The organism is Kitasatospora sp. NPDC005751, assembly GCF_040630835.1.
Classification (GTDB): domain Bacteria; phylum Actinomycetota; class Actinomycetes; order Streptomycetales; family Streptomycetaceae; genus Kitasatospora.
On the sequence record NZ_JBEXYC010000046.1, the window covers coordinates 1 to 55352 of the forward strand.

General features: G+C 74.0%; 44 protein-coding genes, 1 tRNA gene, 2 pseudogenes and 1 riboswitch. Of the genes and pseudogenes, 35 read left to right on the forward strand and 12 right to left on the reverse strand.

Annotated elements, in window-relative coordinates:
• Nucleotides 1-234 (forward strand): annotated as a pseudogene (locus ABZ497_RS28270) (UDP-glucose 4-epimerase GalE); the annotation flags it as partial.
• 141 nt (nt 235-375) lie between these two features.
• Here ABZ497_RS28270 and ABZ497_RS28275 read toward each other — a convergent pair.
• Nucleotides 376-1035: a TetR/AcrR family transcriptional regulator gene (locus ABZ497_RS28275; RefSeq protein ID WP_359809233.1), complete on the reverse strand. Its 660-nt coding sequence runs from the start codon at nt 1033-1035 to the stop codon at nt 376-378.
• A 118-nt stretch (nt 1036-1153) separates the two neighbouring features.
• Here ABZ497_RS28275 and ABZ497_RS28280 point away from each other — a divergent pair, with 118 nt between their 5' ends.
• The 3 genes from ABZ497_RS28280 (at nt 1154) to ABZ497_RS28290 (ending at nt 4644) form a co-directional block, all read left to right on the forward strand.
• Nucleotides 1154-1735, forward strand: coding sequence for an NAD(P)H-dependent oxidoreductase (locus ABZ497_RS28280; RefSeq protein WP_359809235.1), 582 nt, complete (start codon nt 1154-1156; stop codon nt 1733-1735).
• A gap of 313 nt (nt 1736-2048) precedes the next feature.
• On the forward strand, nt 2049-3002 hold the full coding sequence (locus ABZ497_RS28285) for a response regulator transcription factor (RefSeq protein WP_359809236.1): 954 nt from the start codon (nt 2049-2051) through the stop codon (nt 3000-3002).
• A gap of 61 nt (nt 3003-3063) precedes the next feature.
• Nucleotides 3064-4644, forward strand: coding sequence for a nucleoside-diphosphate sugar epimerase/dehydratase (locus ABZ497_RS28290; protein ID WP_359809237.1), 1581 nt, complete (start codon nt 3064-3066; stop codon nt 4642-4644).
• 18 nt (nt 4645-4662) lie between these two features.
• Here the strand turns inward: ABZ497_RS28290 and ABZ497_RS28295 are convergent, their stop codons facing one another.
• Complete coding sequence (locus ABZ497_RS28295) at nt 4663-5160, reverse strand: MarR family transcriptional regulator (protein WP_352290661.1); 498 nt, start codon at nt 5158-5160, stop codon at nt 4663-4665.
• A 111-nt stretch (nt 5161-5271) separates the two neighbouring features.
• Between ABZ497_RS28295 and ABZ497_RS28300 the strand changes: the two genes are divergently transcribed.
• Nucleotides 5272-6096 (forward strand): methyltransferase domain-containing protein, encoded by an 825-nt coding sequence (locus ABZ497_RS28300; protein WP_359809239.1) that lies wholly within the window; start codon nt 5272-5274, stop codon nt 6094-6096.
• A gap of 26 nt (nt 6097-6122) precedes the next feature.
• Here ABZ497_RS28300 and ABZ497_RS28305 read toward each other — a convergent pair whose 3' ends face one another.
• Nucleotides 6123-6803 (reverse strand): TetR/AcrR family transcriptional regulator, encoded by a 681-nt coding sequence (locus ABZ497_RS28305; protein ID WP_352290676.1) that lies wholly within the window; start codon nt 6801-6803, stop codon nt 6123-6125.
• A gap of 95 nt (nt 6804-6898) precedes the next feature.
• The gene (locus ABZ497_RS28310; RefSeq protein ID WP_359809241.1) at nt 6899-7870 is read right to left on the reverse strand and encodes a fatty acid desaturase; all 972 of its coding nucleotides are present in this window, start codon (nt 7868-7870) and stop codon (nt 6899-6901) included.
• Nucleotides 7871-8106: 236 nt separating this feature from the next.
• Here ABZ497_RS28310 and ABZ497_RS28315 point away from each other — a divergent pair.
• The 6 genes from ABZ497_RS28315 (at nt 8107) to ABZ497_RS28340 (ending at nt 13028) form a co-directional block, all read left to right on the forward strand.
• Nucleotides 8107-8180 (forward strand) — tRNA-Gln (locus ABZ497_RS28315).
• Nucleotides 8181-8318: 138 nt separating this feature from the next.
• A complete protein-coding gene (glmU, locus tag ABZ497_RS28320; RefSeq protein WP_359809243.1) occupies nt 8319-9776 on the forward strand; it encodes a bifunctional UDP-N-acetylglucosamine diphosphorylase/glucosamine-1-phosphate N-acetyltransferase GlmU in 1458 nt (485 codons plus the stop codon).
• Between the two features lie 201 nt (nt 9777-9977).
• Nucleotides 9978-10955 carry a ribose-phosphate diphosphokinase gene (locus ABZ497_RS28325; protein ID WP_329489318.1) on the forward strand — a complete coding sequence of 326 codons (978 nt, stop codon included), beginning with the start codon at nt 9978-9980 and terminating at the stop codon, nt 10953-10955.
• Between the two features lie 286 nt (nt 10956-11241).
• On the forward strand, nt 11242-11832 hold the full coding sequence (locus ABZ497_RS28330; RefSeq protein WP_329489319.1) for a 50S ribosomal protein L25/general stress protein Ctc: 591 nt from the start codon (nt 11242-11244) through the stop codon (nt 11830-11832).
• Nucleotides 11833-11939: 107 nt separating this feature from the next.
• Nucleotides 11940-12521 (forward strand): aminoacyl-tRNA hydrolase, encoded by a 582-nt coding sequence (gene pth / locus ABZ497_RS28335; protein ID WP_329489320.1) that lies wholly within the window; start codon nt 11940-11942, stop codon nt 12519-12521.
• A gap of 180 nt (nt 12522-12701) precedes the next feature.
• On the forward strand, nt 12702-13028 hold the full coding sequence (locus ABZ497_RS28340; RefSeq protein WP_352290665.1) for a hypothetical protein: 327 nt from the start codon (nt 12702-12704) through the stop codon (nt 13026-13028).
• 89 nt (nt 13029-13117) lie between these two features.
• Here ABZ497_RS28340 and ppc read toward each other — a convergent pair whose 3' ends face one another.
• Nucleotides 13118-15853, reverse strand: a complete 2736-nt coding sequence (gene ppc / locus ABZ497_RS28345; protein WP_329492225.1) for a phosphoenolpyruvate carboxylase — start codon at nt 15851-15853, stop codon at nt 13118-13120.
• A gap of 338 nt (nt 15854-16191) precedes the next feature.
• On the opposite strand from ppc, the gene ABZ497_RS28350 reads away from it, so the two are divergent.
• Nucleotides 16192-17460, forward strand: a complete 1269-nt coding sequence (locus tag ABZ497_RS28350) for a histidine kinase (protein WP_329489322.1) — start codon at nt 16192-16194, stop codon at nt 17458-17460.
• A gap of 48 nt (nt 17461-17508) precedes the next feature.
• On the opposite strand, the gene ABZ497_RS28355 is transcribed toward ABZ497_RS28350, so the two are convergent.
• Together ABZ497_RS28355 and ABZ497_RS28360 are read right to left on the reverse strand one after the other, a co-directional pair.
• Nucleotides 17509-18000, reverse strand: coding sequence for an SUKH-3 domain-containing protein (locus ABZ497_RS28355; protein WP_329492226.1), 492 nt, complete (start codon nt 17998-18000; stop codon nt 17509-17511).
• 109 nt (nt 18001-18109) lie between these two features.
• On the reverse strand, nt 18110-18571 hold the full coding sequence (locus ABZ497_RS28360) for a YwqJ-related putative deaminase (protein ID WP_329489323.1): 462 nt from the start codon (nt 18569-18571) through the stop codon (nt 18110-18112).
• A gap of 353 nt (nt 18572-18924) precedes the next feature.
• Here ABZ497_RS28360 and ABZ497_RS28365 point away from each other — a divergent pair, with 353 nt between their 5' ends.
• The 7 genes from ABZ497_RS28365 (at nt 18925) to ABZ497_RS28395 (ending at nt 29194) form a co-directional block, all read left to right on the forward strand.
• Nucleotides 18925-20085, forward strand: coding sequence for a Gfo/Idh/MocA family oxidoreductase (locus ABZ497_RS28365; protein WP_359809246.1), 1161 nt, complete (start codon nt 18925-18927; stop codon nt 20083-20085).
• On the forward strand, nt 20082-21062 hold the full coding sequence (locus ABZ497_RS28370) for an NAD-dependent epimerase/dehydratase family protein (protein ID WP_359809247.1): 981 nt from the start codon (nt 20082-20084) through the stop codon (nt 21060-21062). Before ABZ497_RS28365 ends, ABZ497_RS28370 begins: the two co-directional genes overlap by 4 nt.
• 34 nt (nt 21063-21096) lie before the next feature.
• Nucleotides 21097-22227: a DegT/DnrJ/EryC1/StrS family aminotransferase gene (locus ABZ497_RS28375; RefSeq protein ID WP_359809248.1), complete on the forward strand. Its 1131-nt coding sequence runs from the start codon at nt 21097-21099 to the stop codon at nt 22225-22227.
• A 133-nt stretch (nt 22228-22360) separates the two neighbouring features.
• Nucleotides 22361-23485, forward strand: a complete 1125-nt coding sequence (locus tag ABZ497_RS28380; protein WP_359809250.1) for a DegT/DnrJ/EryC1/StrS family aminotransferase — start codon at nt 22361-22363, stop codon at nt 23483-23485.
• 161 nt (nt 23486-23646) lie between these two features.
• A complete protein-coding gene (locus ABZ497_RS28385; protein WP_329489328.1) occupies nt 23647-24648 on the forward strand; it encodes an SMI1/KNR4 family protein in 1002 nt (333 codons plus the stop codon).
• A 72-nt stretch (nt 24649-24720) separates the two neighbouring features.
• On the forward strand, nt 24721-27504 hold the full coding sequence (locus tag ABZ497_RS28390; protein ID WP_359809252.1) for an SUKH-4 family immunity protein: 2784 nt from the start codon (nt 24721-24723) through the stop codon (nt 27502-27504).
• A gap of 265 nt (nt 27505-27769) precedes the next feature.
• Entirely contained in the window at nt 27770-29194 is a 1425-nt protein-coding gene (locus ABZ497_RS28395) for a hypothetical protein (RefSeq protein ID WP_359809253.1), read from the forward strand.
• Between the two features lie 61 nt (nt 29195-29255).
• On the opposite strand, the gene ABZ497_RS28400 is transcribed toward ABZ497_RS28395, so the two are convergent.
• Nucleotides 29256-29921, reverse strand: coding sequence for a hypothetical protein (locus tag ABZ497_RS28400; RefSeq protein WP_359809255.1), 666 nt, complete (start codon nt 29919-29921; stop codon nt 29256-29258).
• A 389-nt stretch (nt 29922-30310) separates the two neighbouring features.
• On the opposite strand from ABZ497_RS28400, the gene ABZ497_RS28405 reads away from it, so the two are divergent.
• Nucleotides 30311-30712, forward strand: coding sequence for a beta/gamma crystallin domain-containing protein (locus ABZ497_RS28405; RefSeq protein WP_359809257.1), 402 nt, complete (start codon nt 30311-30313; stop codon nt 30710-30712).
• A gap of 90 nt (nt 30713-30802) precedes the next feature.
• Here the strand turns inward: ABZ497_RS28405 and ABZ497_RS28410 are convergent, their stop codons facing one another.
• Nucleotides 30803-32116, reverse strand: a complete 1314-nt coding sequence (locus tag ABZ497_RS28410; protein WP_359809258.1) for a nucleotide sugar dehydrogenase — start codon at nt 32114-32116, stop codon at nt 30803-30805.
• 801 nt (nt 32117-32917) lie between these two features.
• Between ABZ497_RS28410 and mfd the strand changes: the two genes are divergently transcribed.
• The 5 genes from mfd (at nt 32918) to ABZ497_RS28435 (ending at nt 40258) form a co-directional block, all read left to right on the forward strand.
• A complete protein-coding gene (gene mfd / locus ABZ497_RS28415; protein ID WP_359809260.1) occupies nt 32918-36547 on the forward strand; it encodes a transcription-repair coupling factor in 3630 nt (1209 codons plus the stop codon).
• A 208-nt stretch (nt 36548-36755) separates the two neighbouring features.
• Complete coding sequence (locus ABZ497_RS28420; RefSeq protein ID WP_359809262.1) at nt 36756-37367, forward strand: hypothetical protein; 612 nt, start codon at nt 36756-36758, stop codon at nt 37365-37367.
• Nucleotides 37368-37692: 325 nt separating this feature from the next.
• Nucleotides 37693-37923, forward strand: a complete 231-nt coding sequence (locus ABZ497_RS28425; RefSeq protein ID WP_359809263.1) for a hypothetical protein — start codon at nt 37693-37695, stop codon at nt 37921-37923.
• A gap of 147 nt (nt 37924-38070) precedes the next feature.
• A complete protein-coding gene (locus tag ABZ497_RS28430; RefSeq protein ID WP_359809265.1) occupies nt 38071-39525 on the forward strand; it encodes a histidine kinase in 1455 nt (484 codons plus the stop codon).
• Between the two features lie 7 nt (nt 39526-39532).
• Nucleotides 39533-40258: a response regulator transcription factor gene (locus ABZ497_RS28435; RefSeq protein ID WP_359809267.1), complete on the forward strand. Its 726-nt coding sequence runs from the start codon at nt 39533-39535 to the stop codon at nt 40256-40258.
• Nucleotides 40259-40351: 93 nt separating this feature from the next.
• Here ABZ497_RS28435 and ABZ497_RS28440 read toward each other — a convergent pair.
• Nucleotides 40352-40753, reverse strand: a pseudogene (locus ABZ497_RS28440) (phosphatase PAP2 family protein); the annotation flags it as partial.
• On the opposite strand from ABZ497_RS28440, the gene ABZ497_RS28445 reads away from it, so the two are divergent.
• The 3 genes from ABZ497_RS28445 to ABZ497_RS28455 all read left to right on the forward strand — a co-directional run bounded on the left by ABZ497_RS28445 (nt 40689) and on the right by ABZ497_RS28455 (nt 43549).
• Entirely contained in the window at nt 40689-40856 is a 168-nt protein-coding gene (locus ABZ497_RS28445; RefSeq protein WP_329492413.1) for a hypothetical protein, read from the forward strand. The pseudogene ABZ497_RS28440 and the gene ABZ497_RS28445 overlap by 65 nt on opposite strands.
• Before the next feature lie 442 nt (nt 40857-41298).
• The gene (locus ABZ497_RS28450; RefSeq protein ID WP_359809269.1) at nt 41299-41892 is read left to right on the forward strand and encodes a hypothetical protein; all 594 of its coding nucleotides are present in this window, start codon (nt 41299-41301) and stop codon (nt 41890-41892) included.
• A 637-nt stretch (nt 41893-42529) separates the two neighbouring features.
• Nucleotides 42530-43549 (forward strand): MazG family protein, encoded by a 1020-nt coding sequence (locus ABZ497_RS28455; protein ID WP_329489339.1) that lies wholly within the window; start codon nt 42530-42532, stop codon nt 43547-43549.
• Nucleotides 43550-43682: 133 nt separating this feature from the next.
• Here the strand turns inward: ABZ497_RS28455 and ABZ497_RS28460 are convergent, their stop codons facing one another.
• Nucleotides 43683-44117: an SDR family NAD(P)-dependent oxidoreductase gene (locus ABZ497_RS28460; RefSeq protein ID WP_359809271.1), complete on the reverse strand. Its 435-nt coding sequence runs from the start codon at nt 44115-44117 to the stop codon at nt 43683-43685.
• Between the two features lie 158 nt (nt 44118-44275).
• On the opposite strand from ABZ497_RS28460, the gene ABZ497_RS28465 reads away from it, so the two are divergent.
• From ABZ497_RS28465 to ABZ497_RS28495, 7 genes are all read left to right on the forward strand, one after another.
• On the forward strand, nt 44276-45550 hold the full coding sequence (locus tag ABZ497_RS28465; protein WP_329489341.1) for a cytochrome P450: 1275 nt from the start codon (nt 44276-44278) through the stop codon (nt 45548-45550).
• Between the two features lie 274 nt (nt 45551-45824).
• A riboswitch (cyclic di-AMP (ydaO/yuaA leader) is annotated at nt 45825-45997 on the forward strand.
• Between the two features lie 4 nt (nt 45998-46001).
• Nucleotides 46002-46928 carry a transglycosylase family protein gene (locus ABZ497_RS28470; protein WP_359809273.1) on the forward strand — a complete coding sequence of 309 codons (927 nt, stop codon included), beginning with the start codon at nt 46002-46004 and terminating at the stop codon, nt 46926-46928.
• A 255-nt stretch (nt 46929-47183) separates the two neighbouring features.
• Entirely contained in the window at nt 47184-48470 is a 1287-nt protein-coding gene (gene eno / locus ABZ497_RS28475) for a phosphopyruvate hydratase (protein ID WP_329489343.1), read from the forward strand.
• Between the two features lie 143 nt (nt 48471-48613).
• Entirely contained in the window at nt 48614-49099 is a 486-nt protein-coding gene (locus ABZ497_RS28480) for a septum formation initiator family protein (RefSeq protein WP_359809275.1), read from the forward strand.
• Nucleotides 49089-49736, forward strand: coding sequence for a DUF501 domain-containing protein (locus ABZ497_RS28485; RefSeq protein WP_329489345.1), 648 nt, complete (start codon nt 49089-49091; stop codon nt 49734-49736). The genes ABZ497_RS28480 and ABZ497_RS28485 overlap by 11 nt, the downstream gene beginning before the upstream one ends.
• The gene (locus ABZ497_RS28490) at nt 49733-50674 is read left to right on the forward strand and encodes a Ppx/GppA phosphatase family protein (RefSeq protein WP_329489346.1); all 942 of its coding nucleotides are present in this window, start codon (nt 49733-49735) and stop codon (nt 50672-50674) included. Before ABZ497_RS28485 ends, ABZ497_RS28490 begins: the two co-directional genes overlap by 4 nt.
• 428 nt (nt 50675-51102) lie before the next feature.
• A complete protein-coding gene (locus tag ABZ497_RS28495) occupies nt 51103-52476 on the forward strand; it encodes an FAD-dependent oxidoreductase (protein ID WP_329489347.1) in 1374 nt (457 codons plus the stop codon).
• A 200-nt stretch (nt 52477-52676) separates the two neighbouring features.
• Here the strand turns inward: ABZ497_RS28495 and ABZ497_RS28500 are convergent, their stop codons facing one another.
• Nucleotides 52677-55235, reverse strand: a complete 2559-nt coding sequence (locus tag ABZ497_RS28500; RefSeq protein WP_359809277.1) for an FtsX-like permease family protein — start codon at nt 55233-55235, stop codon at nt 52677-52679.
• Between the last annotated feature and the right edge of the window lie 117 nt (nt 55236-55352).

Consider the following 55352-nt stretch of genomic DNA (forward strand, 5'->3'; position numbering starts at 1 on the left):
AACCTCGGCAACGGCAGCGGCTTCTCGGTCCGCGAGGTCATCGAGTCGGTCAAGCGCGTCACCGGCCGCGAGATCCCGGTGGTCACCGCCGAGCGACGGGCCGGCGACCCGGCCGTCCTGGTGGCCTCCGCCGAGCGCGCCCACCAGAGGCTCGGCTGGACCCCCAAGCGCCCCCACCTCGACGACATCGTCGCCGACGCCTGGAAGTTCACCCTGGAGAAGAACGGCCTCTAGGCCTCGGCCCGCCCTCGTCGGCCCGCGGTCGTCGGCCCGTGCCGTGAACGATGCGCCGCTCCCCACCCCGGGGGCGGCGCTTCGCCGTTCCCGCCGCTCGCCGGTGCGCCCGTCGCGAGCAGTGTGCCGGTCTGTCGGTGGTCAGTGCGCCGGGCGCGCGGCATAGGCGCGCAGGAAGGCCCGCACGCCGGTGGTGACGAGCTCCTCGGTCTCCGCCGGGGCGAGCGGGAACGCCCCCCAGTAGGAACGCTGGGTGATCTCGCTGCCGACGAGCAGGACGAAGTGCTGCGCGGCGCGCTCCGGATCGGGGGCGTCCAGCAGTCCGCGGTGGGCCAACCCACCGAACCGGCAGCCGAGTTCGACCACGGCCCGACGCGGCCCGGCGGCCTGCCAGGCCTCCAGCAGGTCCTTCGGGAGGTGCGCCGCCTCGGCGTTGATCTGCCGGACCAGCGCGAAGTGGTCGGAGAACGCCGTCAGCGATCCCACCCAGGCCAGGCCCAGCGCGACGAGGTCAGACTCCAGGTCGGTGACCTTGGCCAGGTGGCGGTCGATGACCTCCAACTGGGCGTTCCCGACCTGTCCGGTGCTCTCCTGGACGACGGTCCGGAAGAGCAGCTCCTTGCCGGCGAAGTGGTTGTAGATGGTGCGGGTGGACACCCCCGCCTCGGCCGCGATGGCGTCGATGCCGGCGCGGGAGTAGCCGTCCCGGCCGAAGACCCTCCGGGCGGCCCGGGTGATGGCCTGTCGCTTCTCGGCCAGTCCTCGGCGGGGCGCGGTCGGGGTGTCGTTCTCACCGGTCATCGAGGGGCTCCCGAGAAGTTTGCCATAAGCGTTGTACCTATTGCCATGAACGTTGTACTTTACCTGACGGGCCGTCCGATCGGGCGGTGACCGCAGAGACCAACTCCCGGAGACCGTCATGTCCGAGACCCCGTACCGCGTCGCCGTCATCGTCGGCAGCAACCGCCCGGGCCGCGTCGCGCCCACCGTCGCCGAGTGGTTCGTGCGCACCGCCGGGCAGCGGGCCGATCTCGATCTCGATGTCATCGACCTGGCCGACCATCCGCTGCCGCACCTCGGCGAGGAGCCCACGGCCGAGCAGGCCGAGTGCCTCGCCGCGCTCTCGCCCCGGCTGGCCGCCGCCGACGCGTTCGTGGTGATCACGCCCGAGTACAACCACAGCTTCCCCGCCGTGCTGAAGAACGCCATCGACTGGCACCGCGCCGAGTGGCAGGCCAAGCCGGTCGGCTTCGTCTCGTACGGGGGCCTCGGCGGCGGGCTGCGCGCGGTCGAGCAGCTCCGGCTGATCTTCGCCGAGCTGCACACCGTCACCGTCCGGGACTCCGTCAGCTTCCACAGCGTCTGGGGCGCCTTCGGGGAGGACGGCGAGCCCGTCGACCCGACCGTCCCGACCGGCGCCGCCAAGGGCATGCTCGACCAGCTCACCTGGTGGGCCCACGCGCTGCGGGACGCCCGCGCCGTCCGCCCCTACGGCGCCTGACCGGCCGCCGGTCGCCGGGACACCCGGGCCGCCCCCTCCACGGCGTCGCCCGGGCCGCCACCACCCCGGTCACCGCCGCCCGCCGGGAGGCAGCGCCGTCGCCGAATCACGCCAAGTCCGCACCTCCTGACGAAACTTCACCAAACCCCCACCGGGCCGCCCCCCACCCCGTACGCTGATTCCGGTACCGGTGGGGGTCGGTGCTTTGGTCCTCCCGGGAGCCGGGGGGTGGGCGGCGGAGCAGGACCCGGGCCACGGCGGTGGTCCGCGCCGGCGCCCCGGGCGCAGCTCGGCCGAACAGGGGGGAGTGACGATGGGGCGGATCCGCGTCCTGGTGGTCGACGACCACCGGATCTTCGCCGAGGCGCTGGCTGCGGCGCTCGCCGCCGAGCCCGATGTGGAGGTCGGCGCGGCCGGCAGCGCGGCCGCCGCCGAGCGTGCCCTGGAGCGTGCCGCCACCGAGGGCCGGGCCTTCGACGTCGTCCTGATCGATGCCGACCTCGGTGCCGACGCCGACGGAGCGCGCACACCGCGCCAGCCCGGGGCCGACCCGCCCGAGGCCCTGCGACGGCGCCCGCCGGTGACGCTGCCCGCGCCCCGCCGCCCGGCCGCCGCACCCGGGCCGCCCGCCGGCCCCGGTGTCCCGGCCCGCGGCGCCCCTGCCGCGGCCTGCCCGCCCGCCCCGTACCCGCCCGGGCCGTATCCGCCCGACCGGTACCACGCCGCCCCGGCGCCCGACGGGATCACCCTGCTCGCCCGGGTCCGCCGCCACCATCCCGCGCTGCGGGCGATCGTCCTGGCCGCCGCCGACGACCCGCTGCGCGCCGCCCGCGCCCTGCACGCCGGCGCCACCGGGTGGGTGGCCAAGGAGAGTTCGCTGGCCCGCCTGCTGGCCGTGGTCCGGGGCGTGCTGCGCGACGAGACGCATCTGCCGCCCGCCCTGCTGACCGGTGTCATCCGGGAGCTCACCACCGCCCGGCGGGACCGCACCGAGAGCGAGCGCCTGGTCGACACGCTCACCCCCCGGGAGAAGCAGATCCTGCGCTGCATGGTGGCCGGCCTGGGCCGGCAGGCCGTCGCCGAACGGCTCTACCTCTCCCCGCACACCGTGCGCACCCACATGCAGAACGTCCTCGGCAAGCTCGGGGTGCACTCCACCCTGGCCGCCGTCGCGGTCGCCCGGCGGGCGGGCGTCAGCCCCTCCGAGCCGGCCGCGCCCACTGCCCCGCCGTCCGTCGCCTCGACCACAGCTCCCGGCGCCGGCTGATCCGCCCGTCACACCCAGGTACCGGCTCAGGTCCGTCAGGTCAGGGAAATCCGGAGGACAGATGTCGCCGCACAGCACTTCCGCACGCCCGCACGCAGCCCGGTCCGGCCCGAGTGGGGAGGCCCCTTCGCCCGCCACGGCCACCGCGGCCGCGACACCGCCGACGGGCCTGCGCACGCTGATCGTCGGAGCCGGTGCGGCCGGGACGGCGCTGGTCCGCGACCTCGGCCGGACACCGGAGTTCGGCCTCGACCCGATCGGCCTGCTCGACGACGACCCGGCCAAGGCGGGCCGGGTCGTGGGCGGCGTCCCCGTCCTCGGGACCCTCGCCGAGCTCACCGAGCTCGCCGTCCGCCACCGCGTCCAGGTGGTCGCGCTCGCCATCCCCGGCCTGGCCCCGCAGCGGGTCCGGGCGCTGGCGACCGCCGCCGCCGCGGCCGGCGCCGCCGTCCGCTACCTGCCGTCCTTCCTGGCCGCGCTGCGCCGCGAGGTGGTCGGCTCGGACATGCGCAGCCTGGACGTCAACCGGCTGATCGGGCGGCGCGAGGTCCACGTGGTCTCCGCCGACGTGCGGGACGTGATCGAGGGCCGCCGGGTGCTGGTGACCGGGGCCGGCGGCTCGATCGGAAGCGAACTCTGCCGCCAGGTCCACGCGTTCAACCCGAGCGCGCTCTACATGCTGGACCACGACGAGTCCAACCTGCACCGGCTCCAGCTGGAGATCTGGGGTGAGGCGTTGCTGACCGACGAGTCCCTGGTGATCGCGGACATCCGGGACCGGCCGCGGATCCAGCAGATCTTCCGCGACCTGAAGCCCGAGGTGGTCTTCCACGCGGCCGCGCACAAGCACCTTCCGCTGCTGGAGCGCCACCCCAGCGAGGCGGTCAAGTCCAACGTGCTGGGCACCGACCACCTGGTGGAGGCGGCGCTGGCCACCGGTGTCGAGCGGTTCGTGCTGATCTCCACCGACAAGGCGGCCGATCCGACCTCGGTGCTCGGCGCCAGCAAGCGGCTGGCCGAGCTGATCGTGCAGGCGAACGCCCGGGACGCGCGCAACCTGGGCACCGGGGTGTTCTCGGCGGTCCGGTTCGGCAACGTGCTGGGCTCCCGCGGTTCGCTGCTGTCGGTGCTGGCCGAGCAGCTGCGCAGCGGCGTCCCGGTGACCATCACCCACCCCGATGTGACGCGGTTCTTCATGACCATCGAGGAGGCCGTCGGTCTGGTGCTGGAGTCCGGCCGGATGGCCCGCGGCGGTGAGGTGTTCGTGCTCGACATGGGCGATCCGGTGCGGATCGTCGACCTGGTCCACAACTTCGCCGAGCAGGTGCAACTGGGCCGGGACGAGGTGGAGATCCGCTTCACCGGGCTGCGGGCGGGCGAGAAGCTGAACGAGGCGCTGTTCTCGGAGGGCGAGGAGCGGCTGCCCACCGCGCACGCCCGGATCTACGCGACCGTGGCCGGGTGCGGCGGCGGCCCCGAGGACCTCGCGGGCGGTCTGACGGGCCTGTACGCGGCGGCGGTCGGCAACAGCGACGGGGAGGTGCGCCGGCGGCTGGCCGAGCTGCTGCCCGGCTACCGCACCGCGGAGGCCGAGCCGGCCCCGGTGCCCGCGCTCAGCTCCCCGTACCCGGACGGCTTCTGACGGCGGACCGGGCGGCGGTCAGCTCGGGATGTTGTCGAAGGGGGCGACCAGCTGCCGCAGCAGTCCGGCGAGTTCGCCCTGCTGGGCGCCGGTGAGCTGGGCCAGCAGCTCGCGTTCGTGGGCCAGCAGCCCGGCGAGCGCCTGGTCGGCCCGGTCGCGGCCGTCCTCGGTGAGCCGGACCAGCACGCCACGCCGGTCGTCCGGATCGGGCAGGCGCTTGACCAGGCCCTTGCCGGTGAGCCGGTCGATCCGGTTGGTCATCGTGCCGGAGGTGACCAGGGTCTGGGTGAGCAGCTGGCCGGGGGAGAGCTGGTAGGGGGAGCCGGCGCGCCGCAGCGCGGTCAGGACGTCGAACTCCCAGGGCTCCAGGCCGTGCTCGGCGAAGGCCGTCCGGCGGGCGCGGTCGAGGTGCCGGGCGAGTCGGCTGACCCGGCTGAGCACCTCAAGTGGTTCCACGTCGAGGTCGGGGCGCTCTCGGCGCCATGCTGCGACCAGGCGGTCGACCTCGTCCTCCATGACGATCAGTGTATCGGGGGATGTGTCGATGTGAAGTCTCTTGACATCGAGAAATGTAACGTGGAACCTGCGACTGGATATCTTGATGTCGAGATACTTGCGAGGTCGACCATGAGCACCCCCGTCTGGGACCCGGAGCAGTACCTGCGCTTCGCCGACGAACGGACCCGCCCGCTGCGCGACCTGCTCGCCCGCGTCCCCCTCCTCCCGCACGAACCGGCCGCCAGGATCCTGGACATCGGCTGCGGCCCCGGCAACTCCACCGCCGTCCTGCGCGAACGCTGGCCCGGAGCCCGGATCACCGGCCTCGACAACTCCGCCGAGATGCTCGCCACCGCCCGCGCCGAGGGCGAGCCCACCGCGGACTACCTGCTCGCCGACGCCCGCGGCTACGACCCGGCCCCGGCCGCACCGGACCTGATCGTCTCCAACGCGGCGCTGCAGTGGATCGGCTTCACCCCGGAGCACGGGGCCGCCGGCCCCGCCGGGCACCTCGACCTGCTGCCCCGCTGGGCGGCGGCGCTGGAGCCGGGCGGCGTGATCGCCTTCCAGGTGCCCGGCAACTTCGACTCGCCCAGCCACACCCTGCTCGCCGGGCTCCGCCGCAGCCCCCGCTGGCGGGACGCCCTGGGCGAGGGCGCCACCCGGGCCGGCGTCCACGAACCCGGCGCCTACCTGGCGGCCCTGGCCGGGGCCGGCTGCGCCGCCGACGTCTGGGAGACCACCTACAGCACCCTGCTCCCCGGGGCGGACCCGGTCCTGGAGTGGGTCAAGGGCACCGCCCTGCGGCCGGTGCTGACCCGGCTCACCGACCCGGCCGAGCGGGCGGCCTTCCTCGCCGAGTACGGGGCCCTGCTCCGCGAGGCCTACCCCGCCGGCCCGTACGGCACGGTCTTCCCGTTCCGGCGGATCTTCGCCGTCGGGGTGAAGCGGTAGCGGCCGGACGGTGGCGGCGGCCCGGGCTAGGACTTGCGGTCGCCGACCAGCTTGGGGTGGCGCTCCATCCCCTCCAGGCCGTGCCAGGCGAGGTTCACCAGATGGGCGGCGACCTCGGCCTTCTGCGGCTTGCGCACCTCCAGCCACCACTGGCCGGTCAGCGCGACCATGCCCACCAGCATCTGCGAGTACATCGGGGCGAGGCGCGCGTCGAAGCCCCGCGCCTTGAACTCCAGGCCCAGGATGTCCTCGACCTGCGTCGCGATGTCGCTGATCAGCGAGGCGAAGGTGCCGGTCGACTGGGCCACCGGGGAGTCCCGGACCAGGATCTTGAAGCCGTCCGTGGACGTGTCGATGTAGTCCATCAGCGCGAACGCCGCCTGCTCCAGCAGCTCCCGCGAGTGCCCGCCGGTCAGCGCCCCCGTCACCATGTCCAGCAGCAGCTGCATCTCGCGGTCCACGACCACCGCGTAGAGCCCCTCCTTGCCCCCGAAGTGCTCGTACACCACCGGCTTGGACACCCCGGCCCGCTCGGCGATCTCCTCGACCGAGGTGCCGTCGTAGCCGCGCTCCGCGAACACCGACCGGCCGATCTCCAGCAGCTGCTCCCGCCGCTGCTTCCCGGTCATCCGCACCCGGCCGCTGCGGCGGCGGCCCGCGGGCGCCGCGGCGCCCGCCGGGGCAGCGGCACGCGGACGGGCCTGCACCGGATCGGGTGCGGCGTCCGTCCGCGGGCTCTCGTGGCCGCCTGTGCTGTCTGCGCTGCTCCCGTTCACCCCTACATCATGCTGCAGGCGAGCCCTCATGCGGCGCGGCGGGCGGCGATCCGCTCCGCGTCCGGCCAGCGGACGTCCCGGGCCCAGCCGGCCAGCTCGAACCAGCGGATCAGCCGGGCCGAGGAGTCGACCTGCCCGCGCAGCACGCCGTGCCGGGCCGAGGTCGGGTCCGCGTGGTGCAGGTTGTGCCAGGACTCGCCGCAGGAGAGCACCGCCAGCCACCAGACGTTCCCGGAGCGGTCGCGGGAGCGGAACGGGCGGTTGCCGAGCGCGTGGCAGATCGAGTTGATCGACCAGGTGACGTGGTGCAGCAGGGCGACCCGGACCAGTGAACCCCAGAAGAAGGCGGAGAGCGCACCCTGCCAGGAGAGCGTGACCAGCCCGCCGACCAGCGGCGGGATCAGCATCGAGAGCGAGGTCCAGAGCCAGAACAGCCGGGAGATCCGCCTTATGGCCGGATCGTCCACGAGGTCCGGCGCGTACTTGAGCTGCGGGGTCTGCTCCTCGTCGAAGAGCCAGCCCATGTGCGCCCACCAGAGGCCCTTGAGCAGGGCCGGGACGGTCTCGCCGTAGCGCCACGGCGAGTGCGGGTCGCCGTCCTTGTCGCTGTACCGGTGGTGCTTGCGGTGGTCGGCCACCCAGCGGACCAGCGGGCCCTCGATGGCCAGCGACCCGGCCACCGCGAGGGCGATCCGCAGGACCCGGTTGGCCTTGAAGGAGCCGTGGGTGAAGTAGCGGTGGTAGCCGATCGTGATGCCGTGGCAGGTGAGGAAGTACATGACGGTGGCGATCGCGAGATCGGTCCACCCCAGGCCCCAGCCCCAGGCCACCGGCACGGCCGCCAGCAGGGCGGCGAACGGCACGGCGATGAACAGCCCGAGCGCGACCCGCTCGGCGAGGCCCTGGTTCTCCCCGCCGCGGGTGGCGGAGAGCAGGGTCGGGGCGGGATCGATGGAGTGCGCGGTATCGGCGCGCGCCTCGCCGGCCTGGATGGTCATGGGTGTCCCTTGAGGGCGGGGTGGAGGTTACGTCTGCGTAACCTACGGCATCGTAGGTTGCGTTCGGCCGTCAGGGGAATACGTGGCCGCGGGCGGCTCGGCGTATTTCACCCGACTGGATGGACAACGCCCGGGATCCGCGCGGGCCGGGCCGGCCGCGCCGGGGTGGTGGAGCTATGCGGCCGCAACCCTTAGGCTGTGTCGGAGCGCCTCGGGCGCTGCGAGTTGATGATCGATCCGCCGTGGTGTAATGGCAGCACAGGGCCCTTTGGAGGCCTTTGTCTGGGTTCGAATCCTAGCGGCGGAGCCAGCGGGCGCTCTGTTTCGGGCGCATCCCCCGCCCCCCGGTATTGTCGGGGCTGCTCGGCGGACTGTGCGAAGGCGACCGGCCTGGGTCCCGGCCGGGCTGCACTGCCCTCTCTGTGAACCGACTGAGGAGCCTCCCCCCGTGAGTGCCAATTCGCCTGCCGCCGTTGTCGTGCTTGCCGCCGGTGGCGGGACCAGGATGAAGTCGAACAGCCTGCCCAAGGTGCTGCACGAGGTCTGCGGGCGGTCGCTGGTGGGCCATGCGGTCGCGGCAGCACAGGAGTTGACCCCGCAGCAGCTGGTCGTCGTGGTCGGGCACATGCGGGAGAAGGTGCAGGAGCACCTGGGGGCGCACTACCCGGCGGCGCGCGCCGTGGTGCAGGAGGAGCAGAAGGGCACCGGGCACGCCGTCCGCACCGCGTTGGAGGCCCTGGCGGCCGACGGCGTCGAGCTGGTCGGCACGGTGATCGTCACCACCGGGGACGCGCCGCTGCTGACCGGCGCGACGCTGGCGGCCCTCGCCGGCGCGCACGCCGAACAGGGCAACGGCGTCACCGTCCTGACGGCCGTCGTCCCGGACCCGTTCGGCTACGGGCGGATCCTGCGGGACGAGGCGGACGGCGCCGTCGCCTCGATCGTCGAGGAGAAGGACGCCTCGGACGCCCAGCGGGCGGTCGACGAGATCAACTCCGGGGTCTTCGCCTTCGACGCCAAGCTGCTGGCCGAGGCGCTGTCCCGGGTCACCACCGACAACGTCCAGGGCGAGGAGTACCTCACCGACACCCTGGAGATCCTGCGGACGGCCGGCCACCGGGTCGGCGCCGTGGTGGCCGCGGACTACCGGGACATCCTCGGCATCAACGACCGGGTGCAGCTGGCCCAGGCCCGGCGCCTGCTCAACGACCGCCTGCTGGAGCGGGCGATGCGCGCCGGCGTCACGGTGGTGGACCCGGCGACCACCTGGTTCGACGTCCAGGTGTCCTACGAGCCGGACGCGGTGGTCCTGCCGGGCACCCAGCTGCAGGGCCTCACCCATCTGGGCGAGGGCTGCGAGGTGGGCCCGAACTCGACGCTCAAGGACACCCGGATCGGCGCCGGCGCGCGTGTGAGCAACACCACGGCGGACGGCGCCGAGGTGGGCGACTTCGCCACCGCCGGCCCGTACGCCTACCTGCGGCCGGGGGCGAGGCTCGGGCGCAAGGCGAAGGTCGGCACCTACGTCGAGGTGAAGAACTCGGAGCTGGGCGAGGGCGCCAAGGTGCCGCACCTGTCCTACATCGGGGACGCCACCATCGGTGAGGGCAGCAACATCGGCGCGGCCTCCGTCACGGTGAACTACGACGGGGTGAACAAGCACCGCACGGTGATCGGGGCGCACTGCCGGACCGGCTCGGACAACATGTTCATCGCCCCGGTGACGGTCGGTGACGGCGCCTACACCGGGGCCGGCTCGGTGATCACCGGTGACGTTCCGCCCGGCGCGCTGGGCGTGAGCCGGGCGCAGCAGCGCAACATCGCGGGCTGGGTGGAGCGCAAGCGCCCCGGGACCGCATCGGCGCAGGCCGCGGCTGCCGCGACGGACGGGGCCGCGGAGGTCTGACGGGCCGGGTGGGAGTCCGAGGGGCGGTCCCGGGGCGGACGGTTTCCGCACGGGCGCGTAACCTTGGGGACATACGTGCGCCACTGGGCTTACCGCCCGTGTCCAGGCGTACCGACATTTCCCCGACCCCTATCGCCAGCGGGCTCGTGCCTGCCTGCGGTGCGGACGGGTTCAGCGTCAGCAACGCGAGGAGACGGTGCAGTGAGCGGGATCACGACGTCGGGTGAGAAGAAACTCAAGCTCTTCTCCGGCCGTGCCCACCCTGAGCTGGCGAGGGAGGTGGCCGAGGCGCTCGGGACCGAGCTGGTCCCGACCAAGGCCCTGGACTTCGCCAACGGTGAGATCTACGTCCGCTTCCTGGACTCCGCGCGCGGTGCGGACTGCTTCGTGATGCAGAGCCACACGGCTCCCATCAACCAGTGGATCATGGAACAGCTGATCATGATCGATGCTCTGAAGCGGGCCTCGGCCCGGAGCATCACCGCGATCCTGCCGTTCTACGGGTACGCCCGCCAGGACAAGAAGCACCTGGGCCGCGAGCCCATCTCGGCCCGCCTGATCGCGGACCTGCTGGCCAGCGCCGGCGCGGACCGGATCATGGCGGTGGACCTGCACACCGCGCAGATCCAGGGCTTCTTCTCCGGTCCGGTGGACCACCTGTTCGCGCTGCCGCTGCTGGCGGACTACGTGGGCGACAAGGTCGACCGCGACCGCCTCACCGTGGTGTCCCCGGACGCCGGCCGGGTGAAGGTCGCCGACCAGTGGTCGGACCGTCTGGGCGCGCCGCTGGCGATCATCCACAAGCGCCGCGACATGACCCAGGCCAACACCATCCTGTCCGCCGAGGTGGTCGGTGACGTCAAGGGCCGGGTCTGCGTCCTGGTCGACGACATGATCGACACCGCCGGCACCATCTGCGCCGCGGCCGACGCGCTGTTCGAGAACGGCGCCGCGGACGTGATCGTGGCCGCCACGCACGGCGTGCTCTCCGGTCCGGCCGCGGACCGTCTGAAGAACTCCCGGGTCAGCGAGTTCGTGTTCACGAACACCCTGCCGACCCCGGCCGAGCTCCAGCTGGACAAGATCACCACGCTGTCGATCGCCCCGTCGATCGCCGCCGCGATCCGCGAGGTGTTCGAGGACGGCTCGGTCACCAGCCTGTTCGAGGGCGTGCACTGACGAAGCCCGCGCAGGCGGCCCCGGTCCTCACAGGGCCGGGGCCGCCGTCGATTTCGTCGGAGGGCCCCGGTGCGGTTAGACTCGTGAAAATGCTCGGCGAGGGATGCCGTGTGCCTGCTCGTCGGGTGCCCGTGCTCCGTGATCGACGCGCTGCTGGGGCCGGTTCTTCCGGCCGTTGGCAGAGGTCGTACGCCGCCGAGTGACCCCCGAACGTACTGTGGGTGTGGTCCCGGCGGTTTTTCGCGTTGCCTGCACCCCCGCGCCAGTTTTCACGAGGAGTGCAGTCGTGTCCGAGATCCGCATCGCCGCTGAGACCCGTTCCGAGTTCGGTAAGGGCGCTGCCCGCCGGGCCCGTCGTGCCGGCCTGGTCCCCGGTGTCGTCTACGGCCACGGCCACGCCCCGGTTCACCTGAACCTGCCCGGCCACGACCTGATGATGGCCCTCAAGACCCCGAACGCCCTGCTGGTCGTTCCGATCGAGGGCAAGGACGAGTACGTCCTGCCGAAGGCCATCCAGCGCCAGGCCATCAAGCGCACCATCGAGCACGTCGACCTGCTCCTCGTGAAGCGCGGCGAGAAGGTCACCGTCGAGATCCCCGTCCTCACCGAGGGCGAGCTGGCCCCCGGCGGCAACCTGCTGGAGCACGTCCTCAACGCGCTGCCGATCGAGGCCGAGGCCACCCACCTGCCCGAGTCCGTGACCGTCTCGGTCGAGGGCCTGGAGGCCGGTGCCTCGATCACCGCCGGTGACATCTCGCTGCCCAAGGGCACCACGCTGGCCGTCGAGGCCGACACCGTCGTGCTGCAGGTCATCGGCGCCCAGGCCTCGCAGGCCGACGCCGACGCCGAGGCCGCCGAGGCCGGCGCCGAGGCCTGAGCCTCCCGCACCGTCTGACCGCTGCCCCGGCCGCTCCGTACTGGAGCGGCCGGGGCAGCGGTGTGTCCGGGATGATGTCGACGAGCGAGAGCACGAGGAGCGATGCGATGAGCGAGGACGCGTACGAGGGCCCCTGGCTGGTGGCCGGGCTGGGCAATCCGGGGGAGCAGTACGCCCGGAACCGGCACAACATCGGCTTCATGGTGGTGGACCTGCTGGCGCAGCGGATGGGTGCCAGGTTCAAGGCGCACAAGAGCCGCGCGCAGGTGGCCGAGGGGCGGCTGGCGGGCCGGCGGGTGGTGCTGGCCAAGCCGATGACCTTCATGAACCTCTCGGGCGGCCCGGTGACCGCCCTGCGGGACTTCTACAAGACGCCGGCCTCGGCCCTGGTGGCCGTCCACGACGAGCTGGACATCGACTACGCGACGCTGCGGCTGAAGCTCGGCGGCGGCGACAACGGCCACAACGGGCTGAAGTCGATCACCAAGTCGCTGGGCCCGGAGTACTACCGGGTGCGCTGCGGGATCGGTCGCCCGCCGGGCCGGATGGAGGTCGCGGACTTCGTTCTGAAGGACTTCTCCGCCACCGAGCGCAAGGAGCTGGAGTGGTTCGTGGACCGCTCGGCGGACGCCGTGGAGGCACTGCTCACCGACGGCCTGGAGCGGGCCCAGGGCGTCTACCACTCCTGATCCAGCGTCAGGACGGTTGTTCGGCAAGGGAGCGGATCCCTGCCCGCCCGCCGCGGTGGGCGGGTCGGCTGGGCAACAGTCGTACAACGCTTGGCCGCCCAAACCTGAATGGGTGTGAGAAACCCGTGCCGGATCGGATAGCGTCGGGCCCGTACGCGAACGGGTCCTGGGGAGTTCTCGATGCGGAGTTTGCGGCCGGTCCGGCGCCTGCGGCGGGTTCGGGTGGTACGGCTGAGGAAGCTCGGTCGCAAGGTCGGCACGGCCGGTGCGCTGGGGGCGGCCGGGGTGCTGCTCTCGGGCGGTGGCGTGGCCCACGCGGAGACGGTGGCGGACCCCGATCCCGGTGTGGTGTCCCAGGATCCCGCGGCGGCCCAGTTCGGCCCGGTACTGGGCGGCTCGGTCGGCGGTGACGCGGGCCTGCTGGCCGTCGGCGGCGGCCTGGTCGTGGCGGCGGGCGGCGCGGCCCTCTGGCTGAAGCGCCGGCGCGCGGGCGATCCGGTGGAGTGACGACGGTACGACTGGTGTGACGCGAAGGGCCCGGTGCCGCCCCCTCGACCGAGGGGGCGGCACCGGGCCCTTGCGGTGCCGGGTGCCGGTCAGCCGGTGTTGCGCAGGCCGGCGGCGATGCCGTTCACGGTCAGCAGCAGGGCGCGGGCCCGCAGCGGGTCCTCCGGGCGGCCGGTGGAGGCCTCCTCGCGCTGGCGGCGCAGCAGCGCGACCTGGAGGTAGGAGATCGGGTCGAGGTAGGCGTCGCGGACGGTGAAGGTCTGCTTCAGCACCGGGTTGTGCTCCAGCAGTTCGCTCTCCCCGGTGAGGCGGAGCACCTCGCGCAGGGTCAGCTCGTGCTCGGCGGTGATCTGGTCGAAGATGTGGTGCAGCTCGGCGGGCACCAGCTGCTCGACGTAGTGGCGGGCGATCCGCAGGTCGGTCTTGGCCAGCGTCATGGCGACGTTGGACAGGAAGTTGCGGAAGAAGTGCCACTGGCCGTACATCTCGTCCAGGACGTCCCCGAGACCCGCCTCGCGGGCGGCGGCGAGGCCGGCGCCGACGCCGAACCAGCCGGGCACGATCTGGCGGGACTGGGTCCAGCCGAACACCCACGGGATGGCGCGCAGGCCGTCCAGGCCCGCGCCCGAGTCGGGGCGGCGGGACGGCCGGGAGCCCAGGTGCAGCGAGGCGAGCTGGTCGACCGGGGTGGCCGCGAAGAAGTACTTCGGCAGGTCCTCCTGCTCGACCAGGGCGCGGTACGCGGTGTGCGCGGCCGCCGAGACCTGGTCCATCGCGGCGTCCCAGCGGGCCAGCTCCTCGGGGGCCTGGCGCGGGGCGGTGTGCAGCGCCGAGGCGGACAGGGTGGCCGAGATGGTCAGTTCCAGGTTCTCCCGGGCCAGCGAGGGCAGCAGGTACTTGTCGGAGATCACCTCACCCTGCTCGGTGACCTTGATCTCGCCCTCCAGGGTGCCCCAGGGCTGGGCCAGGATGGCCTCGTGCGAGGGGCCGCCGCCGCGGCCGACGGTGCCGCCGCGGCCGTGGAAGAGCCGCAGCCGGATCCCGTAGCGGTGGGCGACGTCGCGCAGCCGGCGCTGGGCGCGGTGGATCTCCCACTGGGAGGTGGTGATGCCGCCGAACTTGGAGGAGTCGGAGTAGCCGAGCATGACCTCCTGGACGTCGCCGCGCAGCGAGACGAGCAGCCGGTAGGAGGGGTCGGAGAGCATCTCGTCCAGGATCCGGTCGGCCTCCTGGAGTTCGTCGGTGGTCTCCAGCAGCGGCACGATGCCGATCTTGGCGATACCGGCGTGCAGGTCGATCAGACCGGCCTCGCGGGCCAGCACGGTGGCGGCGAACACGTCGTCGGCGCCCTGGCACATCGAGATGATGTAGCTCTCGACGATCTCGTCGCCGAACCGCTCGAAGCCCTCGCGGATGGTGTTGAAGACGCCGAGGGTCTTGGTGCCCGCGGCGTCCAGCGGGGCCGGGGTGGGTGCGAGCGGGCGGCGCGAGCGGAGCTCCTTGGCGAGCAGCTTCTGCCGGTACTCGCGGGGCATGTCCGCGTAGCGCCAGGCCTCCTCGCCGAGTCGGTCGAAGAGCTGGCCGAGCGCGTGGTGGTGGGCCTCGGCGTGCTCGCGGACGTCCATGGTGGCGAGCTGGAGGCCGAAGGCCTCGATGGTGCGGATGGCGCGGGCGAGCCGCCCGTCGGCGATCAGGCCGCCGCGGTGGGAGCGGAGCGACTCCTGGATCAGCCGGAGGTCGGCGACGAGCTCGCGGGTGCCGAGGTAGTCGCGGCCCGCGATGTGCGGGGTGCCCTGGGCGAGCCGCTCGCGGGTGTTCTCCAGCTTGAGCCGGACGCAGGTGGCCTTGAGGCGGTAGGGCTCCTCGGCGTTCATCCGCTTGTAGCGCGGGCTCAGCTCGGGGAGCACGTCCAGGTCGGCGTGGAGCGAGGCGACCAGCTCGGCCGAGGCGCCGGCCAGGCGCTCGGAGGTGGAGAGCGAGTTGCGCAGGTCGTCGACGGCCGCCAGGGCGTCCTTGATGCCGTACTCGTGCTGGAGGTTCAGGACGTCCCAGGTGACCTGCGGGGTGACGTTCGGGTTGCCGTCGCGGTCGCCGCCGATCCAGGTGCCGAAGGTGAGCGGGCGGACGCCGTCGGGCAGGGTGAGGCCGACCCGGGCGAGCTCCTCGTGCAGCTCCTCCAGGACCTCGGGGACGGCCTCGCGGTAGAGCTCGTCCAGGTAGTAGACGGCGTTGCGGGCCTCGTCGGTCGGCTCCGGGCGGGCGATCCGCAGCTCGTCGGTCTGCCAGAGCAGGTCGATGACCTCGGCGAGGCGGCGGTCGGCCTGCCGCTTGGCGGAGGTGGTGCGGGCCTGGTCGGCGTGCGAGAGGCCGGCGGCGATCTGCTCGCGGTGGATCCGGTCGAGCAGCTCGCCGATCCGGCGGAGCTTGTTGAGGACGCTGCGGCGGGCGGCCTCGGTGGGGTGGGCGGTGAAGACCGGGCGGACGGCCAGGTGGGCCAGGGTGTTCGCGAGGTGCTTCGGGTCCGCCTCGCCGAGCTGGTCCGCGGTCTGGGCGAGCAGCGAGCCCTCGCGGGCGCGGCGGGTGGCCAGCTCCCGGCCGCGGTGCACCTGCTCGGTGACGTTGGCGAGGTGGAAGTAGGTGGAGAACGCGCGGACCAGCTTGGCGGCGGTGTCCAGGTCGATGTCGGAGAGCAGTTCGGCGGTGGCCTCGCCGTCGGTGCGGCTCAGCAGGCGGACCTGTTCGACCAGGCCCAGCAGCTGGGGGCCCTCCTGGCGGACCAGCGTCTCGCCGAGGAGGTCGCCGAGGCGGCGGATGTCCGCGCGCAGGGCTGTGTTGTCGGCGTCGGCGCCGGCGGGGCCGACACGGCTGGGGCTGTCCGCCGGGGTGGGGACCGGAGCGGTCACGGCTGGCTCCCTGTGGTGGTGGGGTTCGGCAACGGCTCATCGTCACAGCTCCGCACACGTGTGGCGGGTGTGACGCGTGCGGACCGCGCTGTCCGACGCGACCCAGCATAGGTGTCGGGGCGGTTGCTGTCCGCGAGGTGGCCGGATGGCGGACAAGATCACAGCCGGTTCAGGTGGTCTGGACCACTTGAAGGCCCGCACGGGTGTCGGGGCGGAACCGGGTGGGGACGGGTCGGGGTTCACGCTTAGGCTGTGGGGCTATGAGCAAGTCGCCTGGGGAGCGCGAGCGGGACCGGTCGTTCTGGTGGTGGGAGCGCCGGCGCAGCGCTCTCCTGGACATCGGGCTGGCGGCGCTGGCGGCGCTGGAGTGCGCGGCCAGCGCGGTCGCCTTCCTGGCGCCCCGGGTCCACCTGGGCGTGGTGGCCATCGTCGGGGTCGCGCTGTTCGGCGCGGCGGCCGGCGCCACGCTGGTGCTGCGGCGGCGCTGGCCGGCGGTGCCGGTGCTGGTGGCCCTGGTGGCGATGCCCGGGATGCTGGGCGTGGTGCTGCTGACGGTGTCGCTCTACACGCTCGCGGAGACCTGGGAGTGGCCGAGCCGGCGCCGGCGGGTGGTGGCGCTGTCCGCCCTGGCCTTCGCCGAGGCGGTCGGCGTGATGCTGGTGTCCATGCTCACCCCCTCCGACCTGACGGTGGAGCAGCCGCCGCTCTGGGGGCAGGTGCTGCTGTCGGTGCTGGTGGCCGTCGGCCTGACCGTGCCGCCGGTGGTCACCGGCCTGTACGTGGGCGCGCGGCGGCGGCTGATCGAGTCGCTCAAGGACCGCGCGCACGGCCTGGAGACCGAGCTGGACCTGCTGGCCGAGCAGGCCCGTGAGCGTGCCCGCCGGGCCCGGCTGGAGGAGCGGACCAGGATCGCCCGGGAGATGCACGACGTGGTGGCCCACCGGGTGTCGCTGATGGTGGTGCACGCCGGGGCGCTGGAGCGGATCGTGGCGAAGGACCCGGAGCGGGCGGCCCAGAGCGCCAAGCTGATGGGGGAGGTCGGCAGGCAGGCGCTGAACGAACTGCGCGAGATCCTCGGGGTGCTGCGGATGTCGGACGACAGCGCGCCGGAGCCGGACTCGCTGGTCGCGCTGCCCCGGCTGGTCGACCAGTCGAGGGCGGCCGGGATGGCCGTCACCCTGACCGTCAGCGGCAGCCGCCAGGAGTTCACCACCGAGGCCGAGCAGACCGCGTACCGGGTGGTGCAGGAAGGCCTGACCAACGCGCACAAGCACGCCGGTGGCGCGCAGGTCGCCGTGCTGCTCGCCTACGCGCCCAACGGCGTGCGGGTCAGCGTGGTGAACGCCTGTCCGGGCGGCGAGCGGACGGCGGCGGCGCTGCCCAGCGGGGGCAACGGGCTGATCGGGATGCGGGAGCGGGTGGTCGCGCTGGGCGGCACCTTCTCGGCGGGGCCGGAGGCGGACGGGGGCTTCCGGGTCGAGGCGGTGCTGCCGTCCAGGCTGGCCGTCCGGGCCGACCGGCTGGGGTGAGGCCGCCGGCCGGGCGGCGTCCGCCCGGCGCGGCCCGGGCCGGAGCGCTCAGCCCTCGTCGGCGGTGCGCAGCCGCTCGGGCGCGGTACCGAGGACGAGGGTGCTGATCGCCTGGTCGACGCCGTGGCCGAGGAACCACTCCCCGGTGTGGTCCAGGCTGTAGACCCGGCCCTCCTCGTCCACCGCCAGCAGGGCCTGGCCGTACGCCTCCTCGCCGAGCGGGGCGAGCCGGGTGTCCAGGGCGCGGCCGAGGTCGGCCAGGGTGCGCGGCTGGTGGAGCCCGCAGAGCGGGTCCACCAGGAAGGGCGTCCGGGCCAGCTGGCGCCCCGGGCCGTCGAGGTCGAAGGCGAGGCCGCCGAACTCGGCCCAGGCCTCCACCGCGGCCGGGAACACCGCGTGACCGACGCCGGCCGGGCCGCCGTACGCCGCCAGGGCGTCGGCCCACTCCTCGGCCTGGCGGATCTGCCAGCGGCCGGGGTGCCATCCGGCCGCCTTGAGTTCGGCGGCGACATCGGCCGGAAAGCGCGGGCGGCTGCGCAGGGCGGACCCACCGGACGTGCTCGGCGGGGGCAGCGGCGGACTGGGCGGACTGGGCGGGTTCAGGGCGGGCTCCGGCGGCTCGGGGACGGGGGCGTACGCGGGTGCGCGGTCAGCGGGCGGGCGGCCCGACCGCGACGCTCCGCACGGCGAAGTGCTCCAGCAGCGGTACGCAGGAGCGGCAGGGCGGGGCGTGGGTGCCGTGCGCCGGGTCGTGCTCCTCGCGGATCCGTACGGTGGTCAGCCGCGAGCCCTTGAGCGCCTTGCGGGCCTCGGGCAGGCCCAGCGGCTTGCGGGCGGCGCGCTTGGAGCGCTTGGCGTCCACGACGGCCAGGTACTGGGAGAGCAGGACGGCCTCCGGGCAGCGGCCGGTGAAGCGCTCGCGGTGCTCCAGCGGCAGCGCGTCCAGGAAGTCGGCCACCAGGGGATGCAGGGCCGGGCGCCGGGCGGGCTTGTCGCCCGCCAGGGTGTGCACCTCGCCGCCCTTCAGCGACAGGGCGGCGGCGACGGCGGGCAGCAGGCTGTCGCGGAAGTGGCGCAGCACGGGCGGGCCGGCCGGTTCGCCGGTGGTCATACGTCGTCCTCCTCCTGTTCGTCCGCCGGTGACGGGACCGTGTGGGGTCAGTCCGGGGCAAGCCTGTCAAATGGCACCGACATCCGTACAACCGGGGGGCGACGGCCGGCCACCGGCGGGCCGGTGGGCACGCCGTGTCGGCCGGATCCGCACGCCGTCGTCACGACTCGTCCCCGGGTTTCCCGAATCCGCCTCCGGCCGGGGGCGGCGGCCGGTAGCGTTCCAGCAGCGAGCCAAGGGGGTGGCCGGTCCCTGGGGGGTTGATCGGCCGGTGCGGCAACTCCTCTGCTCGGTCTGGCCGTTGAGGCCGTCGGGGCAAGGGCGCCCCGGCGTCGAGCAAGGGGGGTCTTGCGATGACGGGGTCGGAAACCGCGAACGAGGCGCCCGGCGAGCACGTGGCCACCCCGGGCGCGCCGCCGCAGCCCGCGCCCGCGCACCCGATCGGGATCGCGGTGGTCGGCGCCGGCTACTGGGGCCCGAACCTGGTCCGCAACGCGCAGCAGACGCCGGCGCTGCGCCTGCACTGGCTCTGCGACCTGGACGAAGCCAGGTCCCGCCGGGTGCTGGGCGAGTACAGCACCGTCCGGTCCACCACCTCGTTCGCCCAGGTGCTCGCGGACGAGCGGGTCGGCGCGGTCGCGGTCGCCACCCCGGCCGCCGCGCACTACCGGCTGGCCCGGGCCGCGCTGGAGGCGGGCAAGCACGTCCTGGTGGAGAAGCCGATCACCACCTCCGCCGCGGAGGCCGCCGAGCTGGTGGCGCTCGCCGAGGAGCGCGGCCTGGTGCTGATGTGCGACCACACCTTCTGCTACACGCCCGTGGTGCGCCGGATCCGCGAGCTGGTGCACGGCGGGGAGATCGGCGACGTCCAGTTCTTCGACTCGGTGCGGATCAACCTCGGGCTGGTCCAGCCGGACGTGGACGTGCTCTGGGACCTCGCCCCGCACGACCTGTCCATCCTGGACTTCGTCCTGCCACCGGGCGTCGAACCGATCGGGGTCTCCGCCCAGGGCGCCGACCCGATCGGGGCCGGCCGGGCCTGCGTGGCCTATCTGACGGTCCGGTTGAGCAACGGCGCGCTGGCGCACTGCCACGTCAACTGGCTCTCCCCGACGAAGGTCCGCACGACGCTCATCGGCGGCTCGCGGCGCACCCTGGTCTGGGACGACCTCAACCCGCAGGCCCGGCTCGCGGTGCACGACCGCGGTGTGGACCTCACCCCGCCCGACGAGCTGACCGACGCGATCCGCCACCAGACGCTGATCTCCTACCGGGTGGGCGAGATGGTCGCGCCCGCGCTGGTCGAGCAGGAGGCGCTGCGCAACGTGATGGCCGAGTTCGCCGCCGCCATCACCGAGGGCCGGGCCCCGCTCACCGACGGCCGGGCCGGACTGCGCGTGCTGCAGCTGCTGGAGGCCGCCTCGCTCAGCCTGGAGCTCGGCGGCGCCACCGTCCCGGTCGGCGCCGGTCCCGACGAACTGTCCGACGCGAACGAGAGGGCCGCCGCGCGGTGAACGCTGTACAGATCGAGGGCTCCCGCTGCCTGGTCACGGGCGGGGCCGGCACCATCGGCTCCACCGTGGTCGACCAGCTGATCGCGGCGGGCGCCCGCGAGGTGGTCGTGCTCGACAACTTCGTCCGCGGCCGGGCGGCCAACCTGGCGTACGCCCGCGAGATCGCCGCACCCGGGCAGCTGCGGGTGGTGGACGGCGACATCCGCGACCGCGGCCTGCTGCGCGAGCTGCTGGGCCCCGGCACCGACCTGCTGTTCCACCTGGCCGCGATCCGGATCACCCAGTGCGCCACCGAGCCCAGGCTGGCCCTGGAGATCATGGTGGACGGCACCTTCGACGTGGTCGAGGCCGCCGCGGAGGTCGGCGTCGGCAAGGTGATCGCCTCCTCCACCGCCTCCGTCTACGGCCTCGCCGACGTCTTCCCGACGCCGGAGACCCAGCACCCGTACCACAACGACACCCTGTACGGGGCGGCCAAGGTCTTCAACGAGGGCCTGCTGCGCAGCTTCCACGCGATGGCCGGCCTGGACTACGTCGCGCTCCGGTACTTCAACGTGTACGGGCCCCGGATGGACGTCCACGGCAAGTACACCGAGGTGTTCATCCGCTGGATGGAGCGGATCGCCGCCGGGCAGCCGCCGCTGATCTTCGGCGACGGCGCGCAGACCATGGACTTCGTCTACACCGAGGACATCGCCCGGGCCAACCTGCTGGCCGCCGCGGCGCCCGTCACCGACCGGGTCTACAACATCGCCAGCAGCACCGAGGTCTCGCTGCGCGGGCTGGCCGACGCCCTGCTCACCGCGATGGACCGCACCGACCTCGACGTCGAGCACGGCCCCGCCCGGGGCACCGCCGGCGGCGTGGTCCGGCGCCTGGCGGACATCACCGCCGCCGAACGCGACCTCGGCTGGAAGCCCGAACTGGGCCTCGACGACGGCCTGCGCAGGCTGGTCGCCTGGTGGCGCGAGCAGTAGTCCCCTCGTCTGCACGGCAGTTCGGAGTACACCTGTGTCCACCATCCCCGTCATGATCCCCTGGCTCGGCGAGGAGGAGGCCCTCGCCGCCGCCGAGGCCGTCCGCTCCGGCTGGGTGGCCCAGGGCCCCCGGGTCGCCGAGTTCGAGCAGGCCTTCGCCGAGCACCTCGGGGTACCGCACGCCGTCGCGGTCTCCTCCTGCACCACCGCCCTGCACCTGGCGCTGATCGGCGCCGGGGTCGGGCCGGGGGACGAGGTCGTCGTCCCCTCGTTCTCCTTCGTCGCCACCGCCAACGCCGTCACCTACGTCGGCGCCGTCCCGGTCTTCGCCGACGTGGACGTCACCACCGGCAACCTCACCGCCGCCACCGTCGAACCCCTGCTCACCGAGCGGACCAGGGCCGTGATCGCGGTCGACCAGGGGGGCGTCCCGGTCGACCTGGACGGGCTCCGCGCGCTGGTCGAACCGCGCGGGGCCACCGTGGTCGAGGACGCCGCCTGCGCGGCCGGCTCCGTCCACCGGGGCCGGCCGGTGGGCGGCACGGCGGCGCTGGCCGCCTACTCCTTCCACCCGCGCAAGCTGCTCACGACCGGTGAGGGCGGCATGGTCACCTGCCAGGACGGCGCGCTCGCCGCCCGGCTGCGCCGGCTGCGCGAGCACGGGATGAGCGTCTCGGCCGCCGACCGGCACGCCGCGAAGGACGGCGCCGGCCGGCTGGAGACGTACGACGAGATCGGCTTCAACTACCGGATGACCGACATCCAGGCGGCGATCGGCCTGGTGCAGCTGCGCAAGCTGCCGGCCATGGTCGCCCGGCGGCGCGAACTCGCCGAGCGGTACCGGGAGCTGCTGGCCGGCGCCGGCGGCCGACTGGTGGCCGACCCGGCGCACGGCAGCACCAACTACCAGTCCTGCTGGCTGCTGCTCCCGGACACCGCCCCCGACCGCGGGGCGGTGCTCGCCGACCTCGCCGCCGCCGGCGTCTGCGCCCGGCGCGGCATCATGGCGGCCCATCTGGAGGCCCCGTACCAGGGCACCGCCCGGGTGCCGCTGCCCGCCACCGAGCTGCTCACCGGCCGCTCGCTGATCCTGCCGCTCTACCACGCGCTCACCGAGCGGCAGCAGGACCGGGTGGTCGGGGCCGTGCGCGCGGCGCTCGGCTGAACCGGCCCGGCCGGCCCCGCCCGTCCACGTCCACGGCCAGTCCACGTCCACGGCCACGGCCACCGCCCGGGGCCGGGCCGTCGCCGCCGTCCGCCCGCTCCGATCCGCCGAGACACCCCAGGGGGAGACCAGGATGAGCACCGATCAGCCCGTCGACGAGCCGGTTCCGCTGGTGGACCTGAAGGCCGCGCACGCCGAGGTGGAGGCCGAGGTCCGGGCCGGCTTCGACCGGGTGCTCGCCACCGGCGGCTACGTCAAGGGCCCCGAGACGGCCGGCTTCGAGGCGGAGTACGCGGCCTTCTCCGGCGCCCGGCACTGCGTCGGCGCCGCCAACGGCACCGACGCGCTCGAACTGGCGCTGCGCGCCCTCGACCTGCCGCCCGGCGGCGGCGTGGTGCTCCCCGCCAACACCTTCGTCGCCACCGCGGAGGCCGTGGTCCGGGCCGGGCTGCGCCCGGTGCTGGTCGACGCCGACCCGGACCACCTGCTGATCGACCCCGAGCGCGTGGCGGACGCGCTGCCCGGCGCCGTCGCGCTGCTGCCCGTCCACCTCAACGGGCAGCTCGCCCCGATGGGCCCGCTGCTGGAGCTGGCCGCCGGCCGGCCGGTGGTGGAGGACGCCGCGCAGTCCCAGGGCGCCCGGCAGCACGGCCGCGCCCTCCACGGGCTGGTCTCCGCCACCAGCTTCTACCCCGGCAAGAACCTCGGCGCGTACGGGGACGCGGGCGCCGTCGTCACCGACGACGACGCCCTGGCGGCCGCCGTCCGGCTGATCGGCGACCACGGCTCGGGCCGCAAGTACGAGCACGAGCGGTTCGGCTTCAACTCCCGGATGGACGCGCTGCAGGCCGTCGTGCTGCGGGCCAAGCTGCGCCGGCTGCCCGCCTGGAACGAGGCCCGCCGGGCCGCCGCCGAGCGCTACCACCGGCTGCTGGCCGGGATCGACGGCCTCACCCCGCCGCGGACCGCGCCCGGCAACGAGCACGTCTGGCACCTGTACGCGGTGCGGATCGGGCCCGGCCGGGACCGGGACGCGGTGCTGGCCGCGCTGCAGGCCACGGGCATCGGCGCCGGCGTCCACTACCCGGTACCCGTCCACCTCCAGCCGGCGTTCCGGCAACTCGGCCACGGCGCGGGCGCGTTCCCGGTCGCCGAGCGGGCCGCCCGGGAGCTGCTCACCCTGCCGCTCCACCCGCACATCACCGCGGCCCAGCAGGAACGCGTCGTGGAGACGCTGGCCAAGGCGCTCGCCGCCTGAGCCCCGGCGGGCCGGCGCGGTCCGGGCCCGCGGCCGTGCTCCCCGCCCGTGGCCCGCGGGCTGTCCGGTGTGCCCGGGCGGGGGGTCGGGGCCCGGGGGGACCCCCTACGCTGGTGTCCAGCAAGCGCACCGAATTTGCAGCAGCCAGTGGGGGCTCCCAGATGACGACAGGTCGGCCCGGCGTCGCCGCCGCGCCCAACGCGGCGTACGCAGGTCAGGTGGTGCAGTTCCCGGACCCGGTCCGCGCGGAGCGGCACCCCGCCGGGGTCAGGGTGGACGAGCACGGTCACCCGGACTTCGGTCCGTACGCGGCGGCCGCGGCCGAGGTGGCCGATCCGCCGGAGGGCTTCGGCGTCGACGAACTGCGGCTGACGGACTACGTCTCGGCCAATGCCGCGCAGTTCACCCAGGGCCATCCGCTCTGGGCCGACCTGGAGACCGCCGTGGCCACCCCGCCCGGCTGGACCTGGCACCACGCGGTCGGCCGGGCCGCGCCCGGCTGGCGGCGGATGGAGCTCGTCCCGGTCGAGGTGAAGGCGCTGCTGCGGCACCACGGCGGCCTGGCCACCTCCACCGCGGACCACACCCGCCGCGGCACCCGCCCCTTGCAGGAGCGCCGGCCGGTGCACTTCTCGCTCGCCCGGGACGGCGGCGACCCGATCGGCGTCCCCGAGGACCTGGTGCAGCGGGCCGAGGAGCGCCTCGGCTATCGGCTGCCCGGCGCGTACCGGACCTTCCTCAAGCTGGCCGGCGGCCGGGCCCCGGTCGGTGTGGCGCTCGACCCCGAGCTGGGGCTGCTGCTCGACCAGCCGTTCCTGACCCTCAGCGAGGAGTACGGGACGGAGGACGTCGTCTACGCCAACAAGTGCCTGCGCGACCACCTCACCAAGGACTACCTGGGCATCGCCTACGCCCAGGGCGGCATCGTGGCGCTCAAGGTGCGCGGCGACCGGGCCGGCTCGGTCTGGTTCTGCCTCTACGACGACGCCCGTGACGGCGGCGCCCCCGAGGCGCCCGAGGAGCGGGTCGCCCGGCTGCTGCTGCCCTGCGGCGAGGACTTCGACGACTTCCTGCTCCGGCTGGCCGGCAGTCCACCGGAACTGGAGACGGTCGCGGAGCTGATGGTGGACGGCGGGTTCGCCCGCGCCGTGCCGGTGGGCTGACGTGGCCCGTACGGCTGCGGCGACGGTGGTAGCGGAACAAGCGGGGACGAAGGGGACAGGGGTGAACCGGGCGTGGTGACGTACACGCAGGCGCAGGAGCTCGCCGACGAGTGGATCAACGGCGGGGTGCCGCGTCCGCAGCAGCGCGAGGTACGGGTCCGGGAGTTCGACCTGGGCTTCGTCTGCTGGGCGGTGCAGCCCGCGGAGGGCGCGGCCGGTGGCTCCGGCGGCCCGGCGGACGGTTCCGAGGGCTCGGCGGCCCCGGGCGGCTCGGCGGGTGAGGCGCGGCTGGTGATCGCCCGGGACTCCGGCGCCAGCACACTCTGGCCGGCGCTGCCGGTCAACGAGGTGGTCCGGCAGTACGAGGAGGTCTACGGACGGCCGGTCGCGGCCAATCCGGCCGGGGCGGCCAGGCCCGCGCCCGGGCCGGTGGAGGCGACGTCCTTCCTGCTCAGCCCGCCGCAGTGGCTCCAGGAGGCGGGGGCCGCGGCGATCGCCGCCGAGGCCGACCGGCTCGGCGCCCCGGCGCCCGCGCATCCGGCCCCGCCGGCTCCGGCACCCGCCGCCGCTCCGGCCGCTCCGGTCGCTCCGGTCGCTCCGGTCGCTCCGGTCGGTCCGGCCGGTCCGGCCGGCTCCGAGGCGCCGCCGGTGCCGCCGGCACCCGCCGTGCTGACCACGCCGCCGGTCTCCGAGCGGCCGGCCGGGGACGCGCCGACCATGCTCGCCCCGCCGCCCGGCCAGGGCGGCCCGCCCCCGGCCGCGCCGGCGGTCGCCCCGCCGGTGCCCGCCACGCCGCTCGCCCCGCCCGCGCCGCCCGTCCCGTCCCCGCCGGCCGCCGGTGCCGAGGCGGCGACCGTGCTGCTGCCCGACGGTCTGCGGACCAACGGCGCCGGTCTGGCCGGCGAGCCGCGGCCCGGCGCCGAGGCGGCCACCGTGCTGCTGCCCGAGGGCGGCTACGGGATGGCCCCGGTGCCCCCCGCCGCCGCTCCGGCGGTCGAGCCCGCCCCGACGGTGCTGGCGCCGCCGGACGCGATGCCCGGCCTGATGGGGCTGCCCGGTGCCCCGGGCCCGGGCGCCCCGGCCCCCGGTGCGCCGGCCGCGCCGGTGCCGCCGTCGGCCGAACAGGCCCCGACCGTGCTGGCCTCGCCGGACGCGATGCCCGGCCTGATGGGCCTGCCCGGTGCCCCCGGTCCGGGCGCGCCGGCTCCCGGCGGCCCGGCGATCCCGCCGGGCGGCCCCGGTGTCGAACACGCCGCGACCATGCTGGCCTCGCCGGACGCGATGCCCGGCCTGATGGGCCTGCCCGGTGCCCCCGGTGCCCCCGGCGCGCCCGCTCCGGCGCCCGACGCGTCGCACGGGGCGCGCGGCCGGAGCGCGGCGGCCGCCCCGCCGCCGCCCCCGCCGGCCGCCCTGCGCGGCGGCACGGCCGCTCCGGGCGGAGCACCGGTCTCGCTCGGCCGGAGCGCGGCCGCCGCCCCGCCGCCGCCCCCGCCGGGCGGCCTGCGGCAGTCCTCGGGCGCGGGTGCCCCCGCCGCGGCCGCGGGCGGTCGCGGCGCGGCCGGTGCCCCGCCGCCCCCGCCGCCGGCCGGCCTGCGCGGCCCCGCGGCCCCGCCCGCGCCACCCGCCGCCGGCCCGCCCGCGGGCGGGGTCGCGTACGAGCGCACCCAGCTGGCGGGAGCGATCGACCCGGCGCTGCTGGGCGGTGCCCCGGCCGATCCCGGCACCCCGCCGTCCGGCGGCCCGGCCGTGCCGCCCCCGCCCGGCCCCGGCGCGGCCGGCTACGGCTACCCCGGCGCGGCCTCGCCGGCCGCCCCGGCTCCCGCCCCGGCCGCCGCCCCGGCGCCGGTCCCCGGTCCGCCGCAGGGCGCCCCGGTGCCGCCCGGTGTGCCGGCCGTCGGCCCCGGCTACTTCGCCGCGCTCAGCTACCGCGGCCCGGACGGCTCGGAGCAGAAGCTGCTGCACCGCAGCGAGCCCGGCACCCCGCACCCGGAGTGGAAGATCCTCCAGGACCTGCGCCGGCTGAACGTCCCGCCGGAGCAGGTCCTGGAGCTCTACACCGAGCTGGAGTCCTGCGACCTGCCGGGCGGCTACTGCAACCGGATGATCGCCGCCTCCTGGCCGAACGTCCGGCTCACCCACACCGCCGACTACGGCCGGGACCACCACTCCCGGCAGGCCGGCATGGCCCAGCTGCTGGACCACCTGGACGAGCTGCACCAGCTGGCCTCCGGCGCCCAGCGGGTCCGCCCGTTCCGGGTGCCGCCGCCCGCCCCGGGCAGCGTCCCGGTGCTGCCGCCGATCGCACCGCAGCAGCTCGGCCAGGAGGTGAGCCAGGCCTTCGGCCCGAACGTGTTCCACTTCGAGCAGCGCGCCGTCTCCCGCCAGGGCGTGCCCGAGCCGGTGGCGCAGACCCTGATGTGGGGGGGCCTGCCGCGCGAGTTCGGACCCTTCTTCTGGGCGCAGGCCCAGGAGGGCCGCCCGATCCCGACGCTCGCCGAGCTGGCCGCCGAGCGCGGACTGACCGGCGGCCCGGACTTCGGCGGCTACCTGGTGCTCGGCAACGACTACGGCCGCCAGCTCTGCGTGCAGTACGGCACGGCGCACGTGGTCGCGGTGGACATCGACGGAACCGGCGAGCCGCCCCGGTTCGTCAACAGTGGTGTACCGGAGTTCGTTCGCGCCCTGGCCCTGCTGGGCCGGATGTGGCGGCTGCGGTACGGGCTGACCCCGGACCAGGCCGGTCGCTGGACGACCGACTTCCAGGCTCAGCTCGCCGCGATCGACCCCGCGGCCCTGCAGTCGGCGGACACCTGGTGGGCCGTCCTCCTGGAGCAGTTCTGGGACGGCCTGCTGTAGCGGGCCGACGCGGATCCGTGCAGGTGGAAGGGGTCGTTCCGGTGTCCGGAACGACCCCTTCGGCGTGCCGTCGCGGCTCTGCCTCGTTGGGGTTTCGCCCTGATCTGCGCAAAATAGGTCAAGAGGATGGGTCTATTCGTCCATTCCTCGCCGCGTTCCGATCCGTACGGCGTCCGATTCCGGACCGCCTTCCGGATCCGGTTCCGGATCCGTCCGTTCCGTCCGATCATGGGCTCCGCAGCCCGCGACACGAGGGGAAGAGCCCATGAGCGATGCCGTCCCCCAGCACGGCTTCACCGCTGCCCGGCGCGGTTACGCGCCCGAGCAGGTCGACCGAGCCCTGACCGTTTTCACCGCCCAACGGGACGAGGCGTGGGAACGGCTGAGCGTGCTGGGCGCCGGAATCCGGGAGATGGAGCGGCGGCTGGCCGAGATCCGGCAGGCCGCCGCCGACGCTCCGGACCCGGACTACCAGGTGCTCAGCGAGCAGGCCGCCGGACTGGCCACGATGGCCGCGAACGAGGCCCGGGCGGTCCGGGAGGCCGCCGAGCGGTTCGCCGAGGACCTCCGCGACGAGGTCTACGAGGCCGGTCAGGCGCTCGGCCAGGCCGCCAAGGAGTACGCCGCCACCACCCGCGCCGAGGCCGACCAGGCCGCCCGGCGCACCGAGGAGCGGACCCGCGCCGAGGCCGAGGCGATCCGGGCCGACGCCGACCGCGAGAGCCGGGCCGTGCGGGACGCCGCCACCGCCCACGCCGCCAAGGTGCGGGTCGCCGCGGCCGAGGCCTCCGAGCTGGCCGAGGCCAAGCTCGCCGAGCTGCGCCGGGAGGCCGACGAGACCTTCGCGGCGACCGAGGCCCGGGCCGACGCCGAGGACGCCCAGATCTCGGCGACCGCGGAGCGCCGGGTCAAGGAGGCCGAGCAGTACCGGGAGACCGTGCTCGGGCAGATCAAGCAGTCCGACGCCGAGGCGCAGGCCCGGGCGGACCAGCTGATCGAGCAGGCCCGGCGCGAGGCCGAGCGGATCAACGCGGAGAGCGAGCGCGAGCAGCGCGAGTTCGCCGCCCGGCAGGAGACGGTGCAGCAGCACCTGGACCACATCAAGGGCACCCTCGCCTCGCTCACCGGCGCGGCGGTGGGCGCGATCGAGCCCGACCTGGCGGCCGAGACCCCGGCCGGGCCCGCGCCGGCGGTCGACTCCGAGGCGGACACCGGCGAGATCGCGGTGGCGAACCTGCGCAAGACCGTCGCGGTGGGCGGCGGGCAGCGGGCCGTCACCGAGGCGGCCACCGCGGTGCTGCCGGTCACTCCCGGCCCGGTGGGTCCCTTCCACGCCGCTCCCGACGACGCCGCTCCCGACGATGCTGCCCCGGCCGCGGACTCCGCTCCGGCCGTCGCCGGCGCGGTCGCCACCGGGCCGGTCAGCCCCGGACCGGTCGCGCCCGGTCCGGTGGCGCCCGCCGCCCCGGCGGGGGTGCCGCCCCGGCCGAGCACGCCGCCGAGCACGCCGAGCACGCCGCCGAGCGGGTCGGCCGCGACCGCGGCCGACGAGGTGGCCGACGACGAGGCGGCCGACGCGCCGGGCCGGCCCGCCGAGGACGAGACCCGGATCATTCCGAAGATCGTGATCGTCGACGACGGCAGCGACTACGCCACCCCGAACACGGTGGGCCTCAACCGGCGGCGCTGAGGCACCGCGAGCGCCGGTCCCGGCACCGGGTGGCCCGGCGGCTCGTGACCCCGTGAGGGCCTCACGAGCCGCCGGCCACCAGCCGGGTGAGTTTCGCGTCCTGGGCCCTGACCGCCTCCTGCTGGGCGGTCAGGGCCTGCGCGTTCCGGTCGATCTGCTGCCGCTGGTAGCCGGCCAGCACGGCGAACCAGATCCCCGCCAGATTGCTCCGGGTCGTGCAGTCGGCGTCGGCGCGGGCCGTCGCCAGCTCGCCCGGGGTGATCTCCGCGACCGCCCGGTACCGCTCCGGCAGGGCCGCCGGGTCGTCGACGCGGAAGCCGGCGGCGGCCATGCAGGTGGACCACTCGCCGGTCGCCGCGGCCACCCGGGCATCGCGGCCGGTCGCCCCGATCGATTCGTCGAAGAGCCGGCCGACCAGCTCGGCCCCGGGCCCCGGCGGCGAGCCGATCCGTTCCGCCGCCTGCCGGTCGCAGTCGACCCGGGCCGCGTCGTAGGCCTCGGCCGGGCCGGCCGCCGGCGAGACGGGCCGGGGCAGCCCCCGCTTCGGGGGGTGGAACCCCTGGACGGCGGCGGCCTCGGCCCCGAGGTACCCCCAGGCGCCGGCCGGCAGGGCCGTCGCGTTGTCCGGGGCCTGCGCCGCCTGGAGGCCGTCGCCGCCGAAACCGGTGAATCCGGCCCGCTGCATGCAGGAGACGACCAGCATATTCCTGGCCTGAATCTCTTTCACGGCCACCTGGTCATTGGCCTGATAAGCGGAAAGCGGCAGTCCGGTCATTCCGGCGCGGCCGGATTCCGGGGGTTCAGGGGTGCCGATCGCGGGGGGCGTTGGCGCGGATTTCACCGCGGTCCCCCCGGTATCCTCGGCACAGCCTGCGGAAATGGCCGACAGCACGGCCGCCAGGGTGATGGCGGCGAATCGTCCGAAATGTGGTGGACGTGCCAATCGTCTGCTCCGATCCTCGGGCACGGCAAGCTTGTTCGGACCCTAGCGCATTCCGCTCGGCCCCGGCCCGGCGGCCCGTCCCGGGGGTTTCGGCTTGGCCGGAAATCAGCTGTTCGGCGACTGGCCCCCATGTAAATCTCTGGAGTCGCAACCGCTGTCGATGGAGGGGTTTCATGATTCGCCGCACAAATCCCGCAAATCCCCGCAGGGATCGCCGCACCGGAAATGTACTGGCCCGCCGGATCGGTGCCCTCGCCGTTCTCACCGCCGCTGCCGCCGCACTGCTGCCGACGACCGGCGCGAACGCGGTGAGCCAGGTCGAATGCGGAAACCGCACCGATTTCGCGAAGGTGTACAACTACGGTTACAGCGGCCGGCTCTGCTTCGCGAATGACGGCTGGATGTCCGTCCGGATCTACAACGTGGACCGGATCGACGCGGGCAACAACCGGGTCATCACCTATCTGGGGGGTGGCCTCGGCTCCTGGACCGTCTTCAACTGGGAGCAGTACGACTTCAACGGCAACCAGGGCCACCAGGTGACGATGTACGACATCAACCTGTCCCGCTGGTAGTCACCGGGAGCCGGGGCGGGCCGGATCCCTTGTGCGCGGTGCCGGGCGGGTGCGGACGCCCGGCACCGCGTTCGCGCGGGCCGACCGGCCCTACAGCACCTCGACCGTCGTGCCCGAGAGCCGGCGGCGGCAGTCCAGCACGTACCGGGCGTGCGCGGTGACGGCCTCGTAGTCGAACTCGTCGTGGTCGGCGAGCAGCACCACCGCGTCGGCCCCGGCCAGCTCCTCCGGAGTCGCCTCGACCCGGCGGACGGCGGCGAACGGGTCGCCGTGCGGGTCCAGCTCGGCCGCCCGCTGCCCGGGGAGCACCGGCTCGGGGACGTGCACCCCGACGACCACGTGCGGGTCGGCGGCCCGGACCTCGGCGCCCATCCGGGTCAGCAGCTCGGCGACCCGGGCGGCCGGGGTCTCCCGGGCGTCGCCGGTGTTCTTCTTGTAGGCGAGCCCGAGCAGCAGCACCCGGGAGCCCTTGACCGAGCGCTGCCGCTCGTTCAGCGCCTCGGCGAGCCGGCGCACCACGTAGTCGGGCATGTGGCTGTTCACGTCGTTGGCCAGCTCGACGAAGCGGAACGACTGGCCGAGCGCCCGCTCCACCCGCCAGGACAGGTAGGAGGGGTCGATCGGCAGGCAGTGCCCGCCGACCCCCGGCCCGGGGGTGAAGCGCAGATAGCCGAACGGCTTGGTGGAGGCGGCGTCGATCGCCTCCCAGACGTCGATGCCGAGGTCGTGGGCGAACATCGCCAGCTCGTTGACCAGCGCGATGTTCACATGGCGGAAGGTGTTCTCCAGCAGCTTGGTCAGCTCGGCCTCCTTGCAGGAGGAGACCGGGACGGTTCGCTCGACCAGCCGCCCGTAGAAGCCGTCGACCGCCGCCAGCGCCGCCGGGTCGATGCCGGAGACCACTTTCGGGGTGTTCTCCAGTCGCCAGTTCGGATTGCCCGGGTCGATCCGCTCGGGGCTGTAGCCGAGGTGGAAGTCCCGGCCGGCGGTCAGACCGGACCCCTCCTCCAGCAGGGGTGCGAGCAGCTCCTCGGTGGTGCCCGGGTAGGTGGTGGACTCCAGCACGACGGTGGCGCCCGGGCGCAGGTGCTGGGCGAGCAGCCGGGCCGAGGCCTCGATGTAGGAGAGGTCCGGCACCCCGTCGCGCAGCGGCGTCGGCACCGTGATCACCGCGATGTCGAAGCCGGCCACGTCGGCCGGCTCGGCGGACGGCAGATAGCTGCCGTTCTCCAGCAGCGGCCGCAGCCGGGGTGCCGGGATGTCCTCGACGTAGGACTCGCCGACCGCCAGCCGTTTGATCCGGCGCTCGTCCACGTCGTAGCCGACCACCTGGTAGCCGACTTCGGCCGCCCGGACCGCCAGCGGCAGCCCCACATACCCCTGACCTGCGATGACAACGCGCATGACGAAGAACCCCCTCCATCGCGACGCCCCCTGGTCCCCTCCGGGGCATCCCCACACGGCCTTCACCACAGGGTAGGGAGCGGCGCCGGGCCGCGTGGCCTTTCGGCGAAGTGGGCGGAGCCGTGCCGCGCGGGCGGGTGGCGGCCGTTCAGGTGGTGGTGGCCGGGGTGGTGGCCGGGGTGGTGGCCGCGCGGGCGCGGAGGTCCGGTGGGTGGTGGCCGGGGGCGCGGTGTGGCGGGGAGCGTGGCCGGGGTGCGCGGTGCGGCGAGGGCGCGGAAAGGGGGTGCGCGGCGGGGGACGGGCGCGCGGAGCGGGTGCCCGCGCACCACGAAAGAGGCCGAGACCCGTGGCGCCCTCCAGGAAAGGGCGCCACGGTTCCCGGCGCTTGGGCGGGCGCCCCCACCCAGGGTCGCCCGGCCTCGCACCCCCGACCCCCATCGGGTGTGCGACTGTGCCCTCCGCAGCCATCCCCCACGGTTGGGTGCGGCGGGCACAGTCACCATGGTGCGCGATCTCCATGGACGGCCAGTGACAGGAGTATGTCCAGTTCGTGGCGGATCGCGGAGGCGGAGCCGCAGCGTGCGGCCGGTGCTTCGTCCCCGTCCGGGCGCCGGCCCGGTCCGGCCCCGTGCCCGCCGCACCCGTCCCACGGCCCCGCCGGGCCCGTGCGCCGCGTGCGTGTCGGCCCTGCGGCGTAGGCTGGAGACCCCCGGCCGCTCGGCGCGCCGGGCCGTTCGCGTTGCCCCGGCAGGCTGGTGCCGCCCGGGCGGCACCAGCCACGGCACGAAGAAGAGACTCCTGATGAGCCTGACCGGACTGCTCGATGTCGTCGCGCGGGACGCGGCGCTCGCCGAGGCGATCGAGGCCGCGACCGCGATCGGTACCGCGGCCGGCGCTCGCCACCACCTGGACCTGGTCGGCCCGCCCGCCGCCAGGCCGTTCGCCATCGCCGCGCTGGCCCGCGCGATGGCCGCGCAGTCGGCCGGGGAGCGCGGCCGCCCGGTGCTGGCCGTCACGGCGACCGGCCGGGAGGCCGAGGACCTCGCCGCCTCGCTCCGCTCGCTGCTGCCGCCCGACACGGTCGCCGAGTACCCGGCCTGGGAGACGCTCCCGCACGAGCGGCTCTCGCCGCGCTCGGACACGGTCGGCCGCCGGCTGGCGGTGCTGCGCCGGATCGTGCACCCGCGGGCGGACGACCCGGCGGCCGGACCGGTGCAGGTGATCGTGGCCCCCGTCCGCTCGGTGCTCCAGCCGCAGGTCAAGGGGCTGGCCGAGCTGGAGCCGGTGGCCGTCCTGCGCGGTGAGTCGCACGATCTGGAGGCGGTGGCCCGGCGGTTGTCGGCAGCCGCCTACGCCCGGGTCGAACTGGTCGAGAAGCGCGGCGAGTTCGCCGTCCGCGGCGGTATCCTGGACGTCTTCCCGCCGACCGAGGAGCACCCGCTGCGGGTGGAGTTCTGGGGCGACGACGTCGAGGAGATCCGGTACTTCAAGGTCGCCGACCAGCGCTCGCTGGAGATCGCCGAGCACGGCCTCTGGGCGCCGCCCTGCCGTGAGCTGCTGCTGACCGACGAGGTGCGGGCGCGGGCCGCCGAGCTGTCCGCCCAGCAGCCGGGGCTGGCCGAGATCCTGGACAAGATCGCCGAGGGCATCGCGGTCGAGGGCATGGAGTCGCTGGCGCCCGTCCTGGTGGACGACATGGAACTGCTGATGGACGTGCTCCCGCTCGGATCGGTGGCCGTGGTCTGCGACCCGGAGCGGGTCCGCACCCGGGCGGCCGACCTGGTGGCGACCAGCCAGGAGTTCCTGCACGCCTCCTGGGTGGCGGCCGCCGCCGGCGGGGACCGGCCGATCGACCTGGAGGCGATCGACGTCTCGGCCGCCTCGCTGCGCTCGCTCGCGGAGGTGCGCGAGCACGCCGCCGAGATCGGGCTCCCCTGGTGGTCGGTCAGCCCCTTCGCGACCAGCGAGTCCAGCATCAGCGAGGTGCTGGAGTTCGACGTCAACACCCTGACCCTGGGCATGCACGCGGTGGAGGCGTACCGGGGCGACACCGCCCGGGCCATCGCCGACGCCAAGGAGCGGCTGGCCGCCGACTGGCGGGTGGTCATGGTGACGGAGGGCCACGGCCCGGCCTCCCGGCTCGCGGAGGTGCTCGGCAACGAGGGCATCCCGGCCCGGCTGGTCGCCGACCTCGGCGAGGCGCCGACCAGGGACGTCGTCTACGTCTCCTGCGGCTCGATCGAGCACGGCTTCGTCGACGAGGCGCTCAAGCTCACCGTCATCACCGAGACGGACCTCTCCGGGCAGAAGTCCTCCACCAAGGACATGCGCCGGATGCCCTCCCGGCGCCGCAACGCGATCGACCCGCTGGCACTGGCGGCCGGCGACTACGTCGTCCACGAGGCGCACGGCGTCGGCCGCTACGTCGAGATGGTGCAGCGTACGGTGCAGGGGGCCACCCGCGAGTACCTGGTGCTGGAGTACGCGCCGGCCAAGCGCGGCCACCCCGGCGACCGGCTGTTCGTGCCGACCGACCAGCTGGACCAGGTCACCAAGTACGTCGGCGGCGAGGCCCCCACGCTGCACCGCCTCGGTGGCGCGGACTGGGCGAAGACCAAGCAGCGGGCCAAGAAGGCGGTCAAGGAGATCGCCGCCGACCTGATCAAGCTGTACTCCGCCCGGATGGCCGCGCCCGGCCACACCTTCGGCCCGGACACCCCGTGGCAGCGCGAGCTGGAGGACGCCTTCCCCTACGCGGAGACGCCCGACCAGCTGACCACCATCGCCGAGGTCAAGTCGGACATGGAGAAGTCCGTCCCGATGGACCGGCTGATCTGCGGCGACGTCGGCTACGGCAAGACCGAGATCGCGGTGCGGGCGGCTTTCAAGGCCGTCCAGGACGGCAAGCAGGTGGCGGTGCTGGTGCCGACCACGCTGCTGGTGCAGCAGCACTTCTCGACCTTCGCCGAGCGGTACGCCAACTTCCCCGTGACGGTGAAGGCGCTCTCCCGCTTCCAGACCGACAGCGAGGCGAAGGCCGTGCTGGAGGGCCTGTTCGAGGGCTCGGTGGACGTCGTCATCGGTACCCACCGGCTGTTCTCCTCGGAGACCCGCTTCAAGGACCTCGGCCTGGTCATCGTCGACGAGGAGCAGCGCTTCGGCGTCGAGCACAAGGAGCAGCTGAAGAAGCTGCGGGCCAACGTGGACGTGCTGACGATGTCCGCCACGCCGATCCCGCGCACCCTGGAGATGGCGGTCACCGGCATCCGGGAGATGTCCACCATCACCACCCCGCCGGAGGAGCGGCACCCGGTGCTGACCTTCGTCGGCCCCTACGACGAGAAGCAGATCTCGGCCGCCATCCGGCGTGAACTCCTGCGCGAGGGCCAGGTCTTCTACATCCACAACCGGGTCGAGTCGATCGACAAGGCGGCGGCCCGGCTGAGGGACCTCGTCCCCGAGGCGCGGATCGCCACCGCGCACGGGCAGATGGGGGAGACCGCGCTGGAGAAGGTGGTCGTCGACTTCTGGGAGAAGGAGTTCGACGTCCTGGTGTCGACCACGATCGTCGAGTCGGGCATCGACATCTCCAACGCCAACACCCTGATCGTCGAGCGCGGTGACACCTTCGGGCTCTCCCAGCTGCACCAGCTGCGCGGCCGGGTCGGCCGGGGGCGCGAGCGCGGCTACGCGTACATGCTGTACCCGCCGGAGAAGCCGCTGACCGAGACGGCGCACGAGCGGCTGGCCACCATCGCCCAGCACACCGAGATGGGCGCCGGTATGTACGTGGCGATGAAGGACCTGGAGATCCGCGGCGCCGGCAACCTGCTCGGCGGCGAGCAGTCCGGGCACATCGCGGGCGTCGGCTTCGACCTCTACATGCGGATGGTCGGCGAGGCGGTGGCCGAGTTCCGGGAGTCGCTGTCCGGCGGCGGCGAGCCGGAGGAGGAGCCGCTGGAGGTCAAGATCGAGCTGCCGGTGGACGCCCACGTGCCGCACGACTACGCGCCGGGCGAGCGGCTGCGGCTGCAGGCGTACCGCTCGATCGCGGCGGTCAACTCGGAGCAGGACATCCAGCAGGTCCGGGACGAACTGGTCGACCGGTACGGCAAGTTGCCCGAGCCGGTGGAGAACCTGCTGCTGGTGGCCGCGCTGCGGCTGTACGCCCGCCGGTGCGGCATCGCGGACATCACGCTGGCCGGCGCCAACGTCCGGTTCGGGCCGGTGGAGCTGCGCGAGTCGCAGCAGCTGCGGCTGAACCGGCTCTACCCGCGCAGCCAGGTGAAGGCGGCCGCCCAGCAGTTGCTGGTGCCGCGGCCGTCCACCGGGCGGATCGGTGGCAAGCCGCTGGTCGGGCGGGAACTGCTCGGCTGGTGCCGTGAGTTCCTGTCCGCGATGTTCGACGACCTGGCGGGGTCGAAGAAGTAGCGGCCCGCTCCGGCGGATGTGCGGCGGCGGTCCCGGGCGATGCGCCGGGGGCCGCCGCTCTCTGCCGTGCCGCGGATCCTCGTTCCTGACTCCTCGCCCTGGGACCGGGGCCCGCGAAGCCCGCCGGCGGGTCGGTGCTGGGCGGTACGGTGTGCGGGGTTCGTCCGTGCCGCGGCCGACCGCCGTCCTCACCCGCTCAGGAGCGCACATGTCAGGGCAGTACCCCGGGCAGTTCGGACCACCGCCCGGCGGCGCGTTCCCCGGTGGCCTGCCCCACGGCGGGGCGCCGGGCACGGTGCCGTACCCCGCTCCGCCGCCGCCCGGTCCGGCCCGGCGGCCCGGGGAGGCGGCCGGCCCCTACGGGGTGCTCGGCCGGGTGCTGTGCGTCCTCACGCCGCTGGTGACGGTCGGCCTGCTCGGCATGATCCCCTCGCTGCTGCTGGCGGTCCGCCGCCGCCGGGCGTACGACATCCTCGGTGCGGCGGTGTTCGCCGCGCTCTTCCTCACCTACCTGGTCTGCGCGGGCGTGGCCGGCGGCACCGGCGACGCGCCCACTGCGGACACCGTCGGCATGGTGGCCATGGTGCTGATGTGGCTCGGCGCACCGCTGCACTTCCTGGCGATGGACCTGCGCGCGGTCTGGGAGGCGGGCCGGCCGAAGGCGCCCGCCGCGGCGGCGTACTACCCGTCGCCCGCCGCACCGTACGAACCGCCCGTGTCCGGGCCGGCCTACCCGCAGGCACCGGTCTCCGGGTACGGCCCGCCCTTTGGGACCCCGACCCAGTCGCCCGCGCCCGGCTACGGGTACCCGGCCCCGTAGTCGACCCCGGTCCGGCTGGTCACCGTCTTCGACGCCGGGGAGGACGACGGCGAGCCGTACCTGGTGATGCAGCGCCTACCGGGTGTCAGCCTGGCCGGCCTGATCGCCGAGGACGCGCGGTGCCCCCTGGAGCGCGCGGCCGCCGTGGCGGCCCGGCGCTGCGCGGCGTCGGCCACGCGGTACCCGTGGCCAACCGCGACCTGCAGCCCCAGCAATGTAACGTTCCGTGACGACGGCCGCACGATCCTGTTGGCCCCGAGGCGCACGCCGCGTACCGGGCCCTGCTCGGCGCCGCCCCGGGCCCCGACCCGGACGGGCGTTCGACGTGAGGGAGTGGATCGGCCCGCTACTCGCGGCGGGCGGTGACGCCGCGAATGCCTGGCAGTGGCTGCTCCAGCTCCTGTTCTACCGCGAGTGCCGTGACGGCCCGCACCACCCGGCCGTCCGCCGACTGCGGCAGACCCTGGACACCCTCCAACCGCACCGCACCGCACCGCACCGCCAACGCCCCACGCCCCCCGGCACGAGTGCCGCTCCCTGGCCGCGGGCCCGTTGAGCTGGAGTGGGAAGTCGGCGGGTCCGACTTCCTGCGCGCGTGCAGCGTGAGTCGGGCGAGCAGCGTGGCCCGCTGGGGCGGCTCGCCTGGGCCGGGTATGACTTTCGGCAGATTCGGTGCTGCTGCCCGCCTCCTACTGTCGTAGCCGTGAGGGTGAACGGTGAGTGGTGGAGCAGGTGGAGCAGATGGCTCGACGGGGCGCTGCTGGTGGGTACGGCGGTGGCCGCGGGGGCGTGCGCGGTGAGCATCTGGTGGGCGCTGCCCGCGATCGCCACGGCGTTCCTGGCCGGGTGGCGGACGGATCGCGTGCGGTGGGCCGTGACGGTGCTGGCCGCGGTCGTGGCGGGCGGGGTGACGGTGGCACTGGCGGTACCGGCCTGGATGGTCCCGGGGACGTCCTTCCTCTCGCTGGTGGTCTGCGCGGGCATGGCGCCCTGGATGGCGGGCCGGTTCTGGCGGCAGTCCCAGGAACTGGTCCGGGCCGGCTGGGAGCGGGCGGAGCGGCTGGAGCGCGAGCAGCAACTGGTGGCGGAGCAGGCCCGGCTGCGGGAGCGGGCCCGGATCGCCCAGGACATGCACGACGCCCTCGGTCATGACCTGAGCCTGATCGCCCTGCGGGCCGGTGCCCTGAAGCTGGCACCCGACCTCGCCCCGGCGCACCGGGAGGCGGCCCAGGAGATCCGCAAGGGCGCCGGAGCGGCCGTGGAACGCCTTGCCGAGGTGATCGGCATCCTCCGGGAGGAGACGGACGCGGCGGGCGAGGCCGCCCGGGGCCCCGCCGACGCGGGGGTCGCCCACCTGGTGGAGGAGGCGGCCGCCGCCGGTCTGCACGTCCGCCTGACGATGACGGGCCCGGCGGACGCTCTGCCGCGCGCGGTGGAGCACGCCGTGTACCGGGTGACCCAGGAGGCGCTGACCAACGCGGCCAAGCACGCCCCTCAGGCGAGGGTCGGCGTGCGGGTCGCCCACACGCCGGAGGGCGTCCGCGTCCAGGTGGTGAACGGGCCGCCACCGGTGGGTCCTGCAGCAGCACCGGCAGCACCGGCAGCACCGAACGCGGGCGGCCGTGGGCTGATCGGTCTGGCCGAGCGGGTCAGACTGGCCGGCGGCACCTTCCGGTACGGGCCGCGCGCCGAGGGCGGCGGGTTCGAGGTGCTCGCCCAGCTGCCGCGCGCCGGCGCCGCCGTCACTCCGCCGCCCGGGCCCGCCCCGGTCTCCCCCATCCGTGAACTCAGCCGCGCCCGCCGCCGGGTGGGCCGGATGATGGCGGCGACCGTACTGGTGCCACTGGTCACCGTGCTGGCGCTGACCGCCGTCCTGCGGGGGTGGACGATCTACACCGCCGGCCGCGCCGTGCTGGAGCCGGCGGACTACGCGTCGCTGCGGATCGGTCAGGACCGGGCGACGGTCCAGCGGTTTCTGCCTGCCCATCAGTTTCCGTACCATCCGTCCGTGGGGAACCCGCCACCCCGGGGAGAAGGAGTGACGTGCGAGTACTACGCGATCACCGCCGAGCCGTTCGACGACGACCGTTCCGGCGATGCGTACCGGCTCTGCTTCCAACGGGACGTACTGATCTCCTTGGAAGCGTTGATCGCGTGAGCGCCGGATGAGCGGCGGCGAGCGGGCCGCCGCCGGTACACCGATCCGGGTGGTGATCGCCGACGACGAGCCGATGGTCCGGGCCGGCGTCCGCGCCGTGCTCACCACCGATCCGGGGATCGAGATCGTCGCCGAGACCGGGGACGGCCGGGAGGCCGTCGAGCTGGTCCGCCGCCACCGCCCCGATGTCGTGGTGCTGGACATCCGGATGCCCGGCACGGACGGCATCACCGCCGCCGCCGAGATCCGCCGCTCCGGCTCGACCACCGGGATCGTCATGCTGACGACCTTCGGCGAGGACGACTTCATCCTGCGGGCCCTCGGCGGTGGCGCCAACGGGTTCCTGATCAAGTCGGGTGAGCCGGAGGAACTGATCGCCGGGGTGCGGGCGGTGGCGGACGGCGCCGCCTACCTCTCACCCAAGGTGGCCGCGCGCGTGGTCGCCCACCTCGCCGCCACCGGAGCCGGCGGGCCGGCCGACCGCCGTTCCGCCGCGCTTGAACAGGTGGCCGCGCTGACCACCCGGGAGCGGGAGGTGCTGACGCTGATCGCCGCCGGACTGTCCAACGGGCAGATCGCCCGCCGGATCGGGGTGGTGGAGGGCACCGTGAAAGCCCATGTGAGCTCCGTCCTGGCGCGGCTCGGAGTGGCCAACCGGGCGGCCGCCGCCGTCCTCGCCCACGAGGCCGGCCTGACCACCGGCGGAACGTGCGCGGGCGGTCCGCGCGCCTGACGGCCGCGCCGCCGCCAGCGGGCCCAGCACCCGTATCCCGACCGGCGATGCCACCGCCGCCGTGGCGAGCGGCAGGAGCGCGACGACCACCGCCGCCGTGATCGCCCCGCCGAGAACGGCCCCGGCGACCACGTCGTGCGGATAGTGCACCCCGGCGGCCACCCGCAGCGCGGCCGTCGCGACCCCGACCGGGACGACCAACAGGGCCCAGCGCGGCCGCAGCAGGACCAGACCGGTCGCCAGGGCGGCGGCCAGGGTCGCGTGGTTGCTGGGGAAGGACCAGTCGCCCGGCGGCGGGCAGTGCGCGACGACGGGGTGTGCCGACAGGGCGTCGGGCAGCGCGTCGGGCAGGGCGCGGCAGGGCCGCTCCTCGTCGACACCGACCTTCAGCACCTCGCTCGCCCCGTAGGCGAGGACGGTACCGAGGCCGGTGAGCGCGACCCCCGCGACCGCGTCGGCGGCGCGTCGGCCCCGGGCCGTCCACCAGCAGAGCACCAGCAGCAGCCCGAGCACCAGCAACCCCGCCTCGCTGGCGGGCTCCAGCAGCGAGGCGAGCCGGTGCGGCGCGTCGACGACGACATCGGCCACCCGCCGGTAGCCGTCGGCGGACGCGCCGCCGGTCACCCGTACCGGCCCGCCGTGCCCGGCCCGCCCACCGCCTGTCGGTGCCAGCCACCCGACCACGGCGGTGCCCGCGCCGAGCACCGCCACCGCTACCGCCACCCGGGTGCCGGTCGCCCTGCTCGCCCCGACCCTTCCGGCCCCGACCGCGTCCGCCTCGACCGTCCTCGTCCTGACCGCTCTCTTCCTGGCCCTGTTCGTCATGGTCAGGACGGTAGGGGTGGCCGGGGGACCGGGGCCCGGGTCGAAAGGCAGAGGGAGACCTGGACGATCGTCGGGGTTGACGCCGCACGCGGGGTGAGCCGTTCGGGGCACGGTCCGCGCCGAGGGGGCCGGGCCGCCCTACCCTCGGGACACCGTCCGGCCGCTCGCGGGAAGGCGCCTCCGAACGCCTGCCGCCCCCACCCCGGAGACCAGCCATGCACCGTCGGACCGCCGTCGTCGTCGGCGCCCTGCTCGCCGTCCCGACGCTGGCCGCCTGCGGGGCCGACGGGCTGACGCCGGGCACGGCGGCCGTGCTGGACGGCCGGCGGATCCCGGTGGCGGCCGTCGAGGCCCGGGTCGCGGAGCTGCGCGAGGTGGCCGGCGGCGCCTCCGCGGACGCCCGCCGGCCGCCGGACGGACTGGTACGACGGGCCGTCGCGGACCTGGTGCTCGACGCGGTCGTCGCCCGCGCATTGGCCGACCGCGGGCTCGCGGTGGGCGGTGCGGAGGTGGCGGCGGCGCGGACGGCGGCGCAGGACCGGTACGGCGGTGCCGGCCCGCTCGCCCGCGTCCTGGCCGCCCGGGGTGTCGCCGGTCCCGGGGTCGACGACTACTTCCGTCGCGAGCTGAGCATCCGCCGCCTCGCCGCCGCCACGGGCCAGGACGCCGCCACCCCGGCGGGCGACCACACCGTCCGCCTCGCCCTGGCCGAAGCCGCCCTCCACCTGCGCGTCAACCCCCGCTACGGCACCTGGAACGCCGACCGGGTCGCCCTCCTCCCCGACACCCCGCCCTGGCTGGCCGGCTGACCCTCAGGCCCGACGAGCACAGGAAGTCGGACCGGCCGACTTCCCACTCCGCGCGCCGCGACCGGTACGCGCCCCTGCGGCCGCACGGGGCGGGCGGGGGCCCATGCCGGCTGGCCCTCAGGTTCGACGGCACGGGAAGTCGGACCGGTCGACTTCTCACTCCGTGCCGCGCGACCGGCCCGCGCCGCTGCGGCCGAACGGGAGGGGTGGGGACCCATGGGCCTGCCGCCGTCCTTCGACCGAGGGGGCGGAGCCGGACCGGCACCGGGGCCTGCCGCTGCCCCTCTGTGTCGGGTGCATCAGGCGGTGCGGGGCGGCGGGCCGGCACGTACCCCGAGGTCGTCTTCCGGGTCGGGCGGAGGGCGGTGGGGCGCGGCCGACACCCGGGCCAGCCTCGCCCTCGGGGGCGGGCGGAGTGCGGCGGTGGGGCCGGTCCGGTGCCGTGGTCCCGCCGCCTCGGGCGCTGGTGCCTGTCGCCCGTCGGGTCGGGCGGAGTGCGGTGCCGGACCCTGACCGGCACCCGCCCCCTGGCCGGGCGATACCCGGTACGCGGCCTGACCGGCACCCGGCCCCGCCGTCCCCCTGGCCGGGCGAAACGTGGAGGCGGGGGCTCACCGGGGCCGGGTAGGTTCGGGGTGTGACGAATCTTCCGGGCGCGAAGCTGATCCTGCTCACCACCACCCACCGGGTGGCTCCCGGCCTGCTGGCCTGGCCCGCCTGGGAGGCGCTGCGGTCGGCCGGGCGGGTGCTCGCCGGGGACGCCGCGCACCCGCAGCTGCCGGCGGTGCGGCAGGCGGGGGTCGAGGTGGAGGTGGTGGCGCCCGGTTCGGCGCCCGCGCTCGCCCGGCTGCTGACCGGACAGCCGGCCGCCTCGGGGCCGACGGTCTGGCTGGGCAGCCCGGACGGCGACCCCGGGCTCACCGACGCGCTGGCGCGCCTCGCGGTCGAGCACGCGGGCGAGGTGCCCGAGATCGAGGTGCTGCCCGGTTCGTACGACCTGCCGGGCGCGCGGCTGCTGGACCTGGTCTCGGTGATGGACCGCCTTCGCTCGCCCGGCGGCTGCCCCTGGGACGCCGAGCAGACCCACGCCAGCCTGGTGAAGTACCTGGTGGAGGAGTCCTTCGAACTGGTCGAGGCGATCGAGGAGGGGGACCGCGACACGCTCCGCGAGGAGCTGGGCGACGTCCTGCTCCAGGTCTTCTTCCACTCCCGGATCGCCGAGGAGCACCCCACCGACGCGTTCTCCATCGACGACGTGGCGGGTGACATCGTCGAGAAGCTGATGTACCGCCACCCGCACGTGTTCGGGGACGTCGAGGCCGAGGGCGCCGCCGAGGTGGAGGCGAACTGGGAGGCGCTGAAGGCCGCCGAGAAGTCGGAGCGCGAGTCGGTGCTGGACGGCGTGCCGGCCGGTCTTCCCGCGCTGGCGTACGCGGCGAAGCTGGTGTCCCGGGTGCGCCGGGCGGGCTTCACCGGTGTGCCGGACGCGGCCTACGAGCTGCCCGCGGAGCTCACGGCGGAGTCGGCGGGCCGGCTGCTGCTCGCGGTGGCGCAGCGGGCGTTCGACGCGGGGGTGGACGTGGACGCCGCGCTCCGGGCGGCCGCGCGCGGCTACCGGGACGCCGTGCGCGCCGCCGAGGGGCTCAAGCCCGAGTAGCCCCGAGCGGCCTCCGGAGCACGCCCGAGACCCGCGCCCGGGCACGCCCGGGCCGAGACCCGCGCCCGGGCACGCCCGCACCGCGACCGCCGCCCGGGCACGCCGCCCGCGCCGCGACCCGCCGCGCCCCCCGTCAGACCGCCGCCACGTCCTCCACCGCCCGGCGCTGCACCGGGACCACCTCGTCGACGACCTCGGCGATCGCCTCGCCGACCAGGGCGAGCAGTTCGGCCAGCCGCTCCAGGTCGAGGTGGTCCGGCAGCTCGGCGAGGGAGAGGACGCGCTCGCCGCCCGGCCCGGCGACGCAGAACAGGTCGATCGGGCCGAGGTGCTTCTCGGTGGTGTCGACCAGGGCGGCGATGTCGCTCGGGCGGCGGATGTCGCCGCAGACGCCGACGACCGGGCAGCCCGGCCGGTCGAGTTCGGTGGCGAGGTCCTCGGCGATGCCGACCTGCTGGTCGGCGATGAGGACGCCGGAGGCGCCCGCGGCGGTGAACCGGCGGGCGAGGCCGGCTCCCGACCCGCCGGCGAGTACGGCGATGACCACGACTGCCCCGGTGACCCGCATGGTGCGCTCCTCCCTGTGGGCGGCTCCGCACCGGCGCCCACGCATTTTGCTTGCGGAGGATCGTAGGCAGGTCCTGACCCTCCGCAACAGGGATTACCCCTCAGGTGACCAGGCTCACGCCTGCCACGCCGGGGTTCCCCACCGGATACGGTCGACACATGCCAGTTCAGCCCGATTCAGCCCGCCCGCCGCTCTTCACCTGGGAGTTCGCCGCCGACCCGTACCCGGCGTACGCGTGGCTGCGGGAGCACGAACCGGTGCACCGCACCACCCTGCCGAGCGGGGTCGAGGCCTGGCTGGTGACCAGGTACGCGGACGCCCGGCAGGCGCTCGCCGACAGCCGGCTCTCGAAGGACCCGGCCCACCACAGCGGGCACGCCCACCGCAGCGGCCGGGTCGGCATCCCCGGCGAGCGCCAGGCCAATCTGATGACCCACCTGCTGAACATCGACCCGCCGGACCACACCCGGCTGCGCCGGCTGGTCTCGAAGGCGTTCACGCCGCGCCGGGTGGCGGAGTTCGAGCCCCGGGTGCAGCAGCTCACCGACCGGCTGATCGACGGCTTCGCGGAGCGCGGCTCGGCGGACCTGATCCACGAGTTCGCCTTCCCGCTGCCGATCTACGCGATCTGCGACCTGCTCGGCGTGCCGGCCGAGGACCAGGACGACTTCCGGGACTGGGCGGGCATGATGATCCGCCATGGCAGCGGGCAGCGCGGCGGGGTGGGACGCGCCGTCAAGCGGATGCGCGCCTACCTGGCGGAGCTGATCCACCGCAAGCGGGCCGATCCCGGCGACGACCTCATCTCGGGGCTGATCCGGGCCAGCGACCACGGTGAGCACCTGACCGAGAACGAGGCCGCGGCGATGGCCTTCATCCTCCTCTTCGCCGGGTTCGAGACGACCGTAAACCTGATCGGCAACGGCACCTACGCCCTGCTGCGCAACCCCGGGCAGCGGGCGCTGCTCCAGGACTCGATCGCCCGCGGCGAGACCGCGCTGCTGGAGACCGGTATCGAGGAACTCCTGCGCTACGACGGGCCGGTGGAGCTCGCCACCTGGCGGTTCGCGACCAGCCCGCTGACCATCGGCGGCGTGGACATCCCGGTCGGCGATCCGGTGCTGGTGGTGCTCGCGGCGGCGGACCGGGACCCGGCACGGTTCGCCGACGAGAACACCCTCGACCTGGCCCGGACGGACAACCCGCACCTCGGCTTCGGGCACGGCATCCACTACTGCATCGGTGCTCCGCTGGCCCGGTTGGAGGGGCGCGCGGCGCTCACCACCCTGCTCACCCGGTTGCCCGATCTGCGACTCGCCGCTAGCCCGGAGGAGCTCCGCTGGCGCGGTGGCCTGATCATGCGTGGACTGCGCGATCTCCCGGTGGAATTCACCCCAGAGAAGCCCTCCGCAGCACCGGTGGACGGGCTCTGAGCAAATCCGTCCGGCGCCCCCCGGCGGTGTCTCGATCTCGTCGCGCCGAGACCCCGACACGCTGACGGGATGTCGCCGACACGCCCTGGCAGCGGGTATGAATCAGCATCAAACCGGACATAGCCCTGTCGTTGGTAGGCGATCGGCCACGCGCCGTAATTTATGTGTGATACCTGCGATATGAGCTTGTTATTGATGTGAGGATCTGTCTACCCTCCCTGGAGTTCGCAGCTGCGGACCTCGTGCGCGGAACGCCGAATCCTGCCCGCCGCGTTACGGGAAACCGACCAGAACCCTTGGGCAGGGGCGGGGGAACCAGGTTTGTTGCCGTCCCCCACGGCTTGGGGTGAAGCCGCCCGCGCGGGCAGAAGGCGTCCGCGTCGTGCGGCCGGGCCACCTCCCGGTCCGAACCCGACAGCTCACCTCGCAGGCGTGCGGAGAGGACTTCCCCATGCTCTTCGTCGGAACCGGCCGTCACCGTCGTCGCACCCAGACCGAGAAGGCCATCGCCGTTGCCGGCGTGGCCGGTGTCGGACTCGCCCTGCCGCTCCTCACCGCCACCGGCGCCTCGGCCGCCCCGGCCTCGACCTGGGACGCGGTCGCCCAGTGCGAGAGCGGCGGCAACTGGGGCATCAACACCGGCAACGGCTTCTACGGCGGCCTCCAGTTCACCTCCAGCACCTGGAAGGCGTTCGGCGGCACCTCGTACGCGCCGCAGGCCCACCAGGCCAGCCGGGCGCAGCAGATCTCGGTCGCCGAGAAGGTCCTCGCCTCGCAGGGGCCGGGCGCCTGGCCGGTCTGCTCCCAGAAGGCGGGCCTGGCCAAGGGTGGGGCCGCGGCCTCGGTCGACACCTCCTCGGACGCCGAGCCGACGGCCGCCGCCAAGCCGGCCCAGTCGAAGCCCGCGCAGAAGCCGGCGCAGAAGCCCGCCCAGAAGCCGGCCCAGCAGCCGGCCCCGAAGCCCGCCGCCCAGCAGCCCGCCCAGCAGGACGACCGGGCTCCGGGCTTCGCCGGCCAGCCCGGCTGGGACGCCGACGCGAAGGTCTTCTGGTACCAGAGCGACGGCGCCTGGTACTGGACCAGCCACCAGAGCGTCTACCAGCAGTACGCCGGTCAGCAGGCCGCCCAGCAGACGAGCGGGTACGCGGGCCAGGACAGCCGCCCCGCCGCCGCCCACGGCGCCCCGGCCGCGGCCGCTCCCGCCGCCCAGCAGCGCACCGGGCACGGCTACACCGTCCAGTCCGGTGACACCCTGTCGACGATCGCCGCCGCCCAGGGCGTCGAGGGCGGCTGGCAGACGCTGTACGACGGCAACCGCGGCACCGTCGGCACCGACCCCAACCTGATCCTCCCGGGCCAGCAGCTCGACCTCGGCTGACCGCCCGTGTGGTGACTCCCCGTGCGGTGACGCCACGAAGGGGGCCGGCTCGGCCCCCTTCGTCCGCATCCGGCCGCATTTCGTGGGACAACCAGGTGAACTACCGGTGGGTAGCCCGGCCACACGCTGAGACGGGACCGAGGTCGACGTGGTCCCGGGAGCCCGTGCGGTTAGGCTCTGGTCGTAACGACTCCGCAACCATCCGGCCGACAGCACCCATCGTCAGCCGAACCTGCTTCCGCTAGGAGATGCCTCGTGCCGTCCATCGATGTCGTCGTAGCCCGTGAGATTCTCGACTCGCGTGGCAACCCCACGGTCGAGGTCGAGGTCGGCCTCGACGACGGCAGCACCGGCCGTGCCGCTGTCCCGTCGGGTGCCTCCACCGGTGCCTTCGAGGCGCTGGAGCTTCGCGACGGTGACAAGAACCGCTACTTCGGCAAGGGCGTGGAGAAGGCCGTCCTGGCCGTCATCGAGCAGATCGGCCCCGAGCTGGTCGGCTACGACGCCACCGAGCAGCGCCTGATCGACCAGGCCATGCTCGACCTGGACGCCACGCCGGACAAGTCCTCGCTCGGCGCCAACGCGATCCTGGGCGTCTCGCTCGCCGTGGCGCACGCCGCCTCCGAGGCCAGCGACCTGCCGCTGTTCCGCTACCTGGGCGGCCCGAACGCCCACGTCCTGCCCGTCCCGATGATGAACATCCTCAACGGTGGCTCGCACGCGGACTCCAACGTCGACATCCAGGAGTTCATGATCGCTCCGATCGGCGCGGAGTCCTTCTCCGAGGCCGTCCGCTGGGGCGTCGAGGTCTACCACACCCTCAAGGGCGTGCTGAAGGAGCGCGGCCTGTCCACCGGCCTCGGCGACGAGGGCGGCTTCGCGCCGAACCTGGACAGCAACCGCGAGGCCCTGGACCTCATCACCGAGGCCATCCAGAAGGCCGGTTACGTGCCCGGCCGGGACATCGCGCTCGCCCTGGACGTCGCCGCCTCCGAGTTCTACCAGGACGGTGCCTACCAGTTCGAGGGCAAGGCGCTCTCCGCCGCCGAGCTCATCGAGTACTACGCCGAGCTCGTCGCCGCGTACCCGCTGGTCTCCATCGAGGACCCGCTGGACGAGTCGGACTGGGACGGCTGGAAGGCCATGACCGTCAAGCTGGGCGACAAGGTCCAGCTGGTCGGCGACGACCTGTTCGTCACCAACCCGGCCCGCCTGGCCAAGGGCATCGAGACCGGCACCGCCAACGCGCTGCTGGTCAAGGTGAACCAGATCGGCTCGCTGACCGAGACCCTGGACGCCGTCGAGCTGGCCCAGCGCAACGGCTACCGCTGCATGATGTCGCACCGCTCCGGTGAGACCGAGGACGTCACCATCGCCGACCTCGCCGTCGCCACCAACTGCGGCCAGATCAAGACCGGCGCCCCGGCCCGCTCCGAGCGCGTCGCCAAGTACAACCAGCTGCTGCGCATCGAGGAGATCCTCGACGACGCGGCCGAGTACGCCGGCCGCGGCGCGTTCCCGCGCTTCCGCTCCGCCGAGTAGTGACCGCGCGGCCGAGCAGTCGTCGGCCCGGGCCCGTCACGAGGGCCGATCGCGCCCAGTAGCGCAAGCCTGACCGGTGCCCCGCCGTTCACCCCGTAGGGTGGACGGCGGGGCACCGTCGCGATCAGGAGGGGACACGGGAGATGGCAGGCTGGAGGATCCCGGGCTTTGCCGCCCGGCCTCGCTTCACGAGCCGGGCGACCGTCCTCGTCCTGGTGCTCTGCTCCCTGGTCGCGATCCTGGCCTACCCGACCAGGCAGTTCATCTCCCAGCGTTCCGAGATCTCCGCCCAGCGGGCGAAGGCCGAGCATGCCCGGCAACAGGTCGAGCAGCTGCGCCGGGAGAAGACCCGCTGGCAGGACCCGGAGTACGTCAAGGCGCAGGCCCGCAGCCGGCTGCACTACGCGATGCCGGGGGAGACCCCGTACATCGCGGTGGATCCGGCGGGCCGGGGCGCCACCCAGACCTCCGCCGTCCCGCCCGCCCCCTCCGACGGCGCGGCCAAGGCCGCCAAGCCCTGGTACGCGAGCGTCTGGGACTCGGTGGACGCCGCCGACACCGCCGCTCTCGCCCCGCCCTCTTCACCCGCCCCTGCCCCTGCTGGAGCCAGCTCCCCCCATGACCACTGAGAACCACCCCTCTGTCTCCGACACCGACGTCGCGGCCATCGCCGCACAGCTCGGCCGGGTCCCGCGCGGCCTGCGCTCGGTGGCGCACCGCTGCCCCTGCGGCAACCCGGACGTCGTGGAGACGGCCCCCCGGCTCGCGGACGGCACGCCGTTCCCGACGCTCTACTACCTGACCTGCCCCAAGGCCGCCTCGCTGATCGGCACGCTGGAGGCGGACGGCGTGATGAAGGAGCAGACCGCCCGGCTCGCCGAGGACCCGGAGCTGGCCGCCGCCTACCAGAAGGCGCACGAGGACTACATCGCGCGCCGCGACGCCATCGAGGTGCTGGAGGGCTTCCCCAGCGCCGGCGGCATGCCGGACCGGGTGAAGTGCCTGCACGTGCTGGTCGGCCACTCGCTGGCGGCCGGCGAGGGCGTCAACCCGCTCGGCGACGAGGCGATCGGCATGCTGGAGGACTGGTGGGCCAAGGGCCCCTGCGTCTCCCCCGACGAGGTCGAGGCCGCCGGCGAGCGGGTCGCGAGGAACCGCGCCAAGCAGCAGGACCACGAGGCCGTGATCGCCGCCAAGCAGCAGAAGGCCGCCGAACGCGCCGCCAAGCGGGCCGCGCAGGAGAATGCCGAGGAGCCCGACGCATGAGTGTCACCCGGGTCGCCGCGATCGACTGCGGTACCAACTCGATCCGCCTGCTGGTCGCCGACCTCGATCCGGAGACCGGGGCGATCACCGACCTCGACCGCCGGATGGTGATCAACCGGCTGGGTCAGGGAGTGGACCGGACCGGCCGGCTGCACCCGGACGCGCTGGCCCGCACCTTCGCGGCCTGCCGCGAGTACGCCGAGGTGATCGCCGGCTTCGGGGTGGCCCCGGAGCGGATCCGCTTCGTGGCCACCAGCGCCTCGCGGGACGCCGAGAACAGTGACGAGTACGCCAAGGGCGTGCGCGACATCCTGGGCGTCGGGCCCGAGGTGGTGAGCGGCGAGGAGGAGGCGCACCTCTCCTTCGTCGGCGCCACCAAGGAGCTCACCGGCGGACAGTTCCCGGCGCCGTACCTGGTCTTCGACCTCGGCGGCGGCTCCACCGAGTTCGTGCTCGGCGCCGAGGACGTCCGGGCCGCCCGCTCGGTCGACATCGGCTGTGTCCGGCTGACCGAGCGGCACTTCGGCGGCGCCGAGCTGCCCTCGGCGGAGCAGGTCGCCGAGGCGCGGGCGCACGTCCGGGCCGAGCTGGACAAGGCCGAGGAGGTCGTCCCGCTGACCGGTGCGGCGACGCTGGTCGGTCTGGCCGGGACGGTCACCACGGTGTCGGCGATCGTCCAGGACCTGCCCGGGTACGACTCCGAGCGGATCCACCACTCGCGGATCACCCGCGAGGACGTGGCCCGGATCGCTTCCGAGCTGCTCGCCGCCACCCACGCCGAGCGTGCGGCCATCCCGTCGATGCACCCGGGCCGGGTGGACGTCATCGCGGCCGGCGCGCTGGAGCTGCTGGAGATCATGGAGCGGACCGGCGCCGCCGAGCTGGTCGTGAGCGAGCACGACATCCTGGACGGCATCGCCTGGAGTATCGCCTCCTAGCCCGGTGCGAGGCTTACCGCCCCGGCCCCGGAACCCCTTCGGGGGGTCCGGGGCCGGGGCGCGCCCGGGGCCCTGCGAGAAAGTTCGTGAATTTCTTCACATGGCGATCCAGCCATTCGTCGCGCTGACCGGTCCGCTACGTCCGAAATGTGGGACCGAAGGCCTGTCCGTCGTGTCGCCCGCTGGATCGCAGGTGACGCCCCCGTGCGGGTTTGAAAATCGAAATCACGCGCGGGAACCCAGGCGTGCCATGGATCGTTGCTGCTCAGCAGGGCCGTTCGGGTCCATAGCCTCACGGGGAGGCGGGGAGGGCTGTGAGACAGCTCCCCGGGGCCGAGAAAGTGGCCGCGAAGTGTAGCACAGGGTGTCCAGGAGCTTGTGACCGGCCTCACGAAGGCTGCTCCGGACGGTGCTGGATACTTTCGGATATGAGCACCACGGAGCGTCCTCGCATCCTCATTGTCGGCGGTGGTTACGTCGGCCTGTATGCCGCGATGCGCATCCTCAAGAAGATGCGCTATGGCGAAGCGACCGTCACGGTCGTCGACCCGCGGTCGTACATGACGTACCTGCCCTTCCTCCCCGAGGCGGCCGGCGGCAACGTCGCGCCCCGCAACCTCGTCGCGCCGCTGCGCAGCGCCCTCAAGAAGGCGGAGGTGCTCACCGGTGCTGTCACCGGTGTGGACCACGCCCGCAAGGTCGCCACCATCCAGCCGGCGGCCGGCGACTCGTACGAGCTGCCCTTCGAGTACCTGGTCGTCGCGACCGGCTCGGTCTCCCGGACCTTCCCGATCCCGGGTCTGGCGGAGCACGGCATCGGCATGAAGACGGTCGAGGAGGCCATCAGCCTCCGGAACCACGTCATGGCGCAGCTGGACAAGGCCGAGTCCACCACGGACGAGGCGATCCGCCGCAAGGCGCTGACCTTCGTCGTCGTCGGCGGTGGCTTCGCCGGTGTCGAGACGATCGCCGAGATCGAGGACATGGCGCGCGACGCCGCCAAGATCTACAAGACCGTCAGCCGTGACGACATGCGCTTCATCCTGGTGGAGGCGGCCAACCGCATCCTCCCGGAGATGGGCCCGGACCTCGGTCTGTGGACCAAGGAGAAGCTCGAAGAGCGCAACATCGAGATCTACATCGAGACCTCGATGGACTCCTGCGTCGACCAGCACGTCGTGCTGAAGAACGGCGTCGAGGCGGACGCCTCCACCATCGTGTGGACGGCGGGCGTCAAGCCCAACCCGGTGCTGGCCAACTTCGGCCTCCCGCTGGGCCCGCGCGGCCACGTGGACACCGCCCCGACCCTGCAGGTCAAGGGCTTCGACTACGTCTGGTCCGCCGGCGACAACGCCCAGGTGCCGGACCTCGCCGCGGGCGAGGGCGCCTGGTGCCCGCCGAACGCGCAGCACGCCGTCCGGCAGGCCGCCGTCCTCGGCGACAACGTGATCTCGGGCATGCGCGGCTTCCCGCAGGCCGAGTACAAGCACAAGAACCTCGGTGCGGTGGCCGGTCTCGGCCTGCACAAGGGTGTGGCGATCCTCTTCGGCAAGTACAAGCTGAAGGGCCGTCCGGCCTGGTGGTTCCACCGCCTGTACCACGGCGCCATGGTCCCGACCATGAACCGCAAGGTCCGCGTCTTCACCGACTGGACGCTGGCGGTCTTCCTGAAGCGCGAGGCCGTCGGCCTGGCCCAGATGGAGAAGCCGTTCGAGGCGTTCCAGGAGGCCGCGGCGCCCGCGCCGAAGCCGGTCGAGGCCGCCAAGCCGGCCGCCGACAAGGAACTCGCCAGCAGCAAGTAAGCGACTGAGATCCCGGTGTGGGAGCACCGGGAAATGAGTCGGAGGCCCTCCGCCCGGCAGCGTCGCCGGACCACGACCTCCGTGGTGCTCAGCCGGCCGTGCGACCGGGCGGAGTACAGAAGTAGCGAAAGACCCCCACCGAACCCTCCGGTGGGGGTCTTTCCGTGTCCGGCGCCGGTGCGGTGCCCGGCGCCGGTGGGTCAGTCGGTCTTGATGCTCTCCAGGATGTCCAGCTTGGACGCCCGGCGGGCCGGCCAGATCGCGGCCACCAGGCCGACCAGGCCGGCGAGCACGAGGAAGAGCAGCAGCTGGCCGTAGGGGAGCGCCGTGGTCAGGCCCGCCATGCTGGACTTCAGGGTGCCGAGGATCCCCCAGGCCGTGTAGCAGCCGAGCAGCACGCCGATGCCGGCACCGAAGACCGAGATCACCACCGACTCCAGGCGGACCATCCGCTTGATGCCGCTGCGGTCCAGGCCGATCGCCCGCAGCATCCCGATCTCGCGCTTGCGCTCGAAGACCGACATGGCCAGCGTGTTGACCACACCGAGGACCGCGACCAGCACGGACATCGCCAGCAGGCCGTACATCATGTTCAGCGCGATGGTGATGATCTGGCTGAAGTCGTCGCGGACGTCCTGCTTGGACTTGACCTCGATCACCGGGTTGGCGCCGGTGGCGTCCTTGAGCGCCTTCTTGAGCGAGTCGGTGGCACCGTCGGCGCCCTTGACCAGGACGTCGCTGATGTACGGCGTGGGCTCGTGCTTGACGATCTCGCTGTTGGCCAGCACCACCGGGCCGAGCATGCCGCCCGACTCGTAGACACCGCCGACGGTCAGCCGGCCCGTGGACTGGTCCGGGTAGGTGACGGTCAGGGTCGAGCCGGTGGTGACGTTGTTCTTCTTGGCGACGTCCGTGTCGATCAGGGCCTGGCCCTGGGCGAAGCCCGCGGTGGATCCGCTGGTCAGCTTGACGGAGACGAGCTGGTCGAAGCTGTCCGCGTCCAGGCCGCTGATCGACTTGTTCGTGCCGTTCAGGTCCCAGTAGACGGTGGTGAGCGGCGAGGAGGCCGTCACTCCGGCGGTCTTGGCGACCTCGGCGGGGACCTTCGGCGACAGGCTCATGTCGTTCGCGGTCGAGATCAGGTAGTCGGCCTTCATCGAGCTGGTGACGGCCTTGTCGAGGGCTCCGCCGACCGAGGCGCCGATCACCGTCAGGCCGGTGACCAGGGTCAGACCGATGGTGAGGGCGGCGGCGGTGGCGGCGGTGCGGCGCGGGTTGCGCACCGCGTTCTGCCGGGCGAGCTTGCCGGGCGTACCGGCCAGCTTGCCGAGCACCGGGCCGACCAGGGCGATCACCGGCCGGGAGAGCAGCGGCAGCAGGATGAAGACGCCGATCAGGGCGAGCCCGGCGCCGAGGGCGACCGGTGCGCGGCCGTCGCCGTTGCCGGTGGAGGCGCCGTAGGCGACCAGCGCGCCACCGCCCGCGGTGAGGATCGATCCGATGATGTTGCGGACCAGCAGGCTCTTCTGACTGGTCGGCTGGTCGCCGCTGCTCATCGCGGCCACCGGGGCGATCCGCGAGGCGCGGAGCCCGGGCAGCAGCGCGGAGAGGACGGTGACCAGGACGCCGACCACCAGGGTGACCATCACGGTCAGCGGCTTGACCACCAGCGCGCCGGTGGGCAGGCCGTCGTTCAGCGAGTGGACGGCGGACTGCAGCCCGGCGCCGATCGCGATGCCGACCACCAGGCCGGCCGCGGCCGAGAGGGCGCCGATCACCAGGGCCTCGATCAGCACGGACAGGGTGACCTGCTTGCGGCTGGCGCCGATCGCCCGCAGCAGGGCGAGCTCCTTGGTGCGCTGGGCGACCAGCATGGTGAAGGTGTTGGCGATGATGAAGATGCCGACGAAGAGTGAGATCCCGGCGAAGGCGAGCAGCATGGTCCGCATGCCGTCGGTGCTGCTCGTGATCATCTTCTGCTCGTCGTCCTTGAGCTGCTGACCGGTCTCGGCGTCGAACTGCCGGCCGGCCGGGAGCTTCTGCTGGGCCTCGGCGAGCAGCGCGGCCTCCGTGGTGCCGGGCTTGGCGGCGAGTACGACGCTGCTGTAGCGGCCCGGCTCCAGCAGCAGCTGCTGGGCGGTGGCGCGGTCGAACAGGGTGAGCGTGCCGCCGGTGTTCACCACCGGGTCGTCGGTGGTGAAGACGCCGGTGAGCTTCGCCTCGGCGACCGGGCCGTTGGAGGCGATCCGGACGGTGTCGCCGACCTTGTAGCCGCCCTTCTCGGCGGTCCTGCGGTCGAGGGCGATCTCCTGGGCCTTCTTCGGTCCCTGACCCTCCGCCATCGGGTAGCGGACGTCCTTGCCGTCCGCGCCGGGCGCGAAGTTGGCGCCCTTGGCGGTCCAGGCCTGGCCGATCAGGTCGCCGCTCCGGTCGGCGACGCCGGTGAAGCCGCTGACCACGCCGCGGGCCGAGGCGGCCCCGGGGAGCGCGCCGAGTTGCTGGACGGTGGCGTCGGTCAGGGTGGCCGCGCTCGTCTCGCTCTTCTCCCGGGCGGAGGCGGAGGAGCCGGCCGACCGGTCGACGATCTGGACCGACACGTCGGAGTAGCTCTTGGAGTTGCTGTCCTGCATGGCCTTGCCGAAGGTGTCGGAGAAGACCATGGTGCCGGCGACGAAGGCGGTGCCGAGCATGACGGCGAGGGCCGTCATCAGGAGTCGGCCCTTGTGGGCCAGCACGTTGCGCAGTGCGGTGCGGTACATGGGGTGTCCTGAACTCTGCGGAGGGGCGGGCTGCTGTCGGCGGGGGGTCAGCTGGTGCGGCCCTTGGCGTCGAAGCGGCGCATGCGGTCCAGGACGGTGTCGGCGGTGGGGCCGGCG

Excerpts from the sequence above, each read along its gene's own strand:
- mfd (WP_359809260.1), top strand. The coding sequence starts at position 32,918 with ATGAGCCTGACCGGACTGCTCGATGTCGTCGCGCGGGACGCGGCGCTC.
- ABZ497_RS28285 (WP_359809236.1), top strand. The coding sequence starts at position 2,049 with ATGGGGCGGATCCGCGTCCTGGTGGTCGACGACCACCGGATCTTCGCC.
- ABZ497_RS28435 (WP_359809267.1), top strand. The coding sequence starts at position 39,533 with ATGAGCGGCGGCGAGCGGGCCGCCGCCGGTACACCGATCCGGGTGGTG.
- ABZ497_RS28465 (WP_329489341.1), top strand. The coding sequence starts at position 44,276 with ATGCCAGTTCAGCCCGATTCAGCCCGCCCGCCGCTCTTCACCTGGGAG.
- ABZ497_RS28420 (WP_359809262.1), top strand. The coding sequence starts at position 36,756 with ATGTCAGGGCAGTACCCCGGGCAGTTCGGACCACCGCCCGGCGGCGCG.
- ABZ497_RS28495 (WP_329489347.1), top strand. The coding sequence starts at position 51,103 with ATGAGCACCACGGAGCGTCCTCGCATCCTCATTGTCGGCGGTGGTTAC.
- ABZ497_RS28500 (WP_359809277.1), bottom strand. The coding sequence starts at position 55,235 with ATGTACCGCACCGCACTGCGCAACGTGCTGGCCCACAAGGGCCGACTC.
- ABZ497_RS28275 (WP_359809233.1), bottom strand. The coding sequence starts at position 1,035 with ATGACCGGTGAGAACGACACCCCGACCGCGCCCCGCCGAGGACTGGCC.
- ABZ497_RS28395 (WP_359809253.1), top strand. The coding sequence starts at position 27,770 with ATGAGCGATGCCGTCCCCCAGCACGGCTTCACCGCTGCCCGGCGCGGT.
- ABZ497_RS28280 (WP_359809235.1), top strand. The coding sequence starts at position 1,154 with ATGTCCGAGACCCCGTACCGCGTCGCCGTCATCGTCGGCAGCAACCGC.
- ABZ497_RS28380 (WP_359809250.1), top strand. The coding sequence starts at position 22,361 with ATGAGCACCGATCAGCCCGTCGACGAGCCGGTTCCGCTGGTGGACCTG.
- ABZ497_RS28290 (WP_359809237.1), top strand. The coding sequence starts at position 3,064 with ATGTCGCCGCACAGCACTTCCGCACGCCCGCACGCAGCCCGGTCCGGC.
- ABZ497_RS28365 (WP_359809246.1), top strand. The coding sequence starts at position 18,925 with ATGACGGGGTCGGAAACCGCGAACGAGGCGCCCGGCGAGCACGTGGCC.
- ABZ497_RS28340 (WP_352290665.1), top strand. The coding sequence starts at position 12,702 with ATGCGGAGTTTGCGGCCGGTCCGGCGCCTGCGGCGGGTTCGGGTGGTA.
- ABZ497_RS28410 (WP_359809258.1), bottom strand. The coding sequence starts at position 32,116 with ATGCGCGTTGTCATCGCAGGTCAGGGGTATGTGGGGCTGCCGCTGGCG.
- ABZ497_RS28470 (WP_359809273.1), top strand. The coding sequence starts at position 46,002 with ATGCTCTTCGTCGGAACCGGCCGTCACCGTCGTCGCACCCAGACCGAG.
- ABZ497_RS28480 (WP_359809275.1), top strand. The coding sequence starts at position 48,614 with ATGGCAGGCTGGAGGATCCCGGGCTTTGCCGCCCGGCCTCGCTTCACG.
- ABZ497_RS28460 (WP_359809271.1), bottom strand. The coding sequence starts at position 44,117 with ATGCGGGTCACCGGGGCAGTCGTGGTCATCGCCGTACTCGCCGGCGGG.
- ABZ497_RS28490 (WP_329489346.1), top strand. The coding sequence starts at position 49,733 with ATGAGTGTCACCCGGGTCGCCGCGATCGACTGCGGTACCAACTCGATC.
- ABZ497_RS28360 (WP_329489323.1), bottom strand. The coding sequence starts at position 18,571 with ATGACCACCGGCGAACCGGCCGGCCCGCCCGTGCTGCGCCACTTCCGC.
- ABZ497_RS28485 (WP_329489345.1), top strand. The coding sequence starts at position 49,089 with ATGACCACTGAGAACCACCCCTCTGTCTCCGACACCGACGTCGCGGCC.
- ABZ497_RS28350 (WP_329489322.1), top strand. The coding sequence starts at position 16,192 with ATGAGCAAGTCGCCTGGGGAGCGCGAGCGGGACCGGTCGTTCTGGTGG.
- ABZ497_RS28450 (WP_359809269.1), top strand. The coding sequence starts at position 41,299 with ATGCACCGTCGGACCGCCGTCGTCGTCGGCGCCCTGCTCGCCGTCCCG.
- ABZ497_RS28295 (WP_352290661.1), bottom strand. The coding sequence starts at position 5,160 with ATGGAGGACGAGGTCGACCGCCTGGTCGCAGCATGGCGCCGAGAGCGC.
- ABZ497_RS28385 (WP_329489328.1), top strand. The coding sequence starts at position 23,647 with ATGACGACAGGTCGGCCCGGCGTCGCCGCCGCGCCCAACGCGGCGTAC.
- ABZ497_RS28300 (WP_359809239.1), top strand. The coding sequence starts at position 5,272 with ATGAGCACCCCCGTCTGGGACCCGGAGCAGTACCTGCGCTTCGCCGAC.
- ABZ497_RS28405 (WP_359809257.1), top strand. The coding sequence starts at position 30,311 with ATGATTCGCCGCACAAATCCCGCAAATCCCCGCAGGGATCGCCGCACC.
- ABZ497_RS28310 (WP_359809241.1), bottom strand. The coding sequence starts at position 7,870 with ATGACCATCCAGGCCGGCGAGGCGCGCGCCGATACCGCGCACTCCATC.
- pth (WP_329489320.1), top strand. The coding sequence starts at position 11,940 with ATGAGCGAGGACGCGTACGAGGGCCCCTGGCTGGTGGCCGGGCTGGGC.